This is a genomic window from Candidatus Nealsonbacteria bacterium (genome assembly GCA_026396195.1).
Lineage (GTDB): Bacteria > Patescibacteriota > Minisyncoccia > Minisyncoccales > JAGGXC01 > JAPLXH01.
Genome location: JAPLXH010000005.1, coordinates 56,796 through 104,380 on the forward strand (window position 1 = coordinate 56,796; position 47,585 = coordinate 104,380).

Annotated in this window: 60 protein-coding genes (1 of these 60 only partly in view); 57 read left to right on the top strand and 3 right to left on the bottom strand. The window is 35.3% G+C overall.

Going from position 1 to position 47,585, the window contains the following annotated elements:
- The 6 genes from NTU58_01355 to NTU58_01380 all read left to right on the top strand — a co-directional run.
- Positions 1-553, top strand: partial view of a hypothetical protein gene (locus NTU58_01355; GenBank protein ID MCX6764332.1) — the 3' portion only. 335 nt of this gene lie to the left of the window's left edge; 553 of the gene's 888 nt are visible here — the last part of the coding sequence; its start codon lies off the left edge, out of view; it ends in the stop codon at positions 551-553.
- Positions 554-952: 399 nt separating this feature from the next.
- Positions 953-2,158 carry a hypothetical protein gene (locus NTU58_01360; GenBank protein ID MCX6764333.1) on the top strand — a complete coding sequence of 402 codons (1,206 nt, stop codon included), beginning with the start codon at positions 953-955 and terminating at the stop codon, positions 2,156-2,158.
- Positions 2,159-2,297: 139 nt separating this feature from the next.
- A complete protein-coding gene (locus NTU58_01365) occupies positions 2,298-3,023 on the top strand; it encodes a hypothetical protein (GenBank protein MCX6764334.1) in 726 nt (241 codons plus the stop codon).
- 4 nt (positions 3,024-3,027) lie between these two features.
- Positions 3,028-3,585, top strand: coding sequence for a nucleotide exchange factor GrpE (locus tag NTU58_01370; protein ID MCX6764335.1), 558 nt, complete (start codon positions 3,028-3,030; stop codon positions 3,583-3,585).
- A gap of 32 nt (positions 3,586-3,617) precedes the next feature.
- Entirely contained in the window at positions 3,618-5,486 is a 1,869-nt protein-coding gene (gene dnaK / locus NTU58_01375) for a molecular chaperone DnaK (GenBank protein ID MCX6764336.1), read from the top strand.
- Between the two features lie 208 nt (positions 5,487-5,694).
- Positions 5,695-6,159, top strand: coding sequence for an 8-oxo-dGTP diphosphatase (locus NTU58_01380; GenBank protein ID MCX6764337.1), 465 nt, complete (start codon positions 5,695-5,697; stop codon positions 6,157-6,159).
- 59 nt (positions 6,160-6,218) lie between these two features.
- Here the strand turns inward: NTU58_01380 and NTU58_01385 are convergent, their stop codons facing one another.
- Positions 6,219-6,458: a hypothetical protein gene (locus tag NTU58_01385; GenBank protein ID MCX6764338.1), complete on the bottom strand. Its 240-nt coding sequence runs from the start codon at positions 6,456-6,458 to the stop codon at positions 6,219-6,221.
- An 81-nt stretch (positions 6,459-6,539) separates the two neighbouring features.
- On the opposite strand from NTU58_01385, the gene dnaJ reads away from it, so the two are divergent.
- The 11 genes from dnaJ to NTU58_01440 all read left to right on the top strand — a co-directional run bounded on the left by dnaJ (position 6,540) and on the right by NTU58_01440 (position 13,376).
- Positions 6,540-7,691, top strand: coding sequence for a molecular chaperone DnaJ (dnaJ, locus tag NTU58_01390; protein MCX6764339.1), 1,152 nt, complete (start codon positions 6,540-6,542; stop codon positions 7,689-7,691).
- 155 nt (positions 7,692-7,846) lie between these two features.
- Complete coding sequence (locus tag NTU58_01395) at positions 7,847-8,365, top strand: hypothetical protein (protein ID MCX6764340.1); 519 nt, start codon at positions 7,847-7,849, stop codon at positions 8,363-8,365.
- Positions 8,366-8,558: 193 nt separating this feature from the next.
- Positions 8,559-9,230: a hypothetical protein gene (locus tag NTU58_01400; protein MCX6764341.1), complete on the top strand. Its 672-nt coding sequence runs from the start codon at positions 8,559-8,561 to the stop codon at positions 9,228-9,230.
- Positions 9,231-9,335: 105 nt separating this feature from the next.
- Complete coding sequence (locus tag NTU58_01405) at positions 9,336-9,725, top strand: hypothetical protein (GenBank protein MCX6764342.1); 390 nt, start codon at positions 9,336-9,338, stop codon at positions 9,723-9,725.
- Positions 9,726-9,848: 123 nt separating this feature from the next.
- Positions 9,849-10,349 carry an NUDIX domain-containing protein gene (locus tag NTU58_01410; GenBank protein ID MCX6764343.1) on the top strand — a complete coding sequence of 167 codons (501 nt, stop codon included), beginning with the start codon at positions 9,849-9,851 and terminating at the stop codon, positions 10,347-10,349.
- 206 nt (positions 10,350-10,555) lie between these two features.
- Positions 10,556-10,912, top strand: a complete 357-nt coding sequence (locus NTU58_01415; GenBank protein ID MCX6764344.1) for a hypothetical protein — start codon at positions 10,556-10,558, stop codon at positions 10,910-10,912.
- A 184-nt stretch (positions 10,913-11,096) separates the two neighbouring features.
- Positions 11,097-11,465 (top strand): hypothetical protein, encoded by a 369-nt coding sequence (locus NTU58_01420; protein ID MCX6764345.1) that lies wholly within the window; start codon positions 11,097-11,099, stop codon positions 11,463-11,465.
- Between the two features lie 92 nt (positions 11,466-11,557).
- A complete protein-coding gene (def, locus tag NTU58_01425; GenBank protein MCX6764346.1) occupies positions 11,558-12,115 on the top strand; it encodes a peptide deformylase in 558 nt (185 codons plus the stop codon).
- 176 nt (positions 12,116-12,291) lie between these two features.
- Positions 12,292-12,426 (top strand): hypothetical protein, encoded by a 135-nt coding sequence (locus NTU58_01430; protein ID MCX6764347.1) that lies wholly within the window; start codon positions 12,292-12,294, stop codon positions 12,424-12,426.
- 12 nt (positions 12,427-12,438) lie between these two features.
- Positions 12,439-12,786, top strand: coding sequence for a hypothetical protein (locus tag NTU58_01435; protein ID MCX6764348.1), 348 nt, complete (start codon positions 12,439-12,441; stop codon positions 12,784-12,786).
- Positions 12,787-12,902: 116 nt separating this feature from the next.
- Positions 12,903-13,376: a hypothetical protein gene (locus NTU58_01440; protein ID MCX6764349.1), complete on the top strand. Its 474-nt coding sequence runs from the start codon at positions 12,903-12,905 to the stop codon at positions 13,374-13,376.
- A 157-nt stretch (positions 13,377-13,533) separates the two neighbouring features.
- Here the strand turns inward: NTU58_01440 and NTU58_01445 are convergent, their stop codons facing one another.
- Entirely contained in the window at positions 13,534-14,046 is a 513-nt protein-coding gene (locus NTU58_01445; protein MCX6764350.1) for a CPBP family intramembrane metalloprotease, read from the bottom strand.
- Positions 14,047-14,167: 121 nt separating this feature from the next.
- On the opposite strand from NTU58_01445, the gene NTU58_01450 reads away from it, so the two are divergent.
- The 11 genes from NTU58_01450 (at position 14,168) to NTU58_01500 (ending at position 19,941) form a co-directional block, all read left to right on the top strand.
- Complete coding sequence (locus NTU58_01450) at positions 14,168-14,428, top strand: hypothetical protein (protein MCX6764351.1); 261 nt, start codon at positions 14,168-14,170, stop codon at positions 14,426-14,428.
- Positions 14,429-14,551: 123 nt separating this feature from the next.
- Positions 14,552-14,728, top strand: coding sequence for a hypothetical protein (locus NTU58_01455; protein ID MCX6764352.1), 177 nt, complete (start codon positions 14,552-14,554; stop codon positions 14,726-14,728).
- Positions 14,729-15,150: 422 nt separating this feature from the next.
- A complete protein-coding gene (locus NTU58_01460) occupies positions 15,151-15,309 on the top strand; it encodes a hypothetical protein (GenBank protein MCX6764353.1) in 159 nt (52 codons plus the stop codon).
- A 116-nt stretch (positions 15,310-15,425) separates the two neighbouring features.
- Complete coding sequence (locus NTU58_01465; GenBank protein ID MCX6764354.1) at positions 15,426-15,698, top strand: hypothetical protein; 273 nt, start codon at positions 15,426-15,428, stop codon at positions 15,696-15,698.
- Between the two features lie 134 nt (positions 15,699-15,832).
- Positions 15,833-16,192: a hypothetical protein gene (locus NTU58_01470; protein ID MCX6764355.1), complete on the top strand. Its 360-nt coding sequence runs from the start codon at positions 15,833-15,835 to the stop codon at positions 16,190-16,192.
- A gap of 48 nt (positions 16,193-16,240) precedes the next feature.
- Positions 16,241-16,837 carry a hypothetical protein gene (locus tag NTU58_01475; GenBank protein MCX6764356.1) on the top strand — a complete coding sequence of 199 codons (597 nt, stop codon included), beginning with the start codon at positions 16,241-16,243 and terminating at the stop codon, positions 16,835-16,837.
- Positions 16,838-16,949: 112 nt separating this feature from the next.
- Entirely contained in the window at positions 16,950-17,633 is a 684-nt protein-coding gene (locus tag NTU58_01480) for a hypothetical protein (protein MCX6764357.1), read from the top strand.
- A 170-nt stretch (positions 17,634-17,803) separates the two neighbouring features.
- On the top strand, positions 17,804-18,289 hold the full coding sequence (locus NTU58_01485) for a hypothetical protein (protein MCX6764358.1): 486 nt from the start codon (positions 17,804-17,806) through the stop codon (positions 18,287-18,289).
- 238 nt (positions 18,290-18,527) lie between these two features.
- The gene (locus tag NTU58_01490) at positions 18,528-19,202 is read left to right on the top strand and encodes a hypothetical protein (GenBank protein ID MCX6764359.1); all 675 of its coding nucleotides are present in this window, start codon (positions 18,528-18,530) and stop codon (positions 19,200-19,202) included.
- A 9-nt stretch (positions 19,203-19,211) separates the two neighbouring features.
- On the top strand, positions 19,212-19,535 hold the full coding sequence (locus NTU58_01495) for a hypothetical protein (protein MCX6764360.1): 324 nt from the start codon (positions 19,212-19,214) through the stop codon (positions 19,533-19,535).
- Between the two features lie 40 nt (positions 19,536-19,575).
- A complete protein-coding gene (locus tag NTU58_01500; GenBank protein ID MCX6764361.1) occupies positions 19,576-19,941 on the top strand; it encodes a DUF3307 domain-containing protein in 366 nt (121 codons plus the stop codon).
- Between the two features lie 106 nt (positions 19,942-20,047).
- Here NTU58_01500 and NTU58_01505 read toward each other — a convergent pair whose 3' ends face one another.
- Positions 20,048-20,560: a hypothetical protein gene (locus NTU58_01505; GenBank protein ID MCX6764362.1), complete on the bottom strand. Its 513-nt coding sequence runs from the start codon at positions 20,558-20,560 to the stop codon at positions 20,048-20,050.
- 134 nt (positions 20,561-20,694) lie between these two features.
- On the opposite strand from NTU58_01505, the gene NTU58_01510 reads away from it, so the two are divergent.
- The 29 genes from NTU58_01510 (at position 20,695) to xseA (ending at position 47,500) form a co-directional block, all read left to right on the top strand.
- Positions 20,695-21,120, top strand: a complete 426-nt coding sequence (locus NTU58_01510) for a hypothetical protein (GenBank protein MCX6764363.1) — start codon at positions 20,695-20,697, stop codon at positions 21,118-21,120.
- A gap of 197 nt (positions 21,121-21,317) precedes the next feature.
- Entirely contained in the window at positions 21,318-21,644 is a 327-nt protein-coding gene (locus tag NTU58_01515) for a hypothetical protein (GenBank protein ID MCX6764364.1), read from the top strand.
- Between the two features lie 34 nt (positions 21,645-21,678).
- The gene (locus tag NTU58_01520) at positions 21,679-22,062 is read left to right on the top strand and encodes an SET domain-containing protein-lysine N-methyltransferase (GenBank protein ID MCX6764365.1); all 384 of its coding nucleotides are present in this window, start codon (positions 21,679-21,681) and stop codon (positions 22,060-22,062) included.
- A 294-nt stretch (positions 22,063-22,356) separates the two neighbouring features.
- The gene (locus NTU58_01525; protein MCX6764366.1) at positions 22,357-22,998 is read left to right on the top strand and encodes a GDSL-type esterase/lipase family protein; all 642 of its coding nucleotides are present in this window, start codon (positions 22,357-22,359) and stop codon (positions 22,996-22,998) included.
- Between the two features lie 85 nt (positions 22,999-23,083).
- A complete protein-coding gene (locus tag NTU58_01530; protein ID MCX6764367.1) occupies positions 23,084-24,031 on the top strand; it encodes a DUF4349 domain-containing protein in 948 nt (315 codons plus the stop codon).
- A gap of 737 nt (positions 24,032-24,768) precedes the next feature.
- The gene (locus NTU58_01535) at positions 24,769-25,149 is read left to right on the top strand and encodes a hypothetical protein (protein ID MCX6764368.1); all 381 of its coding nucleotides are present in this window, start codon (positions 24,769-24,771) and stop codon (positions 25,147-25,149) included.
- Positions 25,150-25,236: 87 nt separating this feature from the next.
- The gene (locus NTU58_01540; protein ID MCX6764369.1) at positions 25,237-25,668 is read left to right on the top strand and encodes a hypothetical protein; all 432 of its coding nucleotides are present in this window, start codon (positions 25,237-25,239) and stop codon (positions 25,666-25,668) included.
- Positions 25,669-25,749: 81 nt separating this feature from the next.
- The gene (locus NTU58_01545) at positions 25,750-26,316 is read left to right on the top strand and encodes an MBL fold metallo-hydrolase (GenBank protein ID MCX6764370.1); all 567 of its coding nucleotides are present in this window, start codon (positions 25,750-25,752) and stop codon (positions 26,314-26,316) included.
- A 15-nt stretch (positions 26,317-26,331) separates the two neighbouring features.
- Positions 26,332-26,535, top strand: coding sequence for a hypothetical protein (locus NTU58_01550; protein MCX6764371.1), 204 nt, complete (start codon positions 26,332-26,334; stop codon positions 26,533-26,535).
- Positions 26,522-30,175, top strand: coding sequence for a putative Ig domain-containing protein (locus tag NTU58_01555; protein ID MCX6764372.1), 3,654 nt, complete (start codon positions 26,522-26,524; stop codon positions 30,173-30,175). The genes NTU58_01550 and NTU58_01555 overlap by 14 nt, the downstream gene beginning before the upstream one ends.
- Positions 30,176-30,510: 335 nt before the next feature.
- The gene (locus NTU58_01560) at positions 30,511-31,437 is read left to right on the top strand and encodes a M14 family metallopeptidase (protein ID MCX6764373.1); all 927 of its coding nucleotides are present in this window, start codon (positions 30,511-30,513) and stop codon (positions 31,435-31,437) included.
- Entirely contained in the window at positions 31,437-32,333 is an 897-nt protein-coding gene (locus tag NTU58_01565; protein ID MCX6764374.1) for a M14 family metallopeptidase, read from the top strand. The genes NTU58_01560 and NTU58_01565 overlap by 1 nt, the downstream gene beginning before the upstream one ends.
- Before the next feature lie 164 nt (positions 32,334-32,497).
- Positions 32,498-32,785: a hypothetical protein gene (locus NTU58_01570; GenBank protein MCX6764375.1), complete on the top strand. Its 288-nt coding sequence runs from the start codon at positions 32,498-32,500 to the stop codon at positions 32,783-32,785.
- 195 nt (positions 32,786-32,980) lie between these two features.
- Positions 32,981-33,181, top strand: a complete 201-nt coding sequence (locus NTU58_01575) for a cold shock domain-containing protein (protein ID MCX6764376.1) — start codon at positions 32,981-32,983, stop codon at positions 33,179-33,181.
- Positions 33,182-33,266: 85 nt separating this feature from the next.
- Positions 33,267-34,118, top strand: coding sequence for a PD-(D/E)XK nuclease family protein (locus NTU58_01580; protein ID MCX6764377.1), 852 nt, complete (start codon positions 33,267-33,269; stop codon positions 34,116-34,118).
- Between the two features lie 2 nt (positions 34,119-34,120).
- Positions 34,121-35,425 (top strand): PIF1 family DEAD/DEAH box helicase, encoded by a 1,305-nt coding sequence (locus NTU58_01585; GenBank protein MCX6764378.1) that lies wholly within the window; start codon positions 34,121-34,123, stop codon positions 35,423-35,425.
- Positions 35,426-35,823: 398 nt separating this feature from the next.
- Positions 35,824-36,456: an HAD family hydrolase gene (locus NTU58_01590; GenBank protein ID MCX6764379.1), complete on the top strand. Its 633-nt coding sequence runs from the start codon at positions 35,824-35,826 to the stop codon at positions 36,454-36,456.
- A 116-nt stretch (positions 36,457-36,572) separates the two neighbouring features.
- Positions 36,573-38,024, top strand: a complete 1,452-nt coding sequence (locus NTU58_01595; GenBank protein MCX6764380.1) for an ABC-F family ATP-binding cassette domain-containing protein — start codon at positions 36,573-36,575, stop codon at positions 38,022-38,024.
- 144 nt (positions 38,025-38,168) lie between these two features.
- Positions 38,169-39,392 carry a DEAD/DEAH box helicase gene (locus NTU58_01600; protein MCX6764381.1) on the top strand — a complete coding sequence of 408 codons (1,224 nt, stop codon included), beginning with the start codon at positions 38,169-38,171 and terminating at the stop codon, positions 39,390-39,392.
- Positions 39,393-39,661: 269 nt separating this feature from the next.
- Positions 39,662-39,919, top strand: a complete 258-nt coding sequence (locus tag NTU58_01605) for a hypothetical protein (protein MCX6764382.1) — start codon at positions 39,662-39,664, stop codon at positions 39,917-39,919.
- A 390-nt stretch (positions 39,920-40,309) separates the two neighbouring features.
- On the top strand, positions 40,310-40,798 hold the full coding sequence (locus tag NTU58_01610; protein MCX6764383.1) for a hypothetical protein: 489 nt from the start codon (positions 40,310-40,312) through the stop codon (positions 40,796-40,798).
- Positions 40,799-40,822: 24 nt separating this feature from the next.
- The gene (locus NTU58_01615; protein ID MCX6764384.1) at positions 40,823-41,176 is read left to right on the top strand and encodes a hypothetical protein; all 354 of its coding nucleotides are present in this window, start codon (positions 40,823-40,825) and stop codon (positions 41,174-41,176) included.
- A gap of 2 nt (positions 41,177-41,178) precedes the next feature.
- Entirely contained in the window at positions 41,179-41,556 is a 378-nt protein-coding gene (locus tag NTU58_01620) for a metallopeptidase family protein (protein MCX6764385.1), read from the top strand.
- Positions 41,557-41,572: 16 nt separating this feature from the next.
- Complete coding sequence (locus NTU58_01625; GenBank protein ID MCX6764386.1) at positions 41,573-42,382, top strand: DUF3298 and DUF4163 domain-containing protein; 810 nt, start codon at positions 41,573-41,575, stop codon at positions 42,380-42,382.
- A gap of 7 nt (positions 42,383-42,389) precedes the next feature.
- Positions 42,390-42,815: an EamA family transporter gene (locus tag NTU58_01630; protein MCX6764387.1), complete on the top strand. Its 426-nt coding sequence runs from the start codon at positions 42,390-42,392 to the stop codon at positions 42,813-42,815.
- Position 42,816: 1 nt separating this feature from the next.
- Positions 42,817-43,035, top strand: a complete 219-nt coding sequence (locus NTU58_01635; protein ID MCX6764388.1) for a hypothetical protein — start codon at positions 42,817-42,819, stop codon at positions 43,033-43,035.
- A 4-nt stretch (positions 43,036-43,039) separates the two neighbouring features.
- Positions 43,040-43,243 carry a hypothetical protein gene (locus tag NTU58_01640; GenBank protein MCX6764389.1) on the top strand — a complete coding sequence of 68 codons (204 nt, stop codon included), beginning with the start codon at positions 43,040-43,042 and terminating at the stop codon, positions 43,241-43,243.
- Positions 43,244-43,280: 37 nt separating this feature from the next.
- The gene (locus NTU58_01645) at positions 43,281-46,268 is read left to right on the top strand and encodes a UvrD-helicase domain-containing protein (GenBank protein MCX6764390.1); all 2,988 of its coding nucleotides are present in this window, start codon (positions 43,281-43,283) and stop codon (positions 46,266-46,268) included.
- An 11-nt stretch (positions 46,269-46,279) separates the two neighbouring features.
- Positions 46,280-47,500: an exodeoxyribonuclease VII large subunit gene (gene xseA, locus NTU58_01650; protein MCX6764391.1), complete on the top strand. Its 1,221-nt coding sequence runs from the start codon at positions 46,280-46,282 to the stop codon at positions 47,498-47,500.
- The last annotated feature ends 85 nt before the right edge of the window (positions 47,501-47,585 follow it).

The following is a 47,585-nucleotide window of genomic DNA, read 5'->3' on the forward strand; positions in this document are numbered from 1 at the left end:
CCCGAAAGGCTGGTTGCTTCCCGGCGGTTGTTCCAGGTCCAGAGAAGAGTTATTGAATCCGAGAATCCTTATGTCCCGGGAATGCGCCGAAGAGGTGTTGATTACAGATCAGGAAGGAAAAATCTATAATTTTTCCAATTCAATCAACGAAATGATGGAAAACGTTAAGGCCTGGCAGAAAGAGGGATCATTAACTCCGGGAAATATGATTCCGTTATCAGTCAAAGAGTTGTCACTGGCCAAAGGCGATGTCCGCAATATAGTAATAAGATTAAACGGGCAAGAATCAAAAATAGAAAACATTGCAGTGACGATTGATGCTAAAATAGCCGAGGTGAGTACCTGTATTTATTTGGAAGCAGTTCTTCCCATCAAACTTAACGAATTAAGACTTTTCGATGGTGAGAAATTGCCCGACAAGACTCTTTTGAATCGGCCCATAAAGCTGACTGATGAACAAGGTGATTGTCCGGCTCTGTTTTCGCGGGGAAACAATCTTTTTATCTCTGGCTGGGTTACTCCGGCAACAGCAGAAAAAGCATTTGTTTTCTGACATAAATAATAAAAAACAAGAGAGGTGGTTCAATTAAAATCATCTCTTTTTCTTTTATATTAATAAACATGTATCTCTATTGACAAATTATATTTGAAATGTTATAATCAAGACGTCTTGTGATTGTTAAAACTTCACAGGATAAGCCTTAGGTCGATGCAGGCCCTGTGCCAAAGTCGACCGAAACAGGCTTTTCTTTCATTCAATAAACAATTTTTTTGTTGGTTGAAAGAAGAGTCAGCAGTTCCTTTAAATAATAAAAAGAGAAGGAATAGTAGAAGAGAAACGGGGTTTTTCTTCTTTGGAAAACAACGATTCGGGCGGAATTAAAAGGCCTACCCGATGAGGCGAAAAAAAGTGAATTTTTAGAAAGAACGAAAAGAAAAGGAGCGCGAAAGAATGAATGGATTAGACAACGAAAGTGTTATCGTAGGGACGCACACAAATCCGGATTTGGATGCCGATGCGGGGATCTGGTTTTTTTTCGAAGCCAATCCACAAATTAAAAACAAACATCAGGTGATGTTTTTAAAGGGTGGAGACGAGAAGTTGGATAAACTGGGAAACGTGGTTTTAATCGACCGCGGACAAGGAGAACTAGACCATCATCAGTTAAGGTTCCAAGAAACTGCCGCCAGCATGGTAGCTAAGAAGTTCGGTCTTGATAAAGACCCGATCAATCAGAAATTTCTGGAAATAGTCAAAGCGAATGATCTTCGGGGAGAAACTAAAATTCTTTCCATAGGCGATATCATAAAAAGATTAGCGCACAATAATAGCCTTGCCGATGAAGAAAAACTAAAAATAGGGCTTAGACTAATCGATGATGCAATGGAATTTCAGAGAAAAAACTTGGCCAGAGACCATCAGTTTGCAAAAGAATTGTATCAAGACTTTAAAAGATACGATTTCCTCGGTTATGAGGTAAGACGGTATTTCGAGCGACAAAACGAAAAGTTCCAACGACCTTTTGATCTGGTAGAAATTTTGACTGCTGAAAAGGCAATCAGAGGTAAAGAAGAAGCCGTAAAGTTCGCCAAAGAATTGATTCACTTAATCTCAAAAAGTGAAAGTGACTTCCAGAAAGCGCTGCAGGAACTTGAAAGGGCTTGGATTATCTTCCTTGGTAAAAAAGATTTTTTTATCGCGGGAGAATCTGATAATCCGGCTTTTAATAAAGCAGCCAGATCCAAAGGAGCAATACTCGCTATCCAGAAAAGCGAAGAAGGATGTCAAATATACTTTGATTTCAGAAAGGTCTCGCCGGAAGAAGCTGATATGATCATGGCAATTATCCGTCTGCTGGAACAGGTTTATCAAAAGAAAAAGATTTTAATAACCGACTTTTTCGTCCTGAGCGAGCGGGGAAAACTCAAGGAAATACCGGAATGGTATTACTTTGTCTCTAATGATAAAAATGGCGGAAGATTTATTCTTAATAAATCTCTTACCGCTACCGACTCAGAAGAGATACCTGAGACAAAAATTCCACTGGAAAAAATAGTGGAAGTCGTGAAACTGGTATTGACCCTCGGTGAGAATTTCAGCTTCAAAGTATTCGTCCATAAAACGCTTCTAGGATATTCGTCCCTAAAGAATCAATAAACGTCTCTCAATAAAACTCTCTATCCTTCTCTTTTTTCTTTTTTTAAAAACAAAACCTATAAGGTTTTTTTTGTTTTTTAAACGTACCGTTTAATTAGCACTCTTGACAAGCGAGTGATAATCTATAAAATGGAGATATATGAAAATGACCAAGCGCCAGGAAAAAATTTTAAACGGCATAATTAAGGAATACATCCATTTAGCTGTCCCTGTCAGCTCGCAGGTTTTAGACGAGAAGTATAATTTTAATCTTTCTACAGCTACCCTTAGAAACGAGATGCAGGCCTTAAGTGATTTGGGATATCTTTTACAGCCCCACACTTCAGCCGGCCGGATTCCGACCGACAAGGGTTACAGATTTTTTGTTAACCAAATTTTTGAAAAAGGGCTTCCCGAATTTGACGAAAAAAAGAAAATGGATATTGAGAGGGAGTGCAAAGGAAAAAAAGACAACTCTTTTAGGTTCGTCCAGAAAGCGACAAAAATAATGGCTGACAACTCTTCAAATCTGGCCCTAAGTTATATTTTAAACGAAGATTTTTTTTGGAAAGAGGGCTGGGACGATGTTTTTGCGGAACCGGAATTTAAGGAAACCGATTTTGTGCTGAGGTTTACCAAAATAATAGATTCTTTTGAGAGAAACATTGAAGGCATAACTTCTAACTTTTCCGATGAATTGGGTGTTTTTATCGGAAGAGAAACGCCTTTTTTGAAAAATGATGATTTCAGCATCGTGGTTTCTGGGTTTCGGTTCCCTGACTCAAAAAACAAGGGAATATTCGCCATTGTTGGCCCCAAACGGATGAATTATAATAAAAACATTTCCATTATTAATTTAGTTAACCAAATTTTTAAGGAATTATAAAAATATGGATAAACAAAGAAACAAAAAGTTAGTTTTTGGTGAAAGTAAAACGGAGGAGCCCTCCTTCGCTAAAGCTACGGCGGGCGAGGAAAAAAAAGATTCTGAGGATTTAAAGAAACAGATGGAAGAATGCGAGAAAAAAAGAGACGATTATTTGAAGGGCTGGCAGCGCTCTCAGGCTGATTTCATAAACTATAAGAAAGAGGAAATCGCCAGAATGAAAGAAATTTTAAAATACGGCGGCGCGGAACTGATTTTGACTTTTCTTCCGATATTGGACAACTTTGAGAAAGCGGAAAAAGAAACACCTAAAGACTTTCAGGATAACCAGTATTTTAAGGGCCTTTTACAGATAAAAAAACAAATACAGGACTTTTTGAAAAATCAGGGAATAAAAGAAATAGAATCAGTCGGAAAGAAAGTGGACCTGAACCTTCATGAAATCGTAGGCGAGGTGGAAATGAAAGACAAGGAATCAGGCACTATAATAGAAGAAACGCAAAAAGGTTATTTATTCGAAGATAAATTATTGCGAGTCGCTAAGGTCAAAACAATCAAATAATATAATATAAATAAATCTAATTAAACAAAACCATGCCAAAAATAATAGGTATCGATCTGGGAACAACTTATTCGGCCGTGGCCGCGATAGAAAATGGCGAGCCGAAAATCATTGAAAATCACGAAGGCGCCAGAACAACCCCTTCGGTGGTTTCAATTGCTAAAAACGGCGAAAGACTGGTCGGAGTGACTGCCAAACGCCAGCAAATTACAAATCCCAGAAACACGATTTATTCAATTAAGAGATTAATCGGCCGAAAGTATTCAGACCCTGAAGTTCAACGGGACAAAAAACTCCTGCCTTATGAAATCAGGAAATCAACTGACGACGAAGGAGTAGATGTAAAAATGGGAGACAAGTGGTACAAACCCGCCGAGATTTCAGCGATGATTTTACAAAAAATAAAAAGAGACGCCGAAGAAAAATTGGGAGACAAAGTTGAGGAAGCCATCATTACCTGTCCGGCTTATTTTGACGATTCCCAGAGAAAAGCCACTAAAGTGGCCGGAGAAATCGCCGGATTTAAAGTCAGACGGGTTATCAACGAACCGACAGCCGCTGCTTTGGCTTACGGTTTAAGCAAAAAGAAAAACGAACAGATAGTGGTTTATGATTTTGGCGGAGGTACTTTTGATATTTCCATTTTGAACGTGGGCGGAGACACGATAGAAGTTATCGCCACCGGCGGAGACACTCATTTGGGCGGAGACGACTTTGACCAGAAAATAATGGACTGGCTGGTTGACCAATTTAAAAAAGACAACGGCATTGACTTATCTAAAGATGAACTGGCCTTGCAGAGATTAAAAGAAGCTTCCGAGAAAGCCAAAATAGAATTGTCTACTACCATGGAAACGGAAATTAATCTTCCTTTCGTTACTTCTGATGCTGCCGGCCCCAAACACCTTTATTACAAAATGACCAGAGCTCAGCTTGAAAACTTGGTTAAAAATTATATTGATAGGTCAATTGAGTTAATGACAAGAACTCTTATTGAGGAAGCAAAAATGAAAACCTCGGAAATAGAAGAAATAGTTTTAGTGGGTGGCCAGACCAGAATGCCGAAAATCAGGGAAGAAGTAAAGAAATTTTTCGGAAAAGAACCCTATATAGACATTAACCCCGATGAAGTCGTGGCAGTTGGCGCTGCCGTGGAAGCTGGAATTTTGCAGGGCGAGGTGAGAGATGTTTTGCTTTTGGACGTTACTCCTTTATCTTTGGGAATTGAAACTTTGGGAAGCGTGAACACGGTTTTAATTCAAAAAAACACCACTGTTCCCACCGCTAAAACTCAGACTTTTTCCACCGCTGCCGATAACCAGACCTCGGTTGAAATTCATGTTTTACAGGGCGAACGGCCAATGGCAAAAGATAACAAAACTCTTGGCAGGTTTATGCTGGACGGCATTCCGCCTTCACCAAGAGGACTTCCTCAGATTGAGGTTGTTTTTGACATTGATGCCAACGGCATTTTAAACGTTTCTGCTAAAGACAAAGCCACCGGCAAGGCCCAATCAATCAGGATTGAAAGTTCAATTGGCATCTCAAAAGATGAAATTGAAAAAATGAAAAGAGAAGCGGAATTGCACGCTGAAGAAGACAAAAAGAAACAGGAATTAATCGGGTTGAAAAACCAGGCCGATAATATAATTTATGTTTCTGAAAAAACCTTAAGGGAAAATAAAGACAAGGTTTCTTCCGAGATAGCCAAAGAAATTCAGGAAAAAGTTGATGACTTGAAAAAAATTAAAGACGGAGAGGACGCCGCTGCAATAAATGATAAAATTTCAAATTTATCCCAGGCCATTCAGAAAATCGGCGCTGAAATGTATAAAAAAGCTCCGGACCAAAAACCCGAAGAGAAAAAAGGACCTGAAGAGGGACAGTATAAAGAAAAATAGAGTGTTCGGAAATTAATTTTTATGGACACGCTCGTTCGCTAATACTCGCTAACGAAATCTTAAAGCATCGATTCTCAAAATCCCAGCGAGATTTTGGAATCTGCGTTCTCGTCTCGCTACCGCGTTTGACGCGGACCATGCTGGCGAGACTCCGAAAGCTGCTTTAAGATTTATTAGCTCGCCTTTTTTACTCAGGAGAACAAAAAATATGAAAAAACTTTTAACTCTCTGTATAGTTCATCAAGAGCCCAAAGTATTACTTGGAATGAAAAAGATTGGTTTTGGGCAAGGAAGATGGAATGGGTTTGGTGGAAAAGTTGAAAAAGGGGAATCTATTGAAGAAGCCGCTAAGCGGGAATTATTGGAAGAAGTCGGCCTTACCGCTAAAAACATTCAACAATTGGGAATACTCGATTTTATTTGGGACAAAAAAGAAGATGATTTAGAGGTGCATATTTTTAAAGCCAGTGATTTTTTAGGCGAACCCGTTGAAAGCAATGAAATGATTCCTCAATGGTTTAATACTAATGAAATTCCTTTTAACAAAATGTGGCAGGATGATAAACATTGGATGCCGTTATTTTTGAAAGGAAAAAAATTTCACGGCAAATTTATTTTTGACGACTTGGACAATATTTTAAATTTTTCGTTGGATGAAGTGGAAGAGGTGTAAAAACGTTTCGGAAAATAAAAAAGTGTCTCGTAGAGAGACACACATTGATTGATAGATAATTATTTTTTGGGAACGAACAATGCATGATAAGCATGGTCTTCGCAGAGCTCGATATCAAAAATAGTCTTCGAAACGTTATTTGGGGACAACATTTCACAAACCCAGCAATAATTCTCTTCTGATAAAACTGGGTGGTTAGTGATAAGTTCAATAGCACGACTTATTTCTTTTTCAGTCAGTTCTTCGCCGTTTGATTTTTTTTCAAAGAGCTGTTGAAGTTCAGACTTTTCGGGTTTCAAGATTACTTCCTCCTTTTATGATATTATTATAGTAGTTTAAGAAAATATTTAAAGCAAGTCAATTATCATTGATTAAAAAATATGAAAGATTATTACAAAATTTTGGGCGTTGAGAGAAGCGCCAATGACAAAGATATTAAAAGCGCTTTTTACAAGTTGGCTCACAAACATCATCCTGATAAAGGCGGAGACGAAAATAAATTCAAAGAAATAAACGAGGCCTATCAGGTGCTTTCCGATAAGCAAAAAAGAGCTCAGTATGACCAGTTTGGCCAAACCTTTGACCAAGGAGGTCCTCAGGGGGGCCCAGGCGGCGGTTTTAACGGTTTTGATTTTTCTCAATGGCAACAGCAGCAACAAGGTTTTGATGGCGGAGGAGAGCAAGGATTTAATTTTGAATTTGGAGATTTTGGTGATATTTTTGAGCAGTTTTTTGGCGGAGGATTTGGCGGTGGCGGCGGAAGCCGGAAAGATTTGAATCGCGGCCGGGACTTCCAAGTTGAATTGGAAATTAATTTGGAAGACACCTTGCAAGAAACGGAAAAAGAAATTATTTTGGAAAAAAACACAATTTGTTCCCGTTGCGCAGGCAAGGGAGCGGAACCCGGTTCCAAAGTTAATGAATGTTTCTCCTGCAGGGGAACGGGCCAAGTCCAGCAGATAAGAAGAACGATTCTAGGCACCATTGCCCAGGATATTGTTTGCCCTGAATGCAAGGGAGCCGGTTCCAAGCCCGACAAGCCCTGTAATGTTTGCCAAGGCGAGGGCAGGATTTTTGAAAGGGAAAAAATTAAAGTTTCGATTCCGGCCGGGGTTGATACCAATCAGCAGCTTAAGGTCAGAGGCAAGGGAGACGCCGGCAAACGGGGAGCAAAAGCAGGAGATTTATATATCCGGATTTTAGTCAAAAAACACCCGGTTTTTAAAAGAAAAGAAGATGATTTATACGTTTCCCAGTCTATTTCCTTTTCCCAGGCAGCCTTGGGAGCTGAAGTTGAGGTTCCCACTTTGGATGGTTCGACAGGCTCACCACAAGGGGGAAAGAAGATTTTGTTAAGAGTGCCCGAAGGAACGGAAACCGGAAAAGTTTTTAAAATTTCAGGCAAGGGGATTCCTCATTTTTCAGGTTACGGCCGGGGAAATTTATACATAACTCTCGCAATTAAAACCCCGAAAAGATTATCCAAAAAACAAAAAGAATTGCTGGAGAAATTGAAGGAAGAGGGAATGTAAAAAATTTCACCCTTCGATGGGCTCAGGGTGACACCGAGAGAAGCCGAAGTGGTAAAATGTAAATTGTAGATTGTAAATTGAAAAACCGGCCAGAGGGACGGTTTTTTGTTTGACAAAATATTAATTTAGATTAGAAATAAATAGGAGGTATATAATTGAAAGGAAGAATAGAAGCAAGAAAGTTTTTTAGTACCTTAATAATAATTGTTTTGGTAATTATGACGACCGGTTGTACAGAAAAAAAGACAGAAACTACCGGAACAGAAGTTATTAGCGACCTTTTTAATGATCCATGGAATGCTACTATAGAATTTACTTATGTGCCACCTATTAGCTCTGAATACAATCCGAATCCTCAAAGTTATAACTATCTTCGAGGTCGAGTTTCTCATGTTAATCCAGCTGATTGGCGAGTAGCAGTTTATATCTATGTAAACTTCGGATGGCGGACAAAGCCTTATTTGGACAACACTACAACAATTATTTTGCCTAATGGAACTTGGGCTTGTGATATTACTACCGGAGGAATAGACTACGCCGCAACAGAAATAGCAGCTTTCCTTATACAGTCTTGTTATTATCCACCGCTTATGGAAGGAAAATATAATGTACCATTACCATACAATTTATATAAATTTTCTGTAGCGCATGTAAATACAACACGCTCTCTTTAAAAAATTTACGGTGTAATTTATTTTGCACCGTTTTTTTATTATCAGTAAAATTTTTCTAAACATTACAACATAAAGTATACGAATAAAACAACCGCCAATCAGGCTCCTCTTCACTAAAGTTACAGACGGACAAAGGGTTTTTTAGTTTGATAAATTATAAATTATTATGTTATGGTATAAATGGTGATAGATTATGGAAGATCAATATGTTGAAGGAAAAGAAATTATAGTCGGTTTCAGCGGTTTGTTGGAAAAGGTAGTATTAAAAGGAGGGCCCTCTGTAGTTAAACAGTATGTCCGATTGGCAGAGAAAGCAGCAGAAATGTTAAACGTACCTTTAAAAGATTTAACAGGAAACTCGAAAATAGGAATTGCTTCCTTGGAGAGAGATGCATATCCTGTTTTTACGATGAGAGACAGAGTTCGTTTTAAAGGTAAATCTTTTTCTGAAGTGAAAGAGAGATTAGAAAAAATGATGAAATATATGTCGTCATCTGATCCGGTAGTTCTTATGGGAGACTATCTCAACGCAGAAGCAACCTTCAAGAACGAAAAAGAATTAGCAAATGTACAAGAAGCAGCGTTAGAGCTAAAAGAAAAGTATAGTCTCGCCACTTCATATTTAGCATCCTTTTACGACGCGACGGACTTACTTGAAGATACTTACAGAACAGGAAGGATTGATCCGAAAGAAGGTTTCGTAAAGGTTACCACTATTCATTTTTGGCTTCCCCCTTTTAAAAGAGGTTTCCTGAAGGAGATAATCGTTGAATGGTCAGTATCTTTACACTGCAAAGTAAATAGAAAAAAGATTGAAACACCTTTTTACTTGCCATGCAATGAACCTAAAAGGCTTATTTTTTAAAGCCTTTTTTTATTTCCAAAATCTCCATCCCAAAATCGCCTAAAGAGCGATTTTTTTGATTGACAAATTAATTATTTAAAGTAAAAAGATGAAGGAGGGTAAAAAATGGTCGAGGTTAAGATTCTAAAAGAAGAAGATGATTTTATAGAGCTTGATATAGGATTTACAGGAGATAGCCGCATCACTCAATGGGAAGCAGCGAAGAGAGCATTGTTTAAGAACAAAAAAGTGTTTTACACTTTTAATGATGAGAGAATCAGAATAACTCCGCAAGAAGCTAGGGCTTATATTTATCCGGATATAGTGAGAGGAAAAACATCTGATTTAGAAAAAAAAGAAGGAATGTTGATAAAAGAACTTCTAAAAATAAGAGAAAAAAGAGTTGCTTTGGGAGAAAAAGAAGAAGGACGCTTTGAAAAACTTCTAGAAACAAGAAAAGAAATAAAGGAAATGAAGAGAATCATGAAGTTCTTAAAAAAAGATTTAAAAGAATAGCCCGAAATAATATTTTCTGGGCTTTTTTTATTTTTGGAATCTCCATACCAAAATCGCCTAAAGAGCGATTTTTTAGTAGAATTAAAGAAAGTTAAAATTTATTTATCTTAATTTATTATTTTTATGCCAGAAGATCTGTTTATTGATATAGTTGACGAAAACGACAGTGTTATCGGTCGTATAAAAGAAGAAGAAGCGCTTTCAATGCCGGACAAGAGAACGAGAGCCATTTCAATTTTTCTTTTTAATTCTAAGAGAGAATTGTTACTTCAGAGAAGGTCTAAAAATAAAATAAGATATCCTTTGCATTGGGATTGTTCAGCTTCGGGATTTGTTAATTCTGGAGAGGATTATGAAACTACAGCAGTCCGAGAGTTAAAAGAAGAATTAGGGGTAATCAAAAAAACTTCAGAATTAGAATTTATCTTAAAAAGGGTTGTAGAAACTGACCGAACTGAATTCGTTAAGTTATATAAATTGGAATACGATGGTCCTATTAAGGTTAACGATAATGAGGTAGAATCTGGAAAATTTTTTTCAATTAATGAAATAAAAGAGATGATAGATTCTGGTGAAAAGCTTAGTCCGTTCTTTGTTATATTATTTAATTCAGTTTACAAATAAATATTTTCAGAAAGTTATACTAAACTTTTTTGAATTCCGTCGAAATTTCCATCCCATCCCGATTGCATCGGGATTTTAATTTGACAGAAGAAACAATTTACGATAAATTATATTTTGCCAGGGAGAGGTTTTTAAGGAGATAGTTGTTTGCCTTCGTTATTTATATCCCCCTCCTCTCTGGCGGAATTTAAAGGAGGTCTTTAAAAATGAAAAAAGATGATCAAGAAATATTGAGAGACATAGAAGATCTATGCAGGCTTGAAGGAATAATATCTAATTTAATAAAATCAAAGAATACATTGCGTTTGATGAGTAACACAAGAATTGACATAGTAGCAAACTGGTTAAAAACACACAGCGATGAAGAGATAAAAGATCTTTTATCTAATGAGTGGAAAATAATGGAAGAAATTCTAGGGGTAGCCAAGCAGTTCTCTGATCTTAAAAAACTGGAAACTATAACACAGGACTTATTATCAAACATACCCGAAATGGATCAAAAAACAGTAAACAAGATAAAAAAAATACTTGATAAAAAAGATCAGGTTAAAAGCAGAAAATAAAAATCTGCCTTTTTTTATTTTAAATCTCCATCCCAAAATCGCCTCATCAGCGGTTTTTTAGCTTGACGAAAAATATAATAAAAGATATATTATATTTTACCAGAGAGAGGTTTTGCAGGAAAAATCTTTTTTTCCTCCATATTATCCTCCTCTCTCCTGGTAAAATTAAAAGGAGGTTTAGAAGTTGGAGAAAATGCAATTGAAAAGTGCGCAACTTGAAAAAGTAAGAAAAGCCTTAGAGCCAGTATTTCAAGAATCTCTTTTGATTGGTTCCGGTTCGGGAACGAATAGGAAGCCAAATGATGGACTTTCTCTGAGTAATCCCTATTTTGAAGGACCTAACATAGTAATTGCAGACGAAAGAGGTCTCGTGGTGATATCTCAACGCAAAGATGGTGTATTTGAAGTCCAGGATTTTGTTCAAATACTTGTCTACCACAGATTCAATGAGACAAAAATCCCGGATCATACTCAGTTAGGAGAAAAGGTTATAAAGACAATGGAAAGACTAGCAGAAGATGATGAAATTTTTTTCAACACACTTACCCGTTAAAGAGTCTAAATTGAGACTCTTTTTTATTTACTCCGCTAAGCGGCGGTTGACAAACCGGTTATTCAGAGTAAAAATAATAAAGGAGGTAAATTATGGTTAAATTATTAAAAATAGCTGAGTTAGGAGAAGAAGTATTGTTCCGAAAAGCAAAGCCAGTGAAAGACGTGAATGATCTTGAAATTCAGGAATTGATCGATGATATGATCGCTACGCTGAAACACGATAATGGAGTGGGATTAGCTGCTCCCCAAGTTTTTCAGTCCTTAAGGATTATCATTGTTTGGTCATATCCAAATCCAAGATACCCGGACGCGCCCGAATTTGGTCCCATTGCGATAATAAATCCAGAAATTACTGTTCTTTCAGAAGAAAAAGAAAAAGGATGGGAAGGTTGTTTGAGTATCCCAGGGATTAGAGGCCAGGTTTCTCGTTACAAATCAATAAAGGTAAACTTTATAACTAGAAAAGGAGCCAGACAGGAAGCGACTTTTAATGGTTTTGTGGCCAGAATTATTCAACACGAAGAAGATCATTTAAATGGTAAATTATGCTTTTTAAATGTGAATGAAGACATAAAAGACCTTGCAACTGATAAAATCTGGCAAAAACAGATGACTGAAAAATGGCAAAAAGAAAAAAGCAAGAAATAAATAAATTTATAATATGCTCAAAACTTTAATAGTTTTCGAGCTTTTTTATTTCAGAAATTTCCCATCCCAAAATCGCCTAAAGAGCGATTTTTTGGTTTGACAGTAAAGATAATATTATTAAGATAAGTTTAGTTCCTTACAATTGAATAAGGGAACGAAAAGGACGAGTGGTAAAAATGAAAAAAGAAGAATTTGTTGGAATAGCTGAAATGTTCATAGAATCATGTGAAGATGATGGTGTAAAAGAATTTTCTACTAAGATTAAAAGCCCGAGAGGAAATGAATGGAAAATATTAGTAACTCGGTACTAGAGGAGGTGGAAAATGCAACTCATAAAAGATGATATAAAAACCTATCATATATGTGATTACTGTGGTACATTATTCCCATTAAACGCAGAAGGTAATTTATGTTCAGTATGTGAAATTGGTCATACATCTAAGACAATAACCGTTATCAACTTAGACAAACTCCAGCAAGTCGTAGAGTTCTATGAGAAATATAAATATACATATTCAGATGAAGAATCTGTTTCTGAATGTCTTAATAAATTAAAAACAGAACAACCCAAGGTATTTGAAAAATGGAAGAAAGAAACAGATTATAATGATTCAATGATGAGCTTTAATGATTGGTTCTTCAACTACTGTTTCAAGGATGGATTCAAATAAATTAGCTCACTTTGTGAGCTTCTTTTTTACTAAAGAATTAGCCGCTTTTTAATAAAGCGGCTTTTGGTTTGACAAATTGGTGAGTTGTTATAAGCTATGGAAGGAGGTATTTGGAAATGAGTCCATCAAATAGTTCGTTAATAAAATATTTAATTGGAGTGGCTTTGATATCAGCTGTCATAATAATGCTTATGCCGAAAAGACCAGAAACAAACGATCTAACAGTTATAATAATGGATATGGCAGAAAGAGGTCTTATTCTTTTGATCGCTGGGATAGGATTTTATTTTGCAAGAAAATCAGCAAAAGAATTCGCCCGAAAAGAATACGAAAATAAACCATTTGAGTTTGAATCTCTAGAATTGTGGAAGCCATATACAGTGCTTGCAATGGCAAGATTAAAATCATACACTCTTTTTAATTTAGGGCCTGTGCATAAAAAACCAGAAGACATAGATTTTACAGAGAAAGTTATCTACATTAGGGTGTGGAACGAACATCTACCTAAAAACATAGAACAGGGTAGTATTATATGCCGGGAAAAGTACGACAAGATTTGCATTCACAAGGAGAATACCCAAGAAAATTAAAAAATGTCCACCTGCTTAGCTTTTTTTAAAGTTTTGCAGGTTTTTTTATTTTAGAAAATAGGGGATTGGGCGGAAGTGAGCTTGCCGAAAGGCTCGTCCTGAGTCCGTCGAAGGATTTGAATTTTTTAGGAAATAAAAAACTGGTTTTGAAACCAGTTTAAGATTTTTTTGTATAGATTATTAAAAAGCTTACGAAAACAGCGAAACTGTTCAGCATTGCATGCAATATCATTGCGGCAAGAAGAGAATTCGTCAAAATTACTAGTATCCCCAAAAGAATACCTAAAAATGCAGTTACAATTATTGTTTTAATTATACGTATTCTATTGGGAAGTATCTTCCATCTGTTCTTGTCTATTATTATTCCATGAGGCACTCCAAAGATAATTCCGCTCCAAAATAGCACCATTAGTAAGCTAGTTAGAGAAAGCCCCTTGAAAAACCAGAAAATTGGACCTCTGAAAAAAAGTTCTTCTAAAAGAGGAGCTAAAATTATTACTTCAAGTACATGAAGAACAGTGAAATTAGACTTTATTTTTTCCTCTCCTTTTGCACCACATTTATCAGCGATAATGCCAATAAAAATATTTATTCCTACTCCTGCTATAAAGAAAAGCACTATTAACCGCCAAATTTCAATCGTTAATGGGCCAAACCAAGTTTCAATCAATTTTTAACCCTCCACTAAACTATTTGATACTATAAAAAAAATATTATTTAGTCAACTTTAAGCGGGTAAATTTTTATTGACAAATAAGTTGTTTAAGATAAAAAGATAGAGGAGGTAAATTATGGAAGAAGGATGGGTCAAATGGGATATACCTATTTACGGCTCTACCGTTAAATGTTATATTCCTAAGTTGACCAAAGAAGAAAATAAAGTTATTTTCGAATGGTTAATGGAAAAGTTTATAGACAGAAAAGGTTATAGAAGGGACGACGACATAATTTCTTTTAATTGTTCAGGAGCCGGAAGCAGAGTAAATGAATTGGCTACGCAAGTAAAGAATATGTTTGAAGGATTTATTTTGTGTCGTTCCCTTTATAAATAATTTTTTTGAAATAATTTTCTAAATGCGGTGGCATAAAAATATTATCACCGCTTTTTTATTTTTTCGCTCAGCGGGATTTGACAAATAATCAGTTTAGGGTAAAAAGATGAAGGAGGCTAAAAAATGGAAGAAGATTTATGTGACAGTTGCGGGAATTTTGATTGGGACTGCGATTGTTGCAGTAAAGGACATGACGAAGAAATAATCCAAAATCTTAGTAAAGGTGGAATAAAAAATTGCGTAGATTATTTTAAAGTAAAAAAACATAAATTTTATTTAAAAGGTTATATTATTAAATAGAGGTAAAATTTAAACCTCTTTTTTTATTCGGGCAATCTATGAACGAGGAATTAGTGTTTTTGTTTGACAAAATTATTATAAAATATAAACATTAGATAAGGAGGAAATCAAGAATGGTACAAGCATATATTTGGCCGGTGATTGGAATTGTCTTAGTACTAGGAATAATTTATACGGTAGCAGGAATATACATGCGTTTGAATAAGAAAAAAAAGATTTTAACCACCATAGCACTTTTTATCACAGGAATATCGCTCATCATTATATCCGTAGTAACAATCCTGATATCTATTTAAAAATAATATACGCACCGAAAGTCAAATGACAATTAGGTGCTTTTTTTATTCGGGCAATCTATGAATGGGGAGTTATTTTTGATAGAATAAGATTAGTAAATTAAAAAAATAACAAAGGCGAAATGAATGACAATGTTTATTAAAATCGGGCATTTTCCAACAATAGTTATACCTCTGAAAAACGGTATATATGTTTATAGCTTTAGAAAAGCATATTGGGATAAAAAAGAGCTTGATTATTTGCGTAAATGGAAAGAAGAATGGGGAAGAGGAAACAATTTTTAATCATTGAGGCGAACACGCCTCTTTTTTATTTGAAAAATTTTATTATTGACTTTTTTCTATCAAAGTATAAATTTACAAAAGAGGGAAAATAGTTCTTTCCCAAGGAGGATATAAAAATGGTACTTAACCCAATAACAAAAAGGGTAGAAAAAGATCCGGTAAAGTTTACCAAAGGAAAGCATACGGTCAGCATTCAGTCGTATCATAGCGGATTTGTGGCTTATCTTCCGCATCCGGGTTGCGGGCTTTGCGGTGGAGATCTCCGGGGATTGGGAGTTGCTTTAATTGAAGCAGCTACTCGCGTTGATTATTTAAACAGACTACACGAAGATGGAAAGATGAAAAGCATTGATTTTCCTGGAGAGGAAATTCCCGTTAAATCCATATAGCTACGAGATATTAAAAATAACAGGTCAAAAGATAAATTTTTTGCACCTGTTTTTTATTTGAAAAACTACTTAGAGAAGCGGTTTTTTTGACAAATGAATTTTTTATGATAGGCTTTTTTTAGGAGGGTTAGCTCATGAAAATTAAATATGAATGCGAGGTGTGTGGTTTACAATCCGACAATAAAGAAGAGATTGAAAAACACGAAGCCCAAGGAAGGCCGGCTACCAAGTTTTCGCCTAAAGAAAAAGTGGAATTTTTGCGCCGGGGACTAAATGAAGAAATGATATGGGCAAAAGGAATAATACTAAGAATAGATTTTATGAAAAATCATCTTTACACTTATACCGTTGTAACTGACCACGAAGAAAAATTAATTTCTCACGATATGAATTTGTATCGTATGTTTCCCGAGCAACGAGGATATGAAGAGCATCAAAGCACCGCAGCACAAATCATGGTTTTTGAAGAAAACATCCGTCCCAGAGGAGTCTGAATATTCAGACTCTTTTTTATTGACAAATCGATGAGTTGGAGTAAAAAGATGAAGGAGGTTGAAAAAGTGGAAAGTTTAAAAATTAAAAATCCCGCAATGGGAGCAAAGATATTATTTGATATGGGCAGAGCAGATCAATTAGAAAAAGGGATGTTAATCGATGAAATTCTCGCTCTATTTATTCAGTCAAAGCTTAAAGAAGAAATAAAAAATACAATACAGGAATTACACGAAAAAGGACTTATTCGCTTTAGATCCGGGAATATTATTCTTACGTCGGAAGGCTATGATCTGATACAAGAAGAACAAAGAAAAGCAGACGAAGAAATGAAAAGACGTACAAAAAAGATTGGATTGAGCGTTAGCCGTTGCGTAGCAGATATTTGCATGGGCAATGTAAAAATTGAAGATGTATCAAAGATTATCGGCGGAACAGCATGCAAAGATGAAGAAGATTGGAACGGAGCAATTGACCTGTATAAAAGAAGTATCTGGAGCGAGTTTCCGGAAAAAGCCGAAGAAGCAATCAGAAAAATGATTGCCGAAAAACGAATTGAACAGCCAAGATTAGAAAGAAAACCGCATCCTAATATTAAATATGGGATTTGGGTTACAGACGAAAAAGAAATTCTTTGGAAGCCTTAAAAGAAAAATAATATATTGTCCGTTCGTATATTCAATGAACGGGCTTTTTTTATTTACCCCGCCAAGCGGGGTTTGAAAAATTTTCAAAATAGCGGTAAAGTAAGGGAAAATTATGCAAAAAGAAGCTAAGGAAAAAATTAAAAATCTTAAATCTTTAGTTAATTTCAAAAATGAGCTTAAGGAAACTCGTACACTTATACATGCTCTTGAAACGCAGGTTATTGCAACTAAAGAATTCTTGAAAGTTACTAAGGCAAAAGAGAAGCCTGGATATGAAAAATTTCAGAAATTTTTAGAAATTACCGACAAGCAAATCGCTAAACTACACGAATTAGGCTTTGTAGCGCTTTTTGCAAACTTCGAGTGTTTCATGTTTGAGTTTTTAAAAGATCTTTTCAGAAGACATACTCACTCCTTTCAATCAGATAAAATAGCAAAATTCGAAGATATTAAAGACTTTAAAACCGTCAAAGAAGTCAAGGAATATTTTATAGACTCTTTTGCTATTGAAAAATCATACGACATCGAAACATGGACAAGTTTCCTTAATCAGCGCTTTGGCATAATTATATTTAAGAACAGAAAAGACTTGCTTCGCTTTAAAGCACTTAATTCTATTAGGAACTTAATACTGCACTCAGGGAGTAAAACTAATGTAAAATTTAGGAACGAAATGAGAAATTTACTGAAGACGCCTGTTCCTATAGGCAAGCCCTTTAAATTAGACATGAAAAGGTATTTCGTTGTTTTACATAGTTGTTTACAGATATTAATTAAAAATATTGAAAAGAGTTAGCGAGCGAAACGCGTCAGTGGAGAAATCTGAAATCGCTTAAGGGGCGGTTTTTAGTTTGAAAAATCTTTAAAATAGCGGTATGGTGAAGGAAAGAAAAATATGCAAGATATAAAAATTATTGAAAAAAATAATTAACAAGTAAAATCTGTTTGGAAATTAAAAAATTTAATATGGGAAAATTTAATTTCAAAAACGAAGACGATTTTCAAAAAATAAAAAGTGAAGCCGAAGAATTTTATGGCACAATCAATGATATTTATTGTCCTTATTTAAAAGAAAAAATCGCTTTTAATGTAAAGGGATTAAAACATTTAAAATTTATTTCGGATAGACAAGCTAGGCCAAGAAAAGATCAATATTCAAGACTGAAACTTATTCGTTTTGCTCCAGAAGTTTTAAAATTATCTCATACTTTACAAGGAATCTGGCGCATAAAAAGGTTTGAATCACAAAAAACAAACAGCAGATGGGAACAAGTCTTGAAAGACGTAATATATTATGAATTTATCGCAGTTATAGAAAACATAAGAATAAAAGTTATTATTAAAGAAGTTTTGGGAGGAGAAAAACATTTTTGGAGTATTATTCCTTTTTGGGGAATTGACAAAATGACAAGCAAGAGAATTTTACATGGTGGCGATCCAGAAATTGACTAAACTAAAAAATACCGTTTTTTTCGGTATTCTTTAGTGGTACTTGGGTACAGCTTGGATATAGCCGTGACAGGGCCAAGGCCCTCCAAGCACCAATTTCAATATAACACAAAACATTATGTCAATCAAGATTTATCCCCAAGTATCTTTGTAAATAAAAAAGCGGTGTTTGGGTCTGAAATACTCAACTTAATCTTATAATATTTACTCCATAGATAGAATTCCTACTGGAATTCTATCTATGGAGACCATTATTGTCAATACCAAAACAACGATTTGTAAAAATAAAACAAATTTTGAAACGGTTTCAGTAAATGATTTATTAGAAAATATGAGCATTTTAATTAGATATATTATAGCACAAAAAAGCAAAAAAATAAAGAAAAATAAACCGAAATTAATAATAAATATGGACTATAAAAAGTATTATGATTTAGAAAATTATTTATTCGGAGAGGTAAAAAATAATTTTAAAAAACATGGCTATTTAACGCCAGAAGAATTTTTCTGTATCGTTATTTGGAAAGCAAATAGAGCAAAAAGCAAAATAAAAGATAAAATTTTTAAAAAAGGAGAAAATTTAAATAAAAGTATTAAAAAATTAACTAGTCAAATTTTTAAAGCATCGAGCAATAAAGAAAAATTAAGAATTTTATTAGAAGATTGGGAATTTGGTCTTCCCATGGCTTCAGCTTTATTAACGGTTTTGTATCCTAAAAATTTTACAATTTATGATGTAAGAGTTAGAAATCAGTTTGGCATAAAAGATTTTTCCGGTAGAAAAAATCAAATTGAAAAGTATTTTTCAGAATTTCTACCTAAAGTGAAAAAACAGTCGGGTAAAAATTTGAGAGAAAAAGATAAGTATTTATGGGGGAAGTCTTTTTTTGAAGACCTTAGGAAATTTTTAAAATAACTAAAATTTATGTCAGAAGAAATAAAAAAAATATCAGATTCTGAATTAGTTAATAAGGCTGAACGTGGTTACAAAGATATTGCTTACGCAGAACTTATTAGAAGATTAATAGTGGCACTTAACAATTCAAGTAAAAGCTCAGAAGAATACAGCAAGAGAAATTTAATTCTTTCTGTTGCCTTATTTTTTATTGGATATATGCAGTTAATAACAACGATTATTACAAGTCAAATTTCTAATTTTAATAAGATTGCTTTATTTACAATTATTATAATTTCTATTTATTTTGTGGTTAATTGGCTGCTTAAAAGCGAACGTGAAATTAAATTATAAAAAATAACTAAGGGCAGGAATTTAGCTCGATTTTAAAAATATGCATCAATTAACTCTTTTTGAAGCGTTTTTTATAACCCATTTCGTAATGGATTGGATTTTTCAATGGAAATGGGAGGCAATGAACAAATCAAAAAATATTTTTGCTTTATTCTTCCATTGTGCCGTTTATACGGTGGGGTTTATTCCCGTATTTTCGTTATACAAAATTAATTTTTTATGGTTGTTATTAATTTTCATTAGTCATTTTATCTTTGATAAAAGAAATTTTGAGGTTTGGATTTTAGAAAAATTCAAAGGGTTTAAAAAAGAAGGGGACTTAGAGCCATTTTGGAATATTGTATTAATCGGAGTTGATCAAACGCTTCATTTAGTCATTTTATCCTTTATTGTTATTTTTTCTTAAAACTTAGTACTTCGACGGGCTCAGTATCTTCGACCTGAAGTTAAAAATCGACGCGTAAAATAAAAAATCGCCTCAGAAATTTATCTTCATCGGCGATATTATTTTTTTATCCATATAGGAAGTCGTCTTTGTGTTTTACGCCCGCTTGTTCTTTAATTTGATTGATATCGGATTGAAAAGTATTTCTTTCTTCCTGCTCGATTTGGATTGCTATGTGTGTAATATTCCGCATTGCCACTTTGCCCATTACATACCATTTTTTGACAATTTCCGGCGGTTCCGGCCATAAAGATTCTGGCATTTGATTTAATTTTTTGAGATCAAGCGTGGAAAAGTGATTAATTAATTCTTCAATTTCCGTGTCATTGAGCTTTATTTGCGCAATCCTACTTAGTTCTTTATAGAAAGAATTAAAAACTCTGTCATAGATTTTTTTCTGCATTTCAATGTGCCGGATCGTTATTTTTCGATTTAAATCGGCAATGGGATTTGCAGCAGCTAATTCATTATTATATTCCGGAAGAACGCTAATAATCTCATCGTAATTCTCGGTTCCTTCGAATATTTTGTTTCTTACAACTTCAATCAAACTATCTAACTTTTTCTGGTCTATAGGCATTTACACACCTCCAGCATCAAAGTATAATATTTACCAATTTTTTGTCAATTAATATTACAATGAATTCCGGCGGTTTTTTGGTAACTATTGACAAATTATATAATTAGTATATAATTTATAAAGGTGAATTAAGTATGGTGGTCTTTAACAAAGCGCAAATAAGATGTTTTAGCAAAATCGAAGAAAAACCTCTCTCCATTTATGAAATTGTGGAAAGGATAAACGCAGATGGTATGAGCTTGGTATCGAGCACTCATATATATTTTACTTCCATAATAAACTTTGAACGTTTAGGCTTGGTAAAAGTAAAATATAAAAATAATGACAACGACGTACTTTCTAGAAGCCACTATAAAAATATGATGTGCCGATTAACAGAAAAAGGAAAAGCGATAAAACAAGCAACAGATAAGGTTTATCCAACAATTAAAAAACTGGACGAGCAGGTAGAAAACCTACACGAGGAAATATATTTAATTTATAAAAAATTTGATAAAAAAATTAAAACATATTTCCTCTTTTTTTTAATCGCCAAGCGGGCGGTTTTTTGTTTGCGCTGAGCCGGCCGAAGCGTTTACGCTGAGTAGTTCGATTATTAACTCACTACCTAACGGCTTTTCGAAGTGGTCCTCCCTCGCTTCCCGATAAATCGGGATTTCATCCCAAAGCGGTTGGGATTCAACTTGAGAGCTACGGACGGACAAAGTATAATAAATTAAGTCGAAAAAATTATAATTAAACAAAAAAAATTTAAATTATGCCAAGTTTAATTTATATACTTTTAGCCGGGTTTGTCGGCGGGATAATGCGAGGTTTGGTAGGGTATATCAAATATCGCAGTTCTTATAAAGATATTGCGTTTAAGAAAGGCTATTTTTCATCTATGGTGGCAATTTCCGGCGCCGTGGGATTAATGGCTGCCTGGGTAACCCAGGATTTAGGCATTAAATTTTTGGGACTGCCAACTATCACTCCAGCTATAGCTATAATTATTGGTTATGCCGGAGGAGATTTCATTGAAAATATTTTCAAGATTTTAACCGGCAAAACCTCGCTTTATCAAATGCCAACTATTAAAAAATAGTTTTTACTCATAAATTTTTCGGCGGATTACTAAAATGGAAGATGTAGTCGTTAAAAAATCTAAAATACATAAGAAAGGAGTTTTTGCTAATAGAAACTTTAAAAAAGGTGAAGTTGTTATTAAATATCATCTAAAGAACTTAACCGAAGAAGAGTTTAATAATTTATCAGAAAAAGAAAAACACTATACTTCAAAAGAAAATGGAGAATATTTATTATTTCCATCGCCGGAAAGGTATGTAAATCATTCTTGCAGTCCCAATACTAATCCTATTAATAAATGCGATGTTGCGATTAAAGACATTAAAAAAGGTGAAGAAATAACCACAGATTATTCAAAAGACAATGTTCCTGGTTTAAATATGAAGTGTAATTGCGGCAGTGAAAATTGCAAAGGAATAATTAAAAATAAGATCTAACATTTTCACTAAGAAAAAATCGCTAATCCTTCGGGGGTACTCAGGACAGGGAGGCGGTTTTTTGGTTAGCTATTGACAAACTTTATAGATATGCTATTATTCTAGTAGTCCTTTAGTATTTCTCAATACTCTATTGTCCGAATGCACAATAGAGAACAAGGCATACTTTTAACGCTGCAATATAATATCGCCCCAAAAAATATTAAATTATTTAAGGGGCTCATCTTTTTTTATCGCCTAAAAAGCGGTTTTTTTGTTTACGCTGAGTCCGTCGAAGTGATATAATAAAATAATATGGCTAAAATTTTTATTTTTGGAGACAGTATCGTTAATGGAATATTAGACGAAAAAAGCGGGGGATGGGTTCAGAGACTCAGGAGTTATTTAGATGAAAAAAATTTATCTAATCCTGATGTTGAATATATTGTTTATAATCTTGGTGTTTCGGGAAATAATACCAGAGATTTATTACAAAGATTTGAGTTTGAGACAAAAAAAAGATTAGATGAATTTAAAGAAGAAACGATTATCATTTTTGGAATCGGAGTAAACGATTCCCAGTTCGTTCTTAGTCAAAATAGCCAGAGAGTCCCGCTTGAGGAGTATATTAAAAATCTAGATGAATTATTGAACAGTGCTCGAAAATTTTCTGATAAAATTTTGTTTGTCGGATTAACCCCCGTTGATGAAAAAAGAACAACTCCGATTCCCTGGAACGAAGATAAATTCTATAAAAACGAATACGTTAAGAAATTTAATGATTCTCTAAGATCTTTTTGCCAAGAGAACAAAGTTTATTTTATTGAAATTTTTGAAGAAATGATAAAAATGAATTATTCTGAATTGCTATACGATGGCCTTCATCCGAACTCAGAAGGGCACGAAAAAATATTTGAAATTGTGAAAGATTATATTATCAAACATAAAATAATTTAAAATTATCCAAAATAATTTTTTAGATATTATAAAGTTTATAATTAGATTCTTAAAGGTCGATTAAAAAATTAATTTTATTATTTCAATGACATTAATAACATTAAAAGATTGGATAAAAAATCATAAATTAGTTACTTTGGTAGTTGCGGGAATAATTGTAATTGGTTTTCTGGCTTCTATAATGCTTGTTTCTTTGGGTAGTTCTAGGTCAAAAAGCAGAATAGCAGTAGAAGAAACCGGATATGCTGATTATTTGGGGACCGCAAAAAATACCCCTTCTTCAATGGAATCTGCTTCCGGATACGAAATAGAGGTTAAAGAGGGGTTGATGACAATAAAATCTAAAAACGCAGAGGAAGATTTTAACAAAATAGAATCCATGGCAAAAAGTTACCAAGGATATGCAGAAAGAAGCAATAAATCAATCACTAATTTATATGTCCAGCTTAATTTGACTTTAAGAGTTCCCTTGGAAAGCTTTACTGATTTAGTTGAAAAATTAAAAAAAGGATTTGATGTAGAATCTTACAATATAAATGACTACCGAATTTCGATTGGCAGAGAATTGGATGAGCTTCAAATTTTGAACCAGAGCTTATCTGACTACGAAAAAATAAGATATGAGATAAATGGAATGAACATAGGAAAGGATAAAATAGATTTATTAATGCAATTAACTGACAAAGAATTATCGTTAAAAGAAAGAGAAAAGACATATCAACGCATGGTTTCTTCTAAAGAAAGGCAGGGAGAATATGCCACCCTCAATATTAATCTTAAGGAGAAAAAATCTCCTACTATTTGGCCAGAAAACGTTTTAGATCAATTCAAGGACCGATTAAGAAACGCTTTGGAAAATACCTTAGATATATTGAAAGACTTAATCGGTGGTTCAATTGAGATATTTTTCAGAGCTATTCAGATTGCAACATATATTATTATCGTAGGAACAGTTGTTGCATTTTTTTACCGCTTGGGTAAAATATTATTCAACTTGATTACTAAAAAAACGAGAAGAGAGAATGTAGATTAAAAAAGAATAAATTTAAGAGCGAAAAAGTCCCTGTTTAAGCGGGGACTTTTATTTTATTCATCCAATCTATGAATAAGAAGCTAATATTTTAAAAATCGCCAACTTGAGCGCCTGCCTGCCGGGAGGCAGGGTTTTTTGGCTTGACAAGGAGATTAATATTATTAATATAGATTTTAGTTCCATACAATTTTAAAAGGAGTGATTGAGAAAAATGATTAAAGATTTGTTTAAATTCAGCTCGGCTGTTTTATTATTATTTGGTGTAAGTTATTTTATATTCTTGATAGCTTATACAATAATAAATAAGACGGATATTATTTTTGTTATAATCGGATTTTCGATGATGTTATTAATAATATCGGTGCCAGTTCGCAATATCTTCAAAAAGCGTGGGTAAAATACTCGCTTTTTTATTTTTCAAACTTCCATCAAAAAATCGCCTGAACGGCGGTTTTTTTGGTCCTCCTGCTTCCCGATAAATCGGGATTTCGTCCTGACAAATCGGGACTCAACCCCGACTTGGTCGGGATTTCGTTTCGACTCAACTTGAGAGCTTCGGACGGACGCAGTCCTCCTTCGCTTGCGAGCTTCGGACGGACGCAGTATAATAAAAATGCAGCAGAATAGGACTAATGTTCTGTTTCGCGGCAACCAGAAGCTCTTACTCTCAAAAGACAGAGCTTTTTGGTTTGACAAAACGTCTTTTTTAAAATAGTATTTTATTCGGAGGGTTTGAAGTGATAGATGAAATAGATATAGATATAAAAATTGCTGGGAAATACCAAGAAACAATAAAAATACCCAGAATATTTACCTCAGAAGATCGCCCCGGCAACAAGAAGGAGATAGCTCTTTGTTACAAAAAGGGAGAAAATTCCATAAAAGACGCGGTATCTTCTCGTCTTTTAGAGAAAATCTTAGAAGAAGAAATTTTCTCCGACGTATTCACGGAAACAGTAAGTTTGGCAGGGGAAGAATATCTTGCTTCAATAATGAGCATATTCGGCAGTAGGAACCAAGAGCAAGCGAAAAATATCTTACAATATGTCGTAGAAAGGTTTGACCAAAGAATGCCGGAGGCTATCTCAGCTTTTGATAGAATTTTCAAACGAGGCTAAAATTATAAAGCCTCTTTTTTATTTGACAAATAATGAATTATTTACTATAATTTAAACATTGAAAATTTAATATGGAGAGAAAGAAAAATGGATAAAAAAATAAAATTTAACAGAAACGCAGCAATAATAATTACAGTCATATGTTTAGCTCTATTATGGCTAGAGGGCTGTATAACTATTTTCGGAGCATCAGATAGTCAAAAGGATTATGCCTTAAAACACCCAGATGGTCCATTTCCCTTAACGGTAAAAACCGGAAAAATAGAGGGGAAGGTTGCAGAAATTGAACTGCATAAAGTATCCCTAGATCCATGGGACGGAGAATCAAAAGGATTTCAGGTCATGACTCTGATTTTCGTCAACAACGAAAGCATAGATTCTATTAATGTTTACAGATATGCAGAAAGAGATGTAAATAGTTTTGATTGGTATGGCTATTTCTATCCTTTAAAATTAACCGAAAAGAGATTAATAGTTTACTATGAAGGGGGCTCCATAGTAAGAACAGAAGTGTCTTGAAAAGACACTTTTTTTATTTAATCGCCAAAGGGGTGATTTTTTGATAGAATAAAAGAATATAAAATTATAAAATATAAAAACATGACAGAAGTAAAAGTTTTAATTGAAGGTTATACAACAGCTGACTCAGCGGCTTCAGGTGGAGAAGAAAAAACATGCGCGACAACTACATTGGTTAGAAACGGAGACATTGTTATGGTTGTTGATCCCGGAGTATTAGAAAGCCAAAAAGTATTAATTGATAAACTTAATAAAGAAGGATTAAATATTAATGATGTTAATATTGTTTGCATTACTCATTCGCATATTGACCACTATAGAAATATAGGAATGTTTCCCGAAGCTAAAACTTTAGAATATTGGGGTTTATGGGATAAAAATATATGCAAAGAATGGAAAGAACAATTTACTAAGGATATTAAAATTATTAAAACTCCCGGTCATAATTACGACAGCATAACTCTTTTAGTTAAGACAGAAAAAGGAATAATTGCTATTTGCGGCGATGTTTTCTGGAAAGAAAATTTACCCGAAGATGATGTTTATGCTAGCAATAAAGAAGAACTAAAGAAAAGCAGAGAAAAAATATTAAAAATAGCTGACTGGATAATTCCCGGTCACGCCGGAATGTATAAAGTAAAGAAATAAGCAAAAAATAAATATATGATAAGAGATTTTGAAAAAGCGCCAAGCGCAAGGTCTTCCTGCTTCGGTTGTAAAAAAGTAATTGAAAAAGGAGGAATAAGAGCAGTAGAAGATTATGTTTTTGGAAGGTATCTTGCCAAAAGATATTATTGCTTAAATTGCGCTAAAAAATTAATAAAAGATTTCTTGGAAGAAGCAGGGAAGTATATTGATTTTAAATAAATATATAAAAAAAAATAATTTTTTAATTCTGTTAGTAATTATATTTTTAATAGGATTAAGCAATGTAGCAATTGCGGCTCCTTCTATAAATTTTGTTCCACCTACCAATCCTGATGGAACGACCATAGCAGTTAATTGGACAGAAATTAATGCTTCATTAGCTGAAACAAGTCTTAATTCTTTTAAATTTAGCTGGAACTCGCAAGATTATTATGTTTATGATAATTCTTTAATTCTTGTAATGAATTTCGATAATAATTCTGCTATAGGAGAAAATTCTTCTTTTTTCGCAGATGTTTCTTCTTATAACAATAACGGAACTTGTTCAGGCCAGCAGTGCCCGAGCATTACAACAGGAAAACATGTGAATGGATTATATTTCGACGGCGTTAATGATTTCGTGAGCTGTGGGACCAGCGCAAGTTTTAACATTACCAATGCGATTACGATCGAAGCTTGGGTTAAATACGAAAACTTGTCCGGATACGCCAGAATATTAGGTAAATCGAGAACCACTGCCTATGCTTTGAGAATTATGTCAGGAGGTAATATAGAACTGGCTGCGAATTTTGGCGGCGTTGCTCAACAACCGGCATGGTCATCCAGCGGTTTCAACCAGGGAGAATGGGCTCATGTTGCAGTTACCTACGATGGCAGCATAATTAAGTACTACATTAATGGCGAGGAAGCGGGAAGCGCAACTCCTAATCCTGCCGGTCCTATAGCAATTAATAATAGTCCATTAGTAATCGGCGCTGAAAGTCCCAGCGGAACCTATTATTTTAACGGTTCAATAGATGAAGTTCGTATTTATAATCGAGTTCTTTCCGGGACAGAGATTAAATTACTTCATCAAGGCGTTTTAAGTAAACTTTCTACTAACCAATGGAATTTCTATGACAAAATAACAAATATTATAGAGGGTACTTATTCCTATTCTGCAAAAGCTATTAATAAAAATGGAGAACAGGGCTCAACCGAAACAAGAACATTGAATGTTGACTTTGCTCACGATATTACAGGCTCATTAAACGCCGGAGGATTTGCCGGGCAACCTTTTGAATGGGATTATTCGTTGTATATACAAAATCCGGGCGGAATAACCGCGATCAGTAACGACCCCACGCATATTTCCTGGAATGGTTTAACCGCAACCATGAATTATTCAACGCCTGGGAATTACAATGTGCAACTAACTTTTAGTCCGCCATTCGGCGAACCGATTGTTAGAACAGTTGTTATTAAAATTGTGCAGAAACAGGAATGGCAAGAAATGCCAAAAGTAATGTGGACAGATACCTTTAATGAAAACGCAAGAGATGGAAATGTAAACGCACAAAAAACAGTGCAAGCAATAAATGATTTAGGAGCAAATACTCTCGTTTTTCAAAAGCTAGCCAGTCAAACAAGTTATAATAGATTTATAAATTTTTTGAGTCAAACCCAGGGAAGCGGAATAAAAGTATGGGCTATGCTTCCACATAACTGCGATGATTATTATGGAACTCAATGTTATCTTTACGGAGGCGATTATGAGGCTTGGGCAGAACATTTTGCTGCGCTTTCTATGCAATATCCGAATCTGGAAGCTTGGACAGTAGATGATATGCATCCTCTTTCTACACAATTCAATTTGGCCTATGTTAAAAAGATTGTCCAGGCAGGTAAGAGAGTTAATCCGAATCTTAAGTTAATTCCAACTTTTTACTTTCATAGCGAACTGTCTTTTTTTGACCAGCCGGAATGGAAAAAAATAATAGAAAACACATTTATGTGGTATTGGCAATCTTATACGGGTTCACCGAGTTTGCAAGAACTGCAGGGATACCTGAATCAAGCCAATACCAAGATATCGCCATCATTGTTTATTACCGGTATATACCCAATGAAAGAAGCAGAGATTCCTTACGAAAAAAATTTTACAATTAGCATGATAAACACGGCAACGCAAAACTCAGATGGAATAGCACTCTACAATCTTCCTCTTTGGGTTTACGACCTTGACTATTTTCACCAAGCCACGATATTTCAACAGCCCCAAAATGACAATTCATCATTTCAGTACAAACTAAATAGTCCCAGTTGTTTAGGAACTTATGTGGGTTGGTATCAAGAAATAACCCAGAATATTACTCTTCCTTCAAATATAAATAGCGCAAGCATTTCTTTCGAAGCTAAAGACGATAAAAGCATCAGTAATACTACCGGCTATCACTTTAAGCAGTTAGTTGTTAATAATCAGGTTCTCTGGGATACTGATATCGCTCAAGACGGCACCAACATAGATACCATTACCAGAGACATTAAGCCTTATCTTTCCGGAAATCAAGCAACAATAACTATTAGACTTTACGACAAACAATCAGTGTCATGTTTTGGCGTCGGTTTATATCTTAGGAATATTCAGCTTACTGTTAACGGTGCTCCGGTTACAGGCAACTGGCAGTTTCAAAGCGATATAGAAAATATTTCTAAATTTGTTCAAGTCTATAATATAGCAAAAGAAATTTTCAATACTTCATTTTCTAACCAACCGCCAGTTCTAGGCTCCATAGGTAACAAATCAGTGAATGAAGGTTCACTTCTTCAATTCACGATTACAGCTTCAGATCCTAACGGAGACACTCTGACATATTCAGCTTCCAATCTTCCCATCGGAGCAACCTTCAATCAAGCCACTCACGTTTTTTCTTGGACACCCACATACACTCAATCAGGAAGCTATCCTAATGTGTGTTTCCAAGTATCTGATGGCAGCCTGACCGATTCGGAATGTATTACTATTACGGTTAATGATTCTTCTCAACCTTGTACTGTTTGTGGTTTGGGAACACCAACTATCAATCCTTCTTCTCTTCAACAAAACCAATCCTTCACTATTACCTGTTCAGCTAATGCTCTAGGTTATGACTGTATCAATGCTTATGTAGGCACCACTCAATGTACTTACTCTAACTGGTTAGGTAATAATGTTATTTTCAATTGTTTGGGCCAAACAGGTGGTAATTACACTACCAAATGTAAATCTTCTCCTGGCACTCAAAGCAATTGCTGTTCTGATGAAAAAACGTTGAACCTTACTGTTCAAACACCAGCGCCTTATTGTGGCGATAGTTCATGCAATGGCAGCGAAACTTGTTCAACCTGTTTTCAGGATTGCGGCAGCTGCGGCGGAGGTGGAGGCGGCGGAGGTGGCGGTGGCGGCGGCGGCGATTCAGGATATACTTCTTCATCCCAACCCATTTCATCAACTTCAACAGTTCCCGCTAATATGACCAACGCCGAAATTAAAGCCAAGATTGCGGAACTCATAGCCTTGATTGCTAAACTCCAAGCCTTATTAGCCCAAATGAAAGGTTCAGGAACAACAAGCATTGCCATTACTGAAATACCCTTGAACTTCAGATTTGAAAAACCTCTTTATCAAGGTTTAACCAACCAAGACGTAAAATACCTTCAAATTTTTCTTAAATCTCAAGGCGTAAATATTTCCACAACTGGTTACTTCGGTCCTGTTACCCGTCAAGCTGTAATTAATTTTCAAATTAAAAATCAAATCATCACTTCTCAAGTTTCGCCCGGAGCAGGACTGGTTGGTCCCAAGACCAGAGTTAAGATTAATGAGGCGATTAGAAGATAAAAAACTTTAATTGTATAATATAAATCACCAACCTCAAGGTCTTCTTGATTCGGTTGTAAAAAAGAAATGAGCAGTATTATTTTCTGCTCAAGTTATAGTATTATTGAGTACATATTTAAATGTGCAAAGGGGAGGAAAGGGGGGTAAAGGAATTTTTTCCTTGATTAAAAAAATAGGAAAAATTTTCTTTACCTCCTTATATTATTTTATAATAATTTATTGGCTTGTCAACACTTTTCTCTTTGCGAGCTTTTTTAGTAAAAAATTATCTTTATACATAAATAATCGATTTTATGTTATGATAAATTAATTATTATTAATAATTAATAAAAACTATGAAAAAAATCTTCATCGTATTAGTGGTCATAGCCATCATTGGCATTGCTTTATATTTTTTAGTATACCTTCCGCGTAAAAATGCAGCTTTGAATCAAAATCAGGTTGTGCCAACCGGCACAGTTGAGAAACAAGAGGCAAAGCCGGTTCAGGAAACATCAACGCAAGAACAGGAAAATAAAACCGAAACGATCACTGGAAAATCAGTTCAAGGGCTTGATATTAAAGCTTATCATTACGGAAGCGGAGAAAAGGAAATTCTTTTTGTCGGAGGCATACACGGCGGATACTCATGGAACACGGTACTTCTTACTTACCAAATAATGGATTATTTGAAAGCAAATCCGACTTTAATACCCGGCAATATTAAGGTAACGGTTATTCCTGTGCTCAATCCTGATGGTTTGAAAAAGGTTGTTGGTGCTGCAGGCCGTTTTAGCCAGTCCGATGTTTCAGTTTCGCAAGAGGTAAAGGTATCAGGCCGTTTTAATGCTAACAAAGTGGATATAAATAGAAACTTTGACTGCGAATGGAAGGCAATTGGCGTTTGGCAGAGCACTAATGTGAGTGGAGGAAGTAAGCCGTTTTCAGAACCCGAAAGCGCGGCTATTAGGGATTATGTTCAAAAACATAAACCAATAGCGGTTATTTCATGGGATAGCGCTGCAGGGGGAGTGTTTTCATCAAACTGTAATAACGATGAAATTCTGCCTGAAACGCAAGCGATTGCTAATATTTACGCAGAAGCTTCCGGTTATCCGGCCTACGAAGATTTTACTTTCTATGAATTGTCCGGAGATATGATAAACTGGTTTGCCAAAAATAAAATTCCGGCAATAAGCGTGCTTCTGTCTACGCACGAAGGCATTGAATGGTCCAAAAATTTGGCCGGTATAAAAGCGACCTTAGAGCATTACGCTAAATAATGAAATCTCTTTTTTCTAAGAAGTTCATAATAGCTGTTTTTTGTGTTGTCGCGCTTGGCGCGGGTTTATTTGCGTTTTTTGCCTTGCAAAAAAATAATGTTCCGGAATCAGTTTCCATCATCACGACGCCTCTTGAATTGAAAGTTGAGAGCCCGGAACGCAAAGTGCTGGGCTTGTCTGTTGAGGGCCGTGAGATTGAGTCTTATAAATTTGGAAAAGGGAAAACACAACTTATTTTTGTCGGCGGCATACACGGGGGCTATGAGTGGAACAGCGTGATTCTTGCATATGAATTTATGGATTATCTTAAAGCAAACTTGGAATTTATCCCTGAAAATTTGAGCATAACGGTTATTCCGTCGCTGAATCCCGACGGAGTATTTAAAATAATAGGCAAGGAAGGCCGTTTTACTGTTGCTGATGTTCCGGCCGGATCCAACGGAGCCGGAAGACTCAATGCTCATGCGGTTGACCTCAACCGTAATTTTGACTGCAAATGGAAGCCAAAGGGTTTGTGGGGAACAAAAGAGGTTAGTTGCGGAAGCAGGCCGTTTTCAGAACCGGAAAGCATGGCTATCAGGAAATTTGTTTTAGAAAATAATCCGACAGCTGTTATTTTTTGGCACAGCAAGTCCAACGGAGTGTATGCATCATATTGCGAAGCTGATATTCTTCAGGAAACACGCGACATAATGAATACTTATTCAAAAGTTTCGGGATATCCGGCTTACGAAACGTTTGACCAATACGAGGTTACGGGCGACGCCAGTGACTGGCTCGCTTCCATCGGTATTCCGGCGATTAGCGTGGAGCTTAAGACCCACGAGACTATTGAGTGGGAACAGAATTTGGCCGGCATTCAGGCGCTCTTTAAATACTACGAAAATAAAAATTAAAAATGTGGGTTTATATAATTTTAATAATAATTGTCGCAGGATTTTTGTTTCTGACTGAAATAGGAAGAGCGATTTTAAAGTGGCTAATTATAGGCGGATTATTGTATTTGGTGGGCTATTGGATATTAAAATTTTTTATAGACCGAACATCAAATATATAAAATATGAGATTTAGTGTTAAAAAAAACGAGAACATATTATCTCTGACAAGAAGATTGGGATATGCGCCCAGAGGGGTTGAAGGGGAGGAGTTTAACTGCGTAAGGGTTCTTAGCGGAAACGGGTATCCAAGGTTTCATCTTTATATAAAACAAGAAAAAGATAATATTTCTTTTAATTTGCATTTGGACCAGAAAAAATCTTCATATCAGGGCACATCGGCTCACAGCGGAGAATATGACGGTAAATTGATTGAACAAGAAAAAGAAAGAATTATAAAATCTTTAGAATAATAATAAATAGTTTTTATAAATGGTTGACAAGAAGCTATTTATATGATATTATAATAAGTATAAGATAGTTGCCTTATAAAATTAGTCGGGTTTGTTGGGAAACTAAACTTTAGGATTCACCCTGTTAAATTTGCTTCGCAACTATTTAACGGGGTAAACCTTAAAACATTATTAAATTAATTTGAATTTAAAAACATGGAAGGAACAATTAAAACCATTGTTGAGGGTAAAGGATTCGGGTTCATTACTGTTGAAGGAGAAGAGAAAGACTTGTTTTTTCACAAGAACGAAGTCAAAGGAGTAACCTACGAAGAGTTAAAGGTAGGTGACAAAGTGTCTTTTGAGAAAGCTGATTCTCCGAAAGGACCCAATGCGACAAACGTAAATCGTATTTAAGAATTTTTACATCAGCAAAAAAAATCGCCTAAAAGGCGATTTTTTGGTAGAATTACAAAAAAAGAATATTAAAACAAACCTAATCATGGAACAAAAAATTATTAAAGATAAATATGGGGCTGTCTGGGTGTCGCACTCGTCTATCGGAGACTTTTTAAAATGTCCCAGAGCATATTATTTGCATAATATGTATAAAAGCAAAAATAACAGAAAGATAAATTTGGTAAGTTCGGTTTTTTCTTTGGGCTCTGCGGTGCACGAAACTTTGGAGGGCTTGGCAAGGTATAAGGCAGAAGACAGGTTTAAGGAATCTTTGACGGATGCATTTGAGGAAAATTGGAAAAAAGTTTCAGGCAAAATCGGCGGGTTTAAAACAGCGATAGAGGAGGCCGAAGCAAAAGAACGAGCAAGACAAATGATAGAAAGGGTTGTTAAAAATCCGGGACCTTTGTTAAAGAAAACAATAAAGCTAAAGGGCGGGAAAAACAATATGCCGCCGAATTTCTTTTTATCAGAGGAAGATAATATAATTTTATGCGGGAAGATTGATTGGTTGGAATATATAGAGGAAGATGACAGCGTGCGGGTTATTGATTTTAAAACCGGAAAGAACGAAGAGGGGCAGGACTCACTTCAGCTGCCGATTTATGTTTTACTTTTAAATGCTTTGCAAAACCGAAAAATTACGGGAGCCTATTATTGGTACTTGGACCGGGCAGATGCCCCTTCAATTGTTGCCTTACCAAAAGCAGAAAGCGCCCGGGGAAAAGTTTTGTCTATCGCAAAAAAAATTAAAGAAGCCAGAGAGATTGGCCGATTTGAATGTCCCAAGGGGATGCCGGGTTGTTTTTCGTGCCAGCCATATGAAAAGATTTTAAAGGGCAAGGCGGAATTTGTCGGCATTGGCGGATATAATCAAGAATTGTATTTAATTTAATTATGACACAAGAAGAAGCGTTAAACGCGATGAAAATGGGATACAATGTGTTTCTGACCGGCCCGCCTGGAAGCGGGAAAACTTTTTTATTAAACAAATACATCGATTATTTGAGAGAGAATAATAAATCAGTGGCAGTTACGGCCAGCACCGGAATTGCTGCGACCCACATGAATGGGACAACTTTGCATTCGTGGTCCGGGCTTGGGATAAAAGAAAACCTTACCAAAAATGATATCAAGAAGTTAATGAAAAAGTCCTATTTAAGAAAGCATTATAAGAATACTAAAATATTAATTATTGATGAAATATCAATGCTTACTGCCGCCAAGTTTGATGCGGTGAACCGCGCCTGCCAACAGTTTAAATCCAGTTTTCAGACGTTTGGGGGAATGCAAGTTGTTTGTTCGGGTGACCTTTTTCAACTTCCGCCAATAAATAAAAATAGCATGGCAAAGTTTGTGGTTGAGTCGCGAGCTTGGAAAAACATGGATATGAAAACTTGTTATCTCGAGGAACAGCACAGGCACAAAGACAAAGATTTATTTGATTTGTTGAACCATATCAGAAGCAATAATATGGAGGAATCAAAAAAAATATTAATGGGTAGGCCGCAACAGGAAGACCTTTTGGAAACACCCACAAAACTATATACTCACAATATCGACGTTGACGCGGTAAATAGCGTTGAGTTAGAAAAGATTGCAGGCAAAGAGTTTGTTTACCATATGACCGCCACGGGCAAGCAAGAGGTTGTAAACGCCTTAAAGAAAAGTTGTTTGGCGCCGGAACGCTTAGTGTTGAAAAAAGGAGCGCGGGTGATGTTTTTGAAAAATAATTTTGAAGTCGGATATGTAAACGGAACACAGGGCAGTGTGATTGATTTTGATATTGACGGTTTGCCGATTATTGAAACCATTCATGGCCAAAAAATTATTGCAAAGTTAGCCAGTTGGACGGTTGACGAAGATGGGAAAAGAATAGCCAGAATAAATCAGCTGCCGTTGCGATTGGCATGGGCCATAACAGTGCATAAAAGCCAAGGCATGAATTTAGATGCCGCAGAAATAGACCTTTCCAAATGTTTTGTCGAAGGAATGGGTTATGTGGCTTTATCCAGGTTGCGTTCTTTAGCCGGTTTAAAACTTGTAGCAATAAATGATATGGCGTTTTGTATAAACAAGAAGGCCTTTGATGTAGACGAACAGTTAAGAAAGGCGTCTAAAGCAATGGCAAGAAAATTAAAAAAGATTTCTCTTAGCGAAACAGAAAAACGACATAAGCGGTTTTTAATGTCGACGGCATAGGCAATGGTTTGATTAATTATTGATTTTGATATAAATTAAAAGTTAGAAAATTAACATTAAAGAAAATGGAGGATAAAGAAAAATGATAGGAGAGTCGACTATTTTCAGGGTAATAATAATATACTTTATTGGGTTTTTGTTTGGTATATTACTTGGTCAGAAATTAATATTTCCCAAAGATGGTTTATGGGCTTATCTTTTATGCGGTATTCTTTGGCCCGTTAGTTTCATAGTTTCAATTCCCATAGTCCTTGGTTTAATGACTCCCATAAAATAGTAATAATCGTTTTATTATAAGAGGTATTATTAAGACACCTCTTTTTTATTTGAATTTAATCAAGTCCCTTGACCGGCTCAGGACTTACGTTTAGCCTTTCGAAGTGGTAGTATAAGACATTATGATTAAGAATATTATTTTTGATTGGTCCGGAGTAATAAACGACGATTTACACACCGTCTATAGAGTAGTTTTGGCGATATTCAAAAAATTCGGGGTCAAAGAAATATCTTTGGAAGAATTCAGAAAAGAATGGGAGCAACCCTATATGCTTTTCTATCGTAAATATGGTATTTCTGGTATATCCAGAGAAGAAGAGGTCGCTATTTATAAATCTTTATATAAAGATTTATCTGCTAAGTATCCCCCAAGGGCATATCCTAAAATTAAAGATACGTTGGTAAAATTCAAGAAAGCCGGTATCAATATGATTATATTAAGTTCAAACCTTAGAGAAACTATTTTATATGACATTGAAGAATTCAATCTGCAAGGATTATTCACCGAAATTAATAGCGAAATACACGATAAAAACGATGGAATACAAGAGACAATTAAAAGAAATGGTTTTAATCCTCAAGAAACTGTATTTGTTGGCGATACGACTCATGAAGTTGACGTCGGCAAGAAGGCGGGGATAAAAACTGCAGCTGTTACGTGGGGGTATAACAATGAGGATAAATTGAAATCCGTTAACCCAGATTTTATAATCCACGACTTAGAGGAATTAGAAAAAGCGGTTTTTGGTTGTTAAACATTCACCTCTAATTCAAACTTAAGATAATTGTTGGAAAAAGGATAGTTCGGACTTGGTTGAGGTGCCGCCTCAGCCTTTTTTAATTAGGTAATTTGTATTAATATAGAACCATTATGAATCAAGGAGAAACGATATTAAGATTTAACAAGGTGTTTTTCTCATACGGACACAACAAACCCATATTAGATGAGGTTGATTTTTCTTTAAGGCAAGGATCAAAGATAACCCTGATGGGACAAAATGGCGCCGGCAAAAGCACTATTTTTCAGCTTATTACCGGAAACCTTAAACCGGATTTGGGAGCTGTCAGTATTGTGGCAGGAGTTACCGTTGCTATTGCAAAACAGGTAATTTCCCGGGACTTGCTTGATTTAACAGTGCGCGAATTTTTTCAGAATTGTTTCAGCGAAACAGTATATGACATTGACCCAAAAATTGACGAAGTTCTTGGGATGGTTAATCTTATTGCCGATAAAGACAAAATCATTAAATCATTTTCAGGGGGCCAGCAGGCAAGGCTTCTTTTGGCATCGGCCATTATCCAAAATCCCGATTTACTGCTTTTGGATGAGCCGACCAATAATCTTGATAAAGACGGCATAATTCATCTTACTAAATTTCTTATTGATTATAATAAAACATGCATAGTCATTTCTCATGACGCCAAGTTTTTGAATGCGTTTACCCACGGCGTTTTATATCTGGATGTATTTACCCGCAAGATTGAGCAGTATGTCGGAGATTATTATGATTTATTGATTGAGATTTCCGCCAGGATGGAAAGGGAAAACATGAAAAACGCGCAGTTGGCAAAAAAAATTCAGGAGAATAAAGATAAATCAAATTATTTTGCCCACAAAGGAGGGAAGATGAGATTGGTGGCAAAAAAAATGCGACAAAGAGCCGAAGAAATGGAAGAAGCAAAAATTGACGTCAGAAAGGAGGACAAGACCATCAGGTCTTTTATTATTCCTTCCCAGCAGGGGATTGGCGGAGAAATTTTGAGTATTACATCTTTCTCTGTAATGAAAAATCATAAATCAGTGCGGCGCAAGGCTAATATTTCTCTTAGAAAAGGAGAGCGCTTGTTTCTCACGGGACAGAACGGCAGCGGCAAAACTACATTGCTTGAAGCTTTAGCTTCAGGAAAAGCAAAGGGCGCTAAAATTGCCTCAGGAGTTAAGGTTGGATATTACCGCCAAGATTTTTCCACCCTTAATCTTGATGATACGGTTTATCAATCCCTCAGTTCTGTCGCTGAAAAATTTTCAGAAGAAAACCTCCGTGCCTTGGCCGCCGGCTTTTTGATAACCGGCGACTTAATTTATGCCAAAATAGGCAGTTTATCAGAAGGACAAAAGGGTTTGGTGTCTTTTGCCAGGCTGGTGATACAAAAACCTGGGCTTCTTATTTTGGACGAGCCCACCAATCATATTAATTTCCGTCATTTGCCGGTTATAGCTTCTGCGCTAAACAAATACGAGGGAGCTTTGGTTTTAGTGAGCCATATCCCGGAATTTGTCCAGCAGATTCGTATTGATGAAATTCTTGATTTGAATCAATAAAGGCTTGACAGAGCATAAAGATTGGTATATGCTATCAACGTAACTGAATCTCATGGTTTTTATTTAAAAAATCGGAGACTATCTAGTCGCCTTTTTTTATTTACAATGATCGAATGTTATAAGGGTAATTCCCTTTAAAAAAATATGTACACAAGAGGTTTAAAAAATTATAGGTCAAGAAAATTTTTGTCCAAATCTTCTCAATTCAAAAGAGGAGGCCGTTCTAATTCCTCAAACAGGGGACAAAAGAGGAGCTTTGGCGGAGAAAAAATAGATCCCGCCAAATTTATCAATAAAGCGGTTATGGCCAAAGAAATTGATATTTTTAAACCTGAACACGAATTTCAGGATTTTAAAATTGACCAAAGGTTAAAGCAGGTTATTGCGGCCAGGGGCTATAAAACGCCTACGCCGATTCAGGACAGGGTTATTCCTTGCGCCATCAACGGCTCTGATATTGTTGGAGTTGCCAACACCGGAACGGGAAAAACAGCTGCTTTTCTTTTACCTTTAATTAATAAAATTATACTCAACCCAAAAGAGCAGGTTTTGATTATTGCTCCGACCAGAGAGCTTGCTTTACAGATAGACCAGGAATTCAAATTATTCACCAAAGGAATGAGACTGTTTTCAGTTTGTTGCGTAGGGGGAATGAGCATAGGCTGGCAGATTTCAAATCTCCACTACCAATACAACGTAATCATCGGAACACCAGGAAGATTAAAGGATTTGATAGAGAGAAAAATGATTAATTTATCCAGGTTTAATAATATAGTGCTGGACGAAGCAGACCGGATGCTTGATATGGGATTTATAAATGACACCCGCTTCATAATGAGCGGAATGCCAAAAGAGCGCCAGGTGTTTTTCTTTGCAGCCACTCTTTCCAGTAGCATAGAAAAACTTATTAAAGAATTTCTTAGGAATCCGATTAGGATTTCGGTTAAAACCAGGGACACCGCAAAAAATGTTGAACAGGATGTTATTAGAATAGAGCGCGGAAGGAGTAAATTGGATGTTCTTAACGAGCTTTTAAATAAAATAGAATTCAATAAGGTGCTTATTTTCGGAAAAACCAAGCGCGGAGTGGAAGGGCTGTCAAAAACGCTTTCTGATAACGGATTTAAGGTGGAATCCATACACGGAAACAAAAATAACTCTCAGCGCCAAAGAGCTCTGGTTTTATTCAAGAATAATGTCGTCCAGGTGCTGGTGGCAACTGATGTTGCAGCCCGCGGACTGGACATTGCAGATATCAGCCATGTTATAAACTATGACATACCTGCGACTTACACTGACTATGTTCACCGCATCGGCCGTACCGGAAGAGGAGATAAGAGAGGAACGGCTTTGACGTTTATAGAATAATTATTATCCCTTGATTGTTATTTGTTAATATGCTATAGTAGCATTGTAACTGAATAGTTACAGAATTAACCGTTATTCCGGGTTTTACGGAACGGATATCTTTTTTAAGTAAATGGTAGTCCGAATAAAGTTACAAAAGGTGGTTGGGAGATTTCACTTCATAAAAAGTACAATTTTAAGTGAAAATCCTAGCCACTTTTTTTGTTGCCTAAACGATTTTTTTGACAAAGTTAATAATTATATTAAGATAAAAAAGGAGGTTTTAGAAAATGCCAGTAGAAGGCACCGAAAAAGAGATAAGTTCTGTTCTTTTAAAGCCTATCAAAGGAAACGACCGTTTAGAGGAATTAAGGTTTTTGGTTCTTAATAAAAAAGCGACGCCATGTGAAGAAAAAGAATTTTGGGCAACATTAAGCTTATATAAGCATGAATCTATAGGAAGAAAACCACGGAGAACAGATCCCGAATTATATGAAGAAACAGAAGAACTCAAAAGAAAAAACGAAGAACAAAGAAAAAAATCTTAAATCTGTGACATATTTTTTATGTCACTTTTTATTTTATTTTTTGGTTTGCCAGAATTTAAATAGAGGATATTAAAAATCCTCTATTTTATTTATTTTTTGTTTACGCTGAGCCCGTCGAAGTGGTCCTCCTACGCCCTTGAGAGCTTTGGCCGGACAAGGTAGAATAAATTAATATAATTATCAAAATAAAAAAAGGTCTTAAAATAAATAATTATAAAAACCATGAAACTAAAAATAAATTGGTATTGGGGTTTTCTGGGGTTTCTCGGCTTCTTGGGATTAAGCGACCCGCTATATTATGCGTTTTTCGCATTTCTATTGTTTTTTATTCAACCGATTGTAAAATCCAAGAAAAAATAATAATAGGTTTAATTTAATAAAATAAAAAATATGTCTAATCAAGAAACAATAAAACCAACCGGCTGTTGCGAGCCGTTTAATCCTGAACCTTGGCAGGATAAAGAAATCACATGGAAAGATAAGATTTTTGTGAAAGACCATGTTACCAGTTTTTTGCATATTCCTCTTGATATGGGGAAAAAAATAATCAAAAATATGGCGCTTATTGAAAAAGCAAATGCCAAGTCGCCTTATCAGTTAATGTTAACCGATGAAAAATCTGTTTGGGGCGCGGATATTTACATTGACGTTTCCGGGGATGTTCCTGGGGCTGAAATGGCAACGCTTTCAGGAACATTTTTTACTAAAGTATTCGAGGGGCCATATCAAAATGTAGGTATCTGGGCGAAGGAAATGAAAGAATATGTTGAAAAAAAAGGCAAGAATCTAAAAAAGCTTTATTTTTCATACACTACCTGCCCGAAATGCGCCAAAGCATACGGCAAGAATTATGTGGTGATTTTTGCGCAAATAGATTAAGTTGAAGAATCAAATCAATAAATCATGGATTTAATTTCAAAAATTTTAATGGTAGTTTTGATATTCTTGGGAGAGAGTTTTTCTATTTACGCAGAAATGATTATGGCAAAAAATTATTCCAACACGTCTTTTATTGGTCTCTTTCTTAAAATGGTATTTGTGATTATAATTGCCGGAATTTTTTTGATTGCTGGATATATGTTTGGTTTTAAATATTTTAAGAATATATGGATTGTCAGCGTGACCTCCATAACATCTATCTTAATAATGGAACCTATTCTTGCTTATACAATTTTTCATCAGCTACCAACAAAAGGAGCGCTTATAGGTTTAATTTTAGGAGCATTAGGATTTATTTCAGCAATAATTTATCGCTAAATATGGAGCTTGAAAAATTTGAAAAATTGGTAAACGAAGGGATTAGAGCCATTCCGGAAAAAATTTTGAAAAAATTGGAAAACGTTGACGTTGTGATAGAAGATGAGCCTGCTGTTTATCAGCTGAGAAAAATTAAACTTAAAAGAGATTCAGTTCTTTTTGGATTATATGAAGGCGTACCCCAAAACAAAAGATGGGGTTACGGCCAGGCCTTGCCGGATAAAATAAGTATTTTTAAAAAGGCGATTGAAAACTATGCGAGGTCCGAAGAAGAAATCAAGGAAATTGTTATGAACACGGTTTGGCATGAAATTGCCCATCACTTTGGGATGGATGAAGAAATGGTGAGAGAATCGGAAAGGAAGCGCAGAAAAAAATAAAATAATAAATAAATTTATGAAAAAAAATATTTTGTTAATAATAATTGCCATAATTTTAATTCTGGCCGGTATATCGGTTTTAAGTATAAAAAATTGTATTTTTTTTGTTAAGAAAAACGTTGCCGAAGAAAATCCAATTAATAATAACTATTTATCAGTATCTGTAATTCCTATTCATCAAACTGATAATTTTTATAATATACAAGCTGAATACCCCCAATTTAAAAATGCCTCAGATGAATTTAACAAAAAAATTGCCGATTTAATTACAGAGGAAATTGATAATTTCAAAAAAAGCGCAAAAGAGAATTGGGATGCGCGAAGGGCGACAGCCATGCCGGATAATCCGGTTCCTGAAAACCCCGAAGGACCGTTTGATTTTATCGCCACCTGGAAGCCGGTCCAGCTTAATAATGAATATTTAAGTTTTGTTATAAACTCGTATTACTTTGTCGGCGGTGCTCATGGCGCCAACGAAGTGCATGCTTTTAATTACGACCTGGCAAAGCAGAAGGAAATAACTATTTTAGATTTTCTAAATTCATCACAGCAATATTTTGAAAAATTAGCCGAGCTGTCGGCCAAAGAGGTTACCTCTAAACTTCAGGGCAATGAAGTAATGATAGATGATTTTTTAAAACAAATGATTCAAGACGGCACTAAGGCAACCCAAGAAAATTACAAAGACTTTAATTTTAATTATAATTCATTAATAATTTATTTTCAGCAGTATCAAGTTGCACCGGGTGCGGCCGGAGAGATAACGATAACGTTTTATAAAAACACCTTGGACAAAAATTCAATAAAATCCGATTATTTAAAATAAAAACAGTATGAGTTGGTTAATTTTTGCTTTTCTTTCGGCAATAATGGCGGCTTTGGTGGCGATTTTCGCAAAAATGGGGCTGAAGAGCATTGATTCTACTTTAGCCACTACTATCAGGTCGATTATTATGGCTGTCTTTTTGATTTTAGTCAGTTTTTCTCTGAAAAAATTTCAGGGATTCTCCTTTAAATCATTTGATTCTAAGGATTGGCTGCTGATTGTTTTTGCCGGTATCGCCGGTGCACTTTCTTGGCTTTTTTATTTTTTTGCCTTGAAAACCGGATTAGCGACAAAAGTAGTGGTTATAGATCGTCTTAGTTTGGTTTTTGTTATAATTTTTGCGGCTCTTTTTCTAGGCGAACATCTTGGTTGGAAAACGGTTATCGGCGCTCTTTTTATGGTTATCGGCGCCATTATCATAACTTTGAAATAATATGAAAGAAAAAGGTTTTATGTTACTTTCTTTATTAATTACAGTTATTATTTTAATAATTATTATTTTTAGCGGTTATTTTGGCTACGGCTATTTTAAAGATTATAAAACCCAAAAAGAAATTAAAAAAAGTTCAACAGAAGAAGCTCAAAAGGTACAAGAACAGGAAGCGGAAAGAGTGGAAAATATGAATAAACAAATTGAAGAATTAAATCAATAAAATTATGAAAAAAGAATTTATAAAACAGTTTATAAAAGATGCCATAACGTCTTTTGTCTACTGGACTGTGGTATTAACCCCGTACATGATTTTTATTGTGAAAATTGACTTTAAGCAATATATAGCTTGGATAAGCATGCAGGCGATTCTTCTTCCGCCGCTTGGAGCAGTTTTTTCAATAATCGTAAGAAAGTTAAAGAAACAATAAATTAAAAAATATTCATAAAAAAACAATGGCCCTGGATTTGAAAAAATTAAATGAGGAGCAAAAAGAGGCGGTGGTCCACGAAGCGGGACCGCTTTTAATCGTGGCCGGAGCCGGAACTGGAAAAACAACAGTGATTACCCAAAGAATTGCTTATCTGATAGAAAAGGAACTGGCTAAGCCGGAAGAAATATTAGCCGTTACTTTTACGGAAAAAGCGGCCGGAGAAATGGAGGAAAGAGTTGATACTCTTTTGCCTTACGGCTACGTTGATTTATGGATTTCAACCTTTCATTCTTTTTGCGAAAGAGTTCTGAGAGACCATGCTTTAGATATCGGCTTGCCGGCTGATTTTAAAGTTTTGGACCCGACAGCAGGCTGGCTTTTGGTGCGCCAGAATTTGGATAAATTCGAGCTTGATTATTATAAGCCTTTGGGCAATCCGACTAAATTCATACAGACCCTGATTTCCCATTTTTCCCATTGCAAAGACCAGGAAGTTTATCCTGAAGATTACCTTGAATATAGCGAAAGGTTAAAAACCAGGGACGACTCTCCGGAAAATCAGGAAACAGAAAGAATAAAGGAAGTGGCAAACGCTTTTCATGCTTACCAAAAATTGCTTTTGGAAAACAGCTATTTGGATTTCGGAGACCTTATAAATTACTGCTTGAAATTATTTAAAAAAAGACCTTTGATTTTGGAAAAATATAGGGAAAAGTTCAAATACATTTTGGTGGATGAATTCCAGGACACTAATTGGTCTCAATATGAATTGATAAAAGTATTAGCTTTTCCCAAAAATAATCTCACCGTCTGCGCTGATGATGACCAGGCCATCTATTGTTGGAGAGGAGCTTCTTTTTCCAATATTATCCTGTTTAAAAAGGATTTTCCCAAGGCAAAACAGATTTCCTTGGTTAAAAATTACAGGTCAGCCCAGAACATTTTGGATTTGGCTTACAGGTTTATTAAAGCCAATGACCCTGACCGGCTTGAATATGTTAATAAAATAAATAAAAAATTAATTTCAATGATGGATAAACCCACCTCTGCCAAGGCTTCCGCCGACGCTAAAGCTTTGGCGGACAAGTCGGCGAGGCAAGGGGGGATAATCGAGCATATAAGCGCTAAAAATTTGGACGAAGAAGTTGGGAAAACAATCAAGAAAATACTGGAAATTTTAAAAAGAGACAAAGAGGTGAATTACAACGATATTGCCATTTTGGTCAGGGCGAACAACACGGCGAACGTTTTTACAAAGGCCTTAGAAAGGGCCGGTTTGCCATATCAATTTTTGGCTTCAAAAGGGCTTTACTCAAAGCCCATTATTTTGGACGTTATTTCTTATTTTAAGCTTTTGGATAATTATCATGAAAGTCCGTCGGTTTACAGAATTTTAAACTTGTTATTTTTAGAAATACCTTATCAAGACATAATTAATATTATCCAATACAGCCATCGCAAAACAAAATCTCTTTTTGAGGCAATGGAAGAGCTGGCTTTAATTCCCGGGATTTCGGAAAGGGCCCAAGAAAAAATTCCTTTTATCCTTAGCTTGATAAAAAAACATTCCGCTCTTTCCCGAGAAAAAATAGTTTCGGAAATATTCCTGGCTTTTTTAGGAGATTCGGGTTATTTGAAATATTTGGCCTCAAAAGATGATAAAGAACAGATAGACGTGCTTAACCAATTTTATAAAAGAATAAAAAGCTTTGAAGAATCCGCGATGGAGCCATCTTTGAAAAATTTTATGGAAGAAATAGTTTTTGAAATAGAGTCAGGAGAAGAGGGGAAACTTGAATTCGACCCTGAACAGGGTCCGGACATGATTAAAGTGATGACCATTCACGGAGCCAAAGGATTGGAATTCAAATACGTATTTTTAGTTAATATGGTGGATAAAAGATTTCCAACCATTGAAAGAAAGGATTTGATAGAGCTTCCCGAAGAATTAATTAAAGACATCAAACCCAAAGGAGATGTCCATTTGCAGGAAGAAAGAAGGATTTGCTATGTGGCTATGACCAGAGCCAAGAAAGAACTTTATTTTACCTCGGCCGAGGATTATGGATTAGCAAGGAAAAAGAGATTGTCGCGATTTTTAATAGAAATGGGATATAAAGACAGTCTTGAAACTAAAAATTTAAAATCGAAAAACGGATTGCCCGAACCGGCCGTGAAAAAACCGGAGACCAAAAGCCAAAAAGAATCGGAATATCTTCCGGAACATTTTTCATTTTCTCAACTGGCTGCTTTTGAAAAATGCCCTTTGCAGTATAAATTCAATTTTATTTTAAAGATTCCGATTAAAGGAAAGGCTGTTTTTTCCTTCGGAAAAACAATGCACAATACTTTTTACAGTTTTTTGAAAGCAGCAAGCGAGAGCAGTAAAAATAACCAAAGCGATTTATTCGGTTTTCCGGATAAAAAAACAAAAACAGCAAAAAAGGACAGTGCTTTTCAACTGGAAGATTTGCTCCTTATTTTTGAAAAAAACTGGATAGGGGAATGGTATGAGACCAAAAGCCAAAAAGAGGGATATTATAAATTGGGAAAGAAAATAGTTAAGGATTTTTACCAGGAGTTTATAAAAAATCCTCCCAAGGTTTTAAAAATTAACAATTCCTTTGCCTTAGAAATGCCATTTAACTTAAAGATAGGAAAAAATACGTTATTTGGCGTAATAGACAGAATTGATGAAAGAGAAGGGGGAGTCGCGATTATAGATTATAAAACCGGAAGCTCCAAAGAAAAATTAAAGCCGGAAGACAAAGAGCAGTTATTAATTTATCAAATAGCGATTGAGGAGGTTTTTAAATTAAAACCAAAAGAGCTTATTTATGATTACTTAAACGACGGAAAGAAGGCGTCTTTTCTGGGCTCAGCAGAAGAAACAGAAAATCTTAAAGAAAAAATAAAAAGAGAGATAGAAGAAATCAAGAAAAGTAATTTCAAACCTACTCCGGGCCACCAATGCGGATTTTGCGACTTTAAAGACATTTGCGATTTTGCCCAAAGGCAGTAAAATTAAACATTATGGAACAAAATATAAAAAAAATAGAACCGGTTTTTTCAGTCTCAGAATATATAGAATTTCTTAATATAAACTTAAAAAAAATCGGCGTTGCAAAAATAACCGGAGAAGTTACGAAACTGACCGTTTCAACCAGCGGTCATGTTTATTTTTCGATAAAAGACAAGTCGGGCAAGGGCGTTTTAGATTGCATAATCTGGAAAAATAATTATGCCATGTGCGGAGTGAAACTTGAAAAGGGAAAAGAAGTGATTCTGTCCGGATACCCCGATGTTTATCCTTTGAGCGGAAGGCTCAGCTTTAAAGCTGAAACGATTGAATTAAAAGGGGAGGGAGCGTTAAAAAAAGCTTACGAAGAATTAAAAAATAAGCTGGAAAAGGAGGGAATTTTCGACTTGGCAAGGAAAAAGAAAATTCCAATGTTTCCCGAAAGAATAGGAGTAATTACTTCAAAACAGGGAGCGGTGATACACGATTTTCTTAACAATATAGGGAAACACGGATTCAAGATTCAGATGATTGATTCCCGGGTAGAGGGGCAGGAAGCAATAAAAGACCTTCTGTCGGCCATCAGGACTTTCAAAGAAAAAAATATAGAGGTTTTAGTAGTCATAAGGGGTGGAGGATCTTTAGAATCATTACAACCGTTTAATAATGAAATACTTGTCAAGGAAATAGTTGATTTGCCTTTTCCCGTGATTGCCGGAATAGGCCACGACAAAGATACGCCACTTTTTACTATGGCGGCGGACGCTTCAGAGTCCACTCCCACCGCCGTTGCCAATCTGCTTAACGAATCGTGGGACCAAGCCCTGCTTTTTTTAGAACGATACGAAAGGAACATTGTCGGCCGGTATGAAATGATTTTAAGTAATTACAAAGAAATTGAAAACAAATTAAAGATTTCATTCAATAATTTTAAAAATGCCTTAAATGTCGCTGGAGAAAAATTACAAGGAACACTAAATAAATCTTTGTCGGGTTTTAAATCTTTATTGGCATTAGTAAATCAAAAAATAGAACAAGCGGAAAAAGTCGTTTTCTTTAATAATCCGGAACGCCAGCTTCGTCTGGGATATAGCATCGCCAGTTGCGACGGAAAGATAGTCAGACAAACAAAAGATGTTAAAATCGGAAAAAATATGTATATTAAAGTAACGGACGGTAAAATTATTTCAGAAGTTAAAAATATTAATAAGAACCTCGCTTCGCGAGAACCTTGATTTCTCACCGGAGCTCGAAATTAAAAAATAATAAGGAGACCTCGAATTTTTAAAAATTAAAAATATTAAAAAAAATATGGCTAAA

Coding starts and splice junctions, on each gene's coding strand:
- NTU58_01460 (MCX6764353.1), top strand. CDS start 15,151: ATGACAATGTTTATTAAAATCGGGCATTTTCCAACAATAGTTATACCT.
- NTU58_01620 (MCX6764385.1), top strand. CDS start 41,179: ATGGAGCTTGAAAAATTTGAAAAATTGGTAAACGAAGGGATTAGAGCC.
- NTU58_01455 (MCX6764352.1), top strand. CDS start 14,552: ATGGAAGAAGATTTATGTGACAGTTGCGGGAATTTTGATTGGGACTGC.
- NTU58_01475 (MCX6764356.1), top strand. CDS start 16,241: ATGAAGGAGGTTGAAAAAGTGGAAAGTTTAAAAATTAAAAATCCCGCA.
- NTU58_01615 (MCX6764384.1), top strand. CDS start 40,823: ATGGATTTAATTTCAAAAATTTTAATGGTAGTTTTGATATTCTTGGGA.
- NTU58_01450 (MCX6764351.1), top strand. CDS start 14,168: ATGGAAGAAGGATGGGTCAAATGGGATATACCTATTTACGGCTCTACC.
- dnaJ (MCX6764339.1), top strand. CDS start 6,540: ATGAAAGATTATTACAAAATTTTGGGCGTTGAGAGAAGCGCCAATGAC.
- NTU58_01525 (MCX6764366.1), top strand. CDS start 22,357: ATGGCTAAAATTTTTATTTTTGGAGACAGTATCGTTAATGGAATATTA.
- NTU58_01370 (MCX6764335.1), top strand. CDS start 3,028: ATGGATAAACAAAGAAACAAAAAGTTAGTTTTTGGTGAAAGTAAAACG.
- NTU58_01380 (MCX6764337.1), top strand. CDS start 5,695: ATGAAAAAACTTTTAACTCTCTGTATAGTTCATCAAGAGCCCAAAGTA.
- NTU58_01365 (MCX6764334.1), top strand. CDS start 2,298: ATGAAAATGACCAAGCGCCAGGAAAAAATTTTAAACGGCATAATTAAG.
- NTU58_01625 (MCX6764386.1), top strand. CDS start 41,573: ATGAAAAAAAATATTTTGTTAATAATAATTGCCATAATTTTAATTCTG.
- NTU58_01605 (MCX6764382.1), top strand. CDS start 39,662: ATGCCAGTAGAAGGCACCGAAAAAGAGATAAGTTCTGTTCTTTTAAAG.
- NTU58_01530 (MCX6764367.1), top strand. CDS start 23,084: ATGACATTAATAACATTAAAAGATTGGATAAAAAATCATAAATTAGTT.
- dnaK (MCX6764336.1), top strand. CDS start 3,618: ATGCCAAAAATAATAGGTATCGATCTGGGAACAACTTATTCGGCCGTG.
- NTU58_01485 (MCX6764358.1), top strand. CDS start 17,804: ATGGGAAAATTTAATTTCAAAAACGAAGACGATTTTCAAAAAATAAAA.
- NTU58_01630 (MCX6764387.1), top strand. CDS start 42,390: ATGAGTTGGTTAATTTTTGCTTTTCTTTCGGCAATAATGGCGGCTTTG.
- NTU58_01465 (MCX6764354.1), top strand. CDS start 15,426: ATGGTACTTAACCCAATAACAAAAAGGGTAGAAAAAGATCCGGTAAAG.
- NTU58_01635 (MCX6764388.1), top strand. CDS start 42,817: ATGAAAGAAAAAGGTTTTATGTTACTTTCTTTATTAATTACAGTTATT.
- NTU58_01360 (MCX6764333.1), top strand. CDS start 953: ATGAATGGATTAGACAACGAAAGTGTTATCGTAGGGACGCACACAAAT.
- NTU58_01580 (MCX6764377.1), top strand. CDS start 33,267: ATGGAACAAAAAATTATTAAAGATAAATATGGGGCTGTCTGGGTGTCG.
- NTU58_01405 (MCX6764342.1), top strand. CDS start 9,336: ATGGTCGAGGTTAAGATTCTAAAAGAAGAAGATGATTTTATAGAGCTT.
- NTU58_01590 (MCX6764379.1), top strand. CDS start 35,824: ATGATTAAGAATATTATTTTTGATTGGTCCGGAGTAATAAACGACGAT.
- NTU58_01400 (MCX6764341.1), top strand. CDS start 8,559: ATGGAAGATCAATATGTTGAAGGAAAAGAAATTATAGTCGGTTTCAGC.
- xseA (MCX6764391.1), top strand. CDS start 46,280: ATGGAACAAAATATAAAAAAAATAGAACCGGTTTTTTCAGTCTCAGAA.
- NTU58_01565 (MCX6764374.1), top strand. CDS start 31,437: ATGAAATCTCTTTTTTCTAAGAAGTTCATAATAGCTGTTTTTTGTGTT.
- NTU58_01560 (MCX6764373.1), top strand. CDS start 30,511: ATGAAAAAAATCTTCATCGTATTAGTGGTCATAGCCATCATTGGCATT.
- NTU58_01490 (MCX6764359.1), top strand. CDS start 18,528: ATGGAGACCATTATTGTCAATACCAAAACAACGATTTGTAAAAATAAA.
- NTU58_01520 (MCX6764365.1), top strand. CDS start 21,679: ATGGAAGATGTAGTCGTTAAAAAATCTAAAATACATAAGAAAGGAGTT.
- NTU58_01510 (MCX6764363.1), top strand. CDS start 20,695: ATGGTGGTCTTTAACAAAGCGCAAATAAGATGTTTTAGCAAAATCGAA.
- NTU58_01585 (MCX6764378.1), top strand. CDS start 34,121: ATGACACAAGAAGAAGCGTTAAACGCGATGAAAATGGGATACAATGTG.
- NTU58_01595 (MCX6764380.1), top strand. CDS start 36,573: ATGAATCAAGGAGAAACGATATTAAGATTTAACAAGGTGTTTTTCTCA.
- NTU58_01570 (MCX6764375.1), top strand. CDS start 32,498: ATGAGATTTAGTGTTAAAAAAAACGAGAACATATTATCTCTGACAAGA.
- NTU58_01415 (MCX6764344.1), top strand. CDS start 10,556: ATGAAAAAAGATGATCAAGAAATATTGAGAGACATAGAAGATCTATGC.
- NTU58_01470 (MCX6764355.1), top strand. CDS start 15,833: ATGAAAATTAAATATGAATGCGAGGTGTGTGGTTTACAATCCGACAAT.
- NTU58_01430 (MCX6764347.1), top strand. CDS start 12,292: ATGAAAAAAGAAGAATTTGTTGGAATAGCTGAAATGTTCATAGAATCA.
- NTU58_01435 (MCX6764348.1), top strand. CDS start 12,439: ATGCAACTCATAAAAGATGATATAAAAACCTATCATATATGTGATTAC.
- NTU58_01410 (MCX6764343.1), top strand. CDS start 9,849: ATGCCAGAAGATCTGTTTATTGATATAGTTGACGAAAACGACAGTGTT.
- NTU58_01600 (MCX6764381.1), top strand. CDS start 38,169: ATGTACACAAGAGGTTTAAAAAATTATAGGTCAAGAAAATTTTTGTCC.
- NTU58_01505 (MCX6764362.1), bottom strand. CDS start 20,560: ATGCCTATAGACCAGAAAAAGTTAGATAGTTTGATTGAAGTTGTAAGA.
- NTU58_01545 (MCX6764370.1), top strand. CDS start 25,750: ATGACAGAAGTAAAAGTTTTAATTGAAGGTTATACAACAGCTGACTCA.
- NTU58_01575 (MCX6764376.1), top strand. CDS start 32,981: ATGGAAGGAACAATTAAAACCATTGTTGAGGGTAAAGGATTCGGGTTC.
- def (MCX6764346.1), top strand. CDS start 11,558: ATGGTTAAATTATTAAAAATAGCTGAGTTAGGAGAAGAAGTATTGTTC.
- NTU58_01495 (MCX6764360.1), top strand. CDS start 19,212: ATGTCAGAAGAAATAAAAAAAATATCAGATTCTGAATTAGTTAATAAG.
- NTU58_01640 (MCX6764389.1), top strand. CDS start 43,040: ATGAAAAAAGAATTTATAAAACAGTTTATAAAAGATGCCATAACGTCT.
- NTU58_01550 (MCX6764371.1), top strand. CDS start 26,332: ATGATAAGAGATTTTGAAAAAGCGCCAAGCGCAAGGTCTTCCTGCTTC.
- NTU58_01440 (MCX6764349.1), top strand. CDS start 12,903: ATGAGTCCATCAAATAGTTCGTTAATAAAATATTTAATTGGAGTGGCT.
- NTU58_01500 (MCX6764361.1), top strand. CDS start 19,576: ATGCATCAATTAACTCTTTTTGAAGCGTTTTTTATAACCCATTTCGTA.
- NTU58_01480 (MCX6764357.1), top strand. CDS start 16,950: ATGCAAAAAGAAGCTAAGGAAAAAATTAAAAATCTTAAATCTTTAGTT.
- NTU58_01540 (MCX6764369.1), top strand. CDS start 25,237: ATGGATAAAAAAATAAAATTTAACAGAAACGCAGCAATAATAATTACA.
- NTU58_01515 (MCX6764364.1), top strand. CDS start 21,318: ATGCCAAGTTTAATTTATATACTTTTAGCCGGGTTTGTCGGCGGGATA.
- NTU58_01610 (MCX6764383.1), top strand. CDS start 40,310: ATGTCTAATCAAGAAACAATAAAACCAACCGGCTGTTGCGAGCCGTTT.